General features: G+C 72.4%; 50 protein-coding genes. 16 read left to right on the top strand and 34 right to left on the bottom strand.

Going from position 1 to position 55928, the window contains the following annotated elements; genetic code table 11:
- The 11 genes from PKA89_RS13915 to PKA89_RS13865 all read right to left on the bottom strand — a co-directional run.
- A partial coding sequence (locus PKA89_RS13915) for a TadE family protein (RefSeq protein WP_324420444.1) occupies positions 1-290 on the bottom strand: 290 nt, incomplete at its 3' end.
- 7 nt (positions 291-297) lie between these two features.
- Positions 298-495 (bottom strand): hypothetical protein, encoded by a 198-nt coding sequence (locus PKA89_RS13910; RefSeq protein ID WP_324420442.1) that lies wholly within the window; start codon positions 493-495, stop codon positions 298-300.
- Positions 496-552: 57 nt separating this feature from the next.
- Entirely contained in the window at positions 553-1470 is a 918-nt protein-coding gene (locus PKA89_RS13905) for a type II secretion system F family protein (RefSeq protein WP_324420441.1), read from the bottom strand.
- Entirely contained in the window at positions 1467-2333 is an 867-nt protein-coding gene (locus tag PKA89_RS13900; RefSeq protein ID WP_324420439.1) for a type II secretion system F family protein, read from the bottom strand. Before PKA89_RS13900 ends, PKA89_RS13905 begins: the two co-directional genes overlap by 4 nt.
- Positions 2330-3871, bottom strand: coding sequence for an ATPase, T2SS/T4P/T4SS family (locus PKA89_RS13895; RefSeq protein WP_324420437.1), 1542 nt, complete (start codon positions 3869-3871; stop codon positions 2330-2332). The genes PKA89_RS13900 and PKA89_RS13895 overlap by 4 nt, the downstream gene beginning before the upstream one ends.
- The gene (locus PKA89_RS13890; RefSeq protein WP_324420435.1) at positions 3868-4692 is read right to left on the bottom strand and encodes a hypothetical protein; all 825 of its coding nucleotides are present in this window, start codon (positions 4690-4692) and stop codon (positions 3868-3870) included. Before PKA89_RS13890 ends, PKA89_RS13895 begins: the two co-directional genes overlap by 4 nt.
- Positions 4692-5378, bottom strand: a complete 687-nt coding sequence (locus tag PKA89_RS13885; RefSeq protein WP_324420433.1) for an SAF domain-containing protein — start codon at positions 5376-5378, stop codon at positions 4692-4694. The genes PKA89_RS13890 and PKA89_RS13885 overlap by 1 nt, the downstream gene beginning before the upstream one ends.
- A 26-nt stretch (positions 5379-5404) precedes the next feature.
- Positions 5405-5920: a hypothetical protein gene (locus PKA89_RS13880; protein ID WP_324420431.1), complete on the bottom strand. Its 516-nt coding sequence runs from the start codon at positions 5918-5920 to the stop codon at positions 5405-5407.
- A gap of 428 nt (positions 5921-6348) precedes the next feature.
- Positions 6349-6936, bottom strand: a complete 588-nt coding sequence (locus PKA89_RS13875) for a hypothetical protein (protein ID WP_324420429.1) — start codon at positions 6934-6936, stop codon at positions 6349-6351.
- Between the two features lie 727 nt (positions 6937-7663).
- Positions 7664-8782, bottom strand: a complete 1119-nt coding sequence (locus tag PKA89_RS13870) for a site-specific integrase (protein ID WP_324420427.1) — start codon at positions 8780-8782, stop codon at positions 7664-7666.
- A gap of 382 nt (positions 8783-9164) precedes the next feature.
- Complete coding sequence (locus PKA89_RS13865; protein ID WP_324420425.1) at positions 9165-10049, bottom strand: NAD(P)-dependent oxidoreductase; 885 nt, start codon at positions 10047-10049, stop codon at positions 9165-9167.
- Between the two features lie 109 nt (positions 10050-10158).
- Between PKA89_RS13865 and PKA89_RS13860 the strand changes: the two genes are divergently transcribed.
- Complete coding sequence (locus tag PKA89_RS13860; RefSeq protein ID WP_324420424.1) at positions 10159-10707, top strand: gluconokinase; 549 nt, start codon at positions 10159-10161, stop codon at positions 10705-10707.
- Entirely contained in the window at positions 10707-12221 is a 1515-nt protein-coding gene (locus tag PKA89_RS13855) for a gluconate:H+ symporter (protein ID WP_324420422.1), read from the top strand. The genes PKA89_RS13860 and PKA89_RS13855 overlap by 1 nt, the downstream gene beginning before the upstream one ends.
- Positions 12222-12269: 48 nt before the next feature.
- On the opposite strand, the gene arcC is transcribed toward PKA89_RS13855, so the two are convergent.
- The 5 genes from arcC to PKA89_RS13830 all read right to left on the bottom strand — a co-directional run bounded on the left by arcC (position 12270) and on the right by PKA89_RS13830 (position 18529).
- Entirely contained in the window at positions 12270-13178 is a 909-nt protein-coding gene (gene arcC, locus PKA89_RS13850) for a carbamate kinase (RefSeq protein WP_324420420.1), read from the bottom strand.
- 20 nt (positions 13179-13198) lie between these two features.
- Complete coding sequence (locus tag PKA89_RS13845) at positions 13199-14203, bottom strand: ornithine carbamoyltransferase (RefSeq protein WP_324420418.1); 1005 nt, start codon at positions 14201-14203, stop codon at positions 13199-13201.
- Between the two features lie 16 nt (positions 14204-14219).
- Complete coding sequence (locus PKA89_RS13840) at positions 14220-15488, bottom strand: arginine deiminase (RefSeq protein WP_324420416.1); 1269 nt, start codon at positions 15486-15488, stop codon at positions 14220-14222.
- A 14-nt stretch (positions 15489-15502) separates the two neighbouring features.
- Complete coding sequence (arcD, locus tag PKA89_RS13835) at positions 15503-17014, bottom strand: arginine-ornithine antiporter (RefSeq protein ID WP_324420414.1); 1512 nt, start codon at positions 17012-17014, stop codon at positions 15503-15505.
- Between the two features lie 135 nt (positions 17015-17149).
- Positions 17150-18529 carry an MBL fold metallo-hydrolase gene (locus PKA89_RS13830; RefSeq protein WP_324420412.1) on the bottom strand — a complete coding sequence of 460 codons (1380 nt, stop codon included), beginning with the start codon at positions 18527-18529 and terminating at the stop codon, positions 17150-17152.
- A 144-nt stretch (positions 18530-18673) separates the two neighbouring features.
- On the opposite strand from PKA89_RS13830, the gene PKA89_RS13825 reads away from it, so the two are divergent.
- From PKA89_RS13825 to PKA89_RS13800, 6 genes are read left to right on the top strand one after another with little or no spacing between them, the layout of a single operon-like run.
- Positions 18674-19015: a winged helix-turn-helix domain-containing protein gene (locus PKA89_RS13825; protein ID WP_324420411.1), complete on the top strand. Its 342-nt coding sequence runs from the start codon at positions 18674-18676 to the stop codon at positions 19013-19015.
- Between the two features lie 10 nt (positions 19016-19025).
- Positions 19026-20591, top strand: coding sequence for a 4Fe-4S dicluster domain-containing protein (locus PKA89_RS13820; RefSeq protein WP_324420409.1), 1566 nt, complete (start codon positions 19026-19028; stop codon positions 20589-20591).
- A 9-nt stretch (positions 20592-20600) separates the two neighbouring features.
- The gene (locus PKA89_RS13815) at positions 20601-23537 is read left to right on the top strand and encodes a molybdopterin-dependent oxidoreductase (protein ID WP_324420407.1); all 2937 of its coding nucleotides are present in this window, start codon (positions 20601-20603) and stop codon (positions 23535-23537) included.
- Positions 23534-24439, top strand: a complete 906-nt coding sequence (locus tag PKA89_RS13810; RefSeq protein ID WP_324420405.1) for a molecular chaperone TorD family protein — start codon at positions 23534-23536, stop codon at positions 24437-24439. Before PKA89_RS13815 ends, PKA89_RS13810 begins: the two co-directional genes overlap by 4 nt.
- On the top strand, positions 24429-25001 hold the full coding sequence (locus tag PKA89_RS13805) for a DsrE/DsrF/DrsH-like family protein (RefSeq protein WP_324420403.1): 573 nt from the start codon (positions 24429-24431) through the stop codon (positions 24999-25001). The genes PKA89_RS13810 and PKA89_RS13805 overlap by 11 nt, the downstream gene beginning before the upstream one ends.
- Before the next feature lie 29 nt (positions 25002-25030).
- On the top strand, positions 25031-25276 hold the full coding sequence (locus PKA89_RS13800) for a sulfurtransferase TusA family protein (protein WP_324420401.1): 246 nt from the start codon (positions 25031-25033) through the stop codon (positions 25274-25276).
- A gap of 208 nt (positions 25277-25484) precedes the next feature.
- Here the strand turns inward: PKA89_RS13800 and PKA89_RS13795 are convergent, their stop codons facing one another.
- The 3 genes from PKA89_RS13795 to PKA89_RS13785 all read right to left on the bottom strand — a co-directional run bounded on the left by PKA89_RS13795 (position 25485) and on the right by PKA89_RS13785 (position 28903).
- Positions 25485-25742 carry a hypothetical protein gene (locus PKA89_RS13795; protein ID WP_324420399.1) on the bottom strand — a complete coding sequence of 86 codons (258 nt, stop codon included), beginning with the start codon at positions 25740-25742 and terminating at the stop codon, positions 25485-25487.
- An 83-nt stretch (positions 25743-25825) separates the two neighbouring features.
- The gene (locus PKA89_RS13790) at positions 25826-27727 is read right to left on the bottom strand and encodes a potassium transporter Kup (RefSeq protein ID WP_324420397.1); all 1902 of its coding nucleotides are present in this window, start codon (positions 27725-27727) and stop codon (positions 25826-25828) included.
- 48 nt (positions 27728-27775) lie between these two features.
- Positions 27776-28903, bottom strand: coding sequence for an ROK family transcriptional regulator (locus PKA89_RS13785; RefSeq protein ID WP_324420395.1), 1128 nt, complete (start codon positions 28901-28903; stop codon positions 27776-27778).
- A gap of 77 nt (positions 28904-28980) precedes the next feature.
- On the opposite strand from PKA89_RS13785, the gene PKA89_RS13780 reads away from it, so the two are divergent.
- Together PKA89_RS13780 and PKA89_RS13775 are read left to right on the top strand one after the other, a co-directional pair.
- Positions 28981-30294, top strand: coding sequence for a DUF1479 domain-containing protein (locus PKA89_RS13780; protein ID WP_324420393.1), 1314 nt, complete (start codon positions 28981-28983; stop codon positions 30292-30294).
- 63 nt (positions 30295-30357) lie between these two features.
- On the top strand, positions 30358-31305 hold the full coding sequence (locus PKA89_RS13775; RefSeq protein ID WP_324420391.1) for a DUF3500 domain-containing protein: 948 nt from the start codon (positions 30358-30360) through the stop codon (positions 31303-31305).
- Positions 31306-31793: 488 nt separating this feature from the next.
- On the opposite strand, the gene PKA89_RS13770 is transcribed toward PKA89_RS13775, so the two are convergent.
- From PKA89_RS13770 to PKA89_RS13745, 6 genes are read right to left on the bottom strand one after another with little or no spacing between them, the layout of a single operon-like run.
- The gene (locus PKA89_RS13770; protein WP_324420389.1) at positions 31794-33383 is read right to left on the bottom strand and encodes an alpha-amylase family glycosyl hydrolase; all 1590 of its coding nucleotides are present in this window, start codon (positions 33381-33383) and stop codon (positions 31794-31796) included.
- Between the two features lie 46 nt (positions 33384-33429).
- On the bottom strand, positions 33430-33777 hold the full coding sequence (locus PKA89_RS13765) for a UBP-type zinc finger domain-containing protein (RefSeq protein ID WP_324420387.1): 348 nt from the start codon (positions 33775-33777) through the stop codon (positions 33430-33432).
- Between the two features lie 25 nt (positions 33778-33802).
- Positions 33803-35965 carry an alpha-galactosidase gene (locus PKA89_RS13760; protein ID WP_324420385.1) on the bottom strand — a complete coding sequence of 721 codons (2163 nt, stop codon included), beginning with the start codon at positions 35963-35965 and terminating at the stop codon, positions 33803-33805.
- On the bottom strand, positions 35962-36894 hold the full coding sequence (locus PKA89_RS13755) for a carbohydrate ABC transporter permease (RefSeq protein WP_324420383.1): 933 nt from the start codon (positions 36892-36894) through the stop codon (positions 35962-35964). The genes PKA89_RS13760 and PKA89_RS13755 overlap by 4 nt, the downstream gene beginning before the upstream one ends.
- Positions 36891-37799 (bottom strand): sugar ABC transporter permease, encoded by a 909-nt coding sequence (locus tag PKA89_RS13750; RefSeq protein WP_324420381.1) that lies wholly within the window; start codon positions 37797-37799, stop codon positions 36891-36893. Before PKA89_RS13750 ends, PKA89_RS13755 begins: the two co-directional genes overlap by 4 nt.
- 22 nt (positions 37800-37821) lie before the next feature.
- On the bottom strand, positions 37822-39171 hold the full coding sequence (locus PKA89_RS13745; protein WP_324420379.1) for an ABC transporter substrate-binding protein: 1350 nt from the start codon (positions 39169-39171) through the stop codon (positions 37822-37824).
- Between the two features lie 235 nt (positions 39172-39406).
- Between PKA89_RS13745 and PKA89_RS13740 the strand changes: the two genes are divergently transcribed.
- The 3 genes from PKA89_RS13740 to galT are packed head-to-tail and all read left to right on the top strand — an operon-like array spanning position 39407 to position 43322.
- Positions 39407-41395 (top strand): beta-galactosidase, encoded by a 1989-nt coding sequence (locus PKA89_RS13740; RefSeq protein WP_324420377.1) that lies wholly within the window; start codon positions 39407-39409, stop codon positions 41393-41395.
- Entirely contained in the window at positions 41395-42207 is an 813-nt protein-coding gene (locus tag PKA89_RS13735) for a DeoR/GlpR family DNA-binding transcription regulator (RefSeq protein ID WP_324420375.1), read from the top strand. The genes PKA89_RS13740 and PKA89_RS13735 overlap by 1 nt, the downstream gene beginning before the upstream one ends.
- On the top strand, positions 42204-43322 hold the full coding sequence (galT, locus tag PKA89_RS13730) for a galactose-1-phosphate uridylyltransferase (protein WP_324420373.1): 1119 nt from the start codon (positions 42204-42206) through the stop codon (positions 43320-43322). The genes PKA89_RS13735 and galT overlap by 4 nt, the downstream gene beginning before the upstream one ends.
- Before the next feature lie 213 nt (positions 43323-43535).
- On the opposite strand, the gene PKA89_RS13725 is transcribed toward galT, so the two are convergent.
- From PKA89_RS13725 to PKA89_RS13710, 4 genes are all read right to left on the bottom strand, one after another.
- Positions 43536-43841, bottom strand: coding sequence for a hypothetical protein (locus PKA89_RS13725; protein WP_324420371.1), 306 nt, complete (start codon positions 43839-43841; stop codon positions 43536-43538).
- Positions 43842-43888: 47 nt separating this feature from the next.
- On the bottom strand, positions 43889-44617 hold the full coding sequence (locus tag PKA89_RS13720; protein WP_324420369.1) for an amino acid racemase: 729 nt from the start codon (positions 44615-44617) through the stop codon (positions 43889-43891).
- Entirely contained in the window at positions 44614-45867 is a 1254-nt protein-coding gene (locus tag PKA89_RS13715; protein ID WP_324420367.1) for a carboxylate--amine ligase, read from the bottom strand. Before PKA89_RS13715 ends, PKA89_RS13720 begins: the two co-directional genes overlap by 4 nt.
- A gap of 88 nt (positions 45868-45955) precedes the next feature.
- Entirely contained in the window at positions 45956-47632 is a 1677-nt protein-coding gene (locus PKA89_RS13710; RefSeq protein ID WP_324420365.1) for a phospholipase D family protein, read from the bottom strand.
- Positions 47633-47745: 113 nt separating this feature from the next.
- On the opposite strand from PKA89_RS13710, the gene PKA89_RS13705 reads away from it, so the two are divergent.
- Entirely contained in the window at positions 47746-48438 is a 693-nt protein-coding gene (locus tag PKA89_RS13705) for a response regulator transcription factor (protein WP_324420446.1), read from the top strand.
- A gap of 3 nt (positions 48439-48441) precedes the next feature.
- Positions 48442-49662 carry a histidine kinase gene (locus PKA89_RS13700; RefSeq protein ID WP_324420363.1) on the top strand — a complete coding sequence of 407 codons (1221 nt, stop codon included), beginning with the start codon at positions 48442-48444 and terminating at the stop codon, positions 49660-49662.
- A gap of 257 nt (positions 49663-49919) precedes the next feature.
- Here the strand turns inward: PKA89_RS13700 and PKA89_RS13695 are convergent, their stop codons facing one another.
- From PKA89_RS13695 to PKA89_RS13675, 5 genes are all read right to left on the bottom strand, one after another.
- Positions 49920-50153, bottom strand: coding sequence for a hypothetical protein (locus PKA89_RS13695; RefSeq protein WP_324420362.1), 234 nt, complete (start codon positions 50151-50153; stop codon positions 49920-49922).
- Positions 50154-50166: 13 nt separating this feature from the next.
- Complete coding sequence (locus PKA89_RS13690) at positions 50167-51366, bottom strand: pyrophosphate--fructose-6-phosphate 1-phosphotransferase (protein WP_324420360.1); 1200 nt, start codon at positions 51364-51366, stop codon at positions 50167-50169.
- Between the two features lie 91 nt (positions 51367-51457).
- Positions 51458-51991 carry a DUF1697 domain-containing protein gene (locus PKA89_RS13685; RefSeq protein WP_324420358.1) on the bottom strand — a complete coding sequence of 178 codons (534 nt, stop codon included), beginning with the start codon at positions 51989-51991 and terminating at the stop codon, positions 51458-51460.
- Between the two features lie 38 nt (positions 51992-52029).
- Positions 52030-53115, bottom strand: coding sequence for an aspartate-semialdehyde dehydrogenase (locus PKA89_RS13680; RefSeq protein WP_324420356.1), 1086 nt, complete (start codon positions 53113-53115; stop codon positions 52030-52032).
- Between the two features lies 1 nt (position 53116).
- Entirely contained in the window at positions 53117-54391 is a 1275-nt protein-coding gene (locus PKA89_RS13675; RefSeq protein ID WP_324420354.1) for an aspartate kinase, read from the bottom strand.
- 184 nt (positions 54392-54575) lie between these two features.
- Here PKA89_RS13675 and PKA89_RS13670 point away from each other — a divergent pair, with 184 nt between their 5' ends.
- A complete protein-coding gene (locus PKA89_RS13670; RefSeq protein WP_324420352.1) occupies positions 54576-55709 on the top strand; it encodes an FAD-dependent oxidoreductase in 1134 nt (377 codons plus the stop codon).
- Positions 55710-55928 lie beyond the last annotated feature (219 nt).

Here is a 55928-nt window from a genome sequence, read left to right as displayed (position 1 = left end):
GCCGCGGTGAGGGCGTCGCCGGCGGTCGCGGCGGGGTAGTCGCGGGCGGGGGTGATCCCGACGGCTTTGGTGGCGTGCTCGGCGCCGGCGGCGCGGGCGCCTTCCTGTGCGGAGGCGATGGCCAGGGTGCGGGCGTGGTAGGTCAGCGCGGCCTGGAGGCCGAGGAACGTGACCGCAAACAGGGCGGGCATGAGGATGACCATCTGGACCGAGGTGGAGCCGCGCTCGGCCCGGGGCGCCACCGTGGCGGGGTGGCGCCCGGGCGGTCGGGCACGGGGTCGGGCGGTCACCGGGGCGCTACTTGATCTTGGCGGCCTCGGTGGTGACGTAGGACTTGATCGCCAGGACGACGATCCCGACGATCGCGATGAGCGCGACGGCCCACAGGACCTGCTCGATGGTCACCGACCCCCGCTCGGCGGTTGCGGTGCGGCTGCGGGCGGTGTCGGCGAGCCGGACGCCGAGGGTGTGCAGGGTGGCGGCGAGGTAGTACATGGGTTCCCCCTCAAGGGTTCGGTGGTGATGTCTGGTGCGGCTGCGGCAGTAGGGTGTTCAGGTGGCGCCTCCGATCACCCGGAGGAGGGCAGGGGCGACGAGGATGGCCAGGAAGATGACCCCGAGCAGGCTCATCGGGATGGTCATCCGTTCGGCGACCTCGGCCGCCTTGGCCTTCTCGGCGGTGAGCATCGCGGTGCGCGCCGCGGCGGAGCGGGCCCGCAGGGTGGCGTACACCTGGGCGCCCTCCTCCCCGGAGAGGCGCATGATGTCGGCCAGGTCGTCCAGCTCAGGCAGGCCGAGCTCGGCGCCGAGGGCGCGCAGGGCCTCCCACGGTGTGACGCCGGACCAGCGGGTCCGGGCGAGCTCCTCGGTGAGGCGGCGGAACACCCAGGAGTCCCCGACTCCGGCGGCGGCTTCCATGGCCTGGCGGGGCCCGGCGCCGCTGAGGCGTTCGAGGGCGACGAGGTCGATGTAGGCGCCGAGGGCGCGGGCGAACTCGGCCCGGGCCTTCTTGGCGTCGTCGCGGGCGTTGTAGTCCGGGAGGAAGAACAGCACCACCGCCAGGCCCGCACTGGCGGCGGCCGGGACGTAGAGGGGCAGGCCGGCGTCGAAGGTGTTGAACAGCACCGTCAGCAGCGGCGGGATGACCAGCCCCACCATCGCGTAGAGGACCTTCTCCCCGTAGAAGCGGGAGAGCGGTGTGCGCAGGATCGCGAGCTCCTTGGTGGGGACACGCCCCCACACCCCGGCGGGGAGGACCTTCATGCCCCACCGTCCGAGCCGGTCGCTGACGTCCCCGCCGCCGGCGGGAGTGGTGGTGGTCAGGTGGCGGCCGTGCTCCGGGGAGAGCCGATCGAGGGCGTCGCGCAGGTCCGGCTGGGCCGGGACCATCCGCCAGATCGCCAGCGCGACACCGAGCCCGATGAGGGCGCCGGCGGCGGTGACCAGCTGCAGCGCGGTCGGGCCGGTCATGACGCGCCCGCCCTCGCGGTGTCGCCGATGAACCGGGGCAGGGGCCGGCCGGTGGCCATCTTCCGCATCCACACCAGCGTCGCGACATACAGGCCGAGCAACGCGACGAGGAGGAGCTGGCCGAACCCGGAGCCGTAGGGGGCGATGTACTGGCCGGTCAGGGCGAGGAAGGCCAGCACGGAGACGGTGATGATGGTGACCCAGCGGGCGGTCGCCCGCGGTTTGGCCCGGTCGGCCTCGATCTCGCGGCGGGCGCGGACGTCGTCGGCGACCGAGGACGCGAGCCCCTCGAGGACGCTGGCCAGGCCGGCGCCGCGGCGGCGGGCGCCGAGGATGAGGTTGGCGGCGATGACGTCGCCGGTGGCGTCGTCGAGCTCGTCGGCGAACGCCCGCAGCGCGTCCTCGGTGGACCAGCGGGCCCGCAACCGGGACGCGAGCCGGGTGACCTCGGGGCGGATCGTCTCGGGGGTCGAGCGGAGGGTGGCGAGCAGGGCCTGCTCGAGCCCGATCCCGGCGGTGAGGACCCCGGACAGGGCGCGGGTCCACTCCTCCATCGCCTCCAACCGCGCGATCGGGGTCGCCGCGGCGGGCGCGGAGAGCAGCAACGGGACCCCGGCCAGGGCGGCGGGGGCGAGGAGGACCGCGACCCACCAGCCGGTCACCACGGCGATGACCAGCCCGAGCACGGCACCCGCAGCGAGCAGGGCGCGGGTGCGGGGCGTCACCGCCGCCAGCCGGGTCCCGGGTCGCGGCCGGTGGGTCCGGGCGGGCGGGCGCGGCGGGGCCGGCCGCAGCCCGGCCACCAGGGCCAAGACGCCGGCGACGACGAGGGCGCCGGCGACAGCGGGCACCAGCGGGGTCATGACGCCACCCGCCCGCCGCGGACGTAGGCGTCGAGGTCGAACCCGTACCGGGCCAGGTCGCGGTAGTCGTCGTCCAGGACGTGCGGGGCGGCCTCGCGCTCACCGGGGGCGGTGCGGAAGACGTGCTGAACGGCGTACCCCTTCTCCTTCTCCCCTTGCGTGACGGTGATGATCTCGGCGACCCAGCGGTGTCGCTGCCAGGTGCCGTCGACGGACGGGGCGGTGTCGAGGTGGACGTAGACAACGACGTCGATCGCGGCGGCGATCGCGCGGACGGCGTAGTCGTGGGTGACGTGCGGGCCGGCCTCCATCGCACAGGTGACGAGCTTGCCGATGGCGCCTTCCGCGGACGGGGCGTGGGTGGTGGAGATGGACCCGGCGCCGGACTCCATCGCCTTGAGCATGGCGAGGATCTCGTGGCCGCGGACCTCCCCGACGATCTGCCGGGAGAGGTTGAACCGGAAGGAGTCGAACAGCGCCTCGGAGAGGGTGAACTCGCCCGCGGCCCGCCCGTCCTGGCCGCGCTCACCCGACCCGGGCCGGGCCTCCCACGCGAACACGATCGGGTGGGTCCCGGGCAGCTCGTGCAGGTGCAGCTCGTACTCGGTCTCGAAGGTGCCGATGACCTCGTGCGGTGGGATCTGCGCGCACAGGGCGCGCACCAGGGTGGTCTTCCCCGCGCCCTGGGCGCCGGCAACGACGATCGACTTGCGGGCCTTGACCGCCGCGGCCAGGAACGACGCCGCCACATCGGTCAGGGTGCCGAGCCCGACCAGGTCCTCCAAGGTCACCGACCGGTGCCGGTGCCGGCGGATCACCACCGACGGGCGGGGGGTCACCCACGCTGCCGCGGCAAGCCGGGCGCCGCCATCCAGGCGCAGGTGCAGCCGCGGCTGGGCCTCGGAGAACGGGCGGGCGTTGACCTCGGAGCGGGAGGCCAGGAACACCAGGAAGTCGATCAGCTCCTGGTCCGAGTCCGCCACCGCCGGGCCGTGGATCAGCCGGCCGTCGGTCAGCTCCAGGGTGACCCGGTCATACCCGGTGATGATGATGTTCTCCACCCGGTCGTCGTCGACCAGCGGCTGGAGCCGGCCGAGTCCGAACAGGGCGTTCTCGACCGCGGCCGCCATCGCCTCCTGCTCGGTGGTCGTCCACGCCGGTTCGCCGGCGCTGATCCGTTCGGCGGTCTCGGCCTCCAGCAGGTCGGTGATGATCGCCCGGCCCTGCTCGCGCTGCTCGGCGCTGCCGGCCCGGCCGCGGTCCTGGCCGAGAGCGGCGGAGAGCCGGTCCGAGGCCTGCTGCCGGATCGACGCGACCAGAGACCAGTCCAGGTCGCCGGCGTACGGCCGCGGCAGCGGCCTCGCCCTCGGGACACGGTCACCAGCGTCCGTGTTGGGATTGGCAGTGGTGTGGGCGTGGGGGGTCATCGAGAAGGTCCCGCGGACCCGCCCGGCCCGCGCCGGCGCCGCCGCCGTGAACAGGGGCAGGTCGGACGGGTCCGGGCCGAGCCCGGCGTCCGTGGTGGGTTCGGCGCTCATGCCGACCTCCCCGCCCCCGGCACCCGGGTCGACTCGGTGCCGGGACGCTCGGTGGTGTCCGGCGATTCGCTGGTGGCGCGGAGCCGGGCGCGGGCGGCCTCACCGGTCGAGCGCAGCGACCGCACCAGCGGCGTCCGGTCGAACCGTCGCGGCTGGGCCTGCCCGCGGGAGAACACGCCCGCGACTGCCTCGTCCCACGCCAGCGACGCCACCGCGGGCACCTGCAGGACCTTGGCTGCCTCACCGGCCCGGTACGGCCTGCCGTCACCGACCGTCAACAGCCCCAGCGCGGACCCGGCGCCCTGCTGCTCGAACCCGCCACGCAGGGTCTGTGCCCACGAGCGGGCCCCGGCGAGGGCGACCAGGTCGGTACGGACCGCCAGCAGGCACAGGTCCGCCCCGTACAGCAGCGGCTCCGGGGAGCCGGCCAGACCGAGCCGGCCGGCGTCCACGATCACGTCCTGGCCCAGGCCATCCAGGCCCTTCAACGCGGCCGCGAGCGGCTCCCACAGCGACTCCAGGGACCGGGACTGCCCGTGCGCCAGGGTGCCTGGGATGAGGGTGACCCCCGTGTCCGGGAGGGTCATCGCCACGGCGGGGATGGCCTCGACCAGGCCACCGGAGCGGTACGCGAACGCCAAGTCGATCAGGGACTCGGCGGGGGTGACCTGGCCCCGGAAGGACCCGGCCAACACCGCGGACCCGCCGGTCGGGTCAGCCTCGACCAGCAGCACCGGGCGGGTCCACGTCAACGCCAACCCCAGCGCGGAGGTGGTCACCCCGGGCGACCCCGAGGCCGAGCAGAGCACGATGAGAGCCATCAACGCTCCCTGGAGTCCAACACCAGGGCGACGTTCCCGGTCGCAGCCCGTGCCGCCAGCTCGGCCGCCTGCCCCTCCGGCACCTGGACGCTCACCACGTTCTGTCCGTTCTCGTCATTGACGCGGACCCCGACCACGGTCGCCGCGATCGTCACTTGCTCCCCGGCCGTGACCTCACCGGACTGGCCCGGGGTCGCGACGATCCGCACCCGGTCCCCCACCAGCAGCGGCTCCCCCGGCATCGCCGCAGCCGGCAGCCCGACCCCGACGACCGACTCCCCCGCCGGCGGCAGCACCGCGTCCGTGACCTGATCCAGGGTCATCAAGGTCCCGGCAGCGACGTCGCTGGCGGCCCGCCGGCCCACGACGTCGGCCACTTGGTCGGCGGGCACCGGGTGCAGCGCCGGATCGGCACTGACCTGGACGGTGACCAGGTCGGCGTCAGTGATCAGCGCGCCCCGCTCGATGCTCGAGCGGGCCGCGAGCACGCTGACCGTGCCGCTGGTCGCGGTCCACGCCCACCCCGCCAGCAGCGCCCCCGCGCAGATCGCCGCGACCGCCGCCGCGACCAGCGCCGGCCGGCGGCGCAGCTTCGGCGGCGGCCCGACAGCCGGCCCCGCCTGCGCCGGGACAGGCGTGGCCGCCGGTGGCATGTCGGCCCGCTGCGGACCGGTCGTCGTCGACATGACGAAACCCCCTTGTCGCGTTGCTGCTACTGGGTGAGCACCTGCGCCTCACCGATCGTGATCCGGGCCGAGTCCGCGAACTGCAGCGGGATCGACCCCGACTGGCCCACCCCGGACCAGTCGACCGTCCAGTACGAGCGCACCCACACCCGATACACGCCCTGCCGGCCGTAGGTGTACCCGCAGTCCGGGCTGACCCGGTTCCCGAACGAGTCCTGGTACGGCGTCCCCGGGCCCCGGCAGACCATCCCCTTGCCGCCGCCCATCGACCCCCCCGCCTCCGACACCTTCGCCGCCGCGGTCGCCGTGTACCCGCCGGCCGAGACCGACTTCGTCAGCGGCCCCCACGAGCTCGGCCCCGGGTCGGCGTCCCACATCCACACCGGCATCCCCACCAGCCCGACCGACCCCGCCCTGGCCTCCGGGACGATCCCGATCGAGACCGCCCGCAGGTTCATCGCCGCGATCGCCTGCTGCGCCAGCACCCGCGGGTCCGGCGGCGCCCCCGCCGGCGGCTCCGCCAGCCACACCAGGAACACCACCCCAACCCCGCCGACCCCGACCCCAGGTACCGCCCCGGCGGGGCGCCGGCACTCATAGATCTGACCGTCCGCGTGACCGCCCCACGCCGGATCACCAGCCGGAGGCTGCGGCGAGGCCGCCTTGCAGTACGCCTGCTCCGACTGCGACCACCACCCGTACTCGCTCGAGCACGGCACCTCATTCGCCACACCGCCCAGCGTGTACGAACAGGCGGGCTTGCTCGCGGGTTGAGAGTTGCTGCCTCCCCCGCCCGGCGCCCTCCCCCCGTCCCCGCCACCGCCTCCGGGGGTGGTCACGCTGATGATGCACGTGCCGGCATTCGGGTCGAGCTCACTGCCAGGGGGGCACGTGATGGGTGCGTCGGCGACCGCGGTGCCTCCACAGAAGAGGAACGCAAGCAGGATCAGGACGATAGGGGTGGGCCGCCTCAGCATGGCTTCCCCTTCAAGGTGTCTTCGACGACGAAGAACTTCCCATCGGCTTTGACCACGGTGTAGGTGTACTGCTGGCGATCTGGACGCCCCGGGTCAACTTGGGACGCGCCCTTGTCGTCCAACAGGTCAACACCAGTCACGTCAACGCAGGCCGTCACCTTGAAGGACCTTCCGTCCTTCGTGGAAGTCTCGATACGGCTCAGAGTTGCTCGACCGCGCTGCACCAAGCCCTTCTCGACGTAGCTCCCCAAGATGACCTGCCACTGAGCACGTGCCTGATCGCGCGCCACCGAGTCCAGGGCTGTGGTCCCTTGGTCAGGGTTCTCCGCGAGCTCACCGACAACGTCCCAGAACTCGACTATGGCCTCCCCGGCGAGACGCTTGTCCCGCTCTGCCGCCGTCTCGGACTTCGTGGCCGACGAAGAAGCGGAGAGGGAGGTGGTTGCCGAAGAGGGAGCCGACGACGCAGTCGCCGTCGGCGTGGTGCCGTCGGAGTTGTTGCACCCCGCGAGCACCACAGCTGCAGCCAGCGCGACGACGACCCAGGACCAGCCTGGCCTTCCGCGCCTGTCAGCCCCCATCAGGGCCTCCCCGTTTCGTTCCCACCCACCCCGCCACAGCGGCGGAGTGCAACTACGGTGGCACGGGATCGGCCCTTCGTCGCGCCGAGCGGAAACCTGTGGATAACTCCCCGGGGGTCGTCTGTCTCCCGTCCGCAGCAGCGCTTGGGTGACCGAGCTGGCTCCTTACGGGGCCGATCCCGGCTGTGAGTACAGCAGAGAAGTACCGCAACGAGGTCAACAACCAGCACCGCCGCATGGCCTGCCGGCGCACGGACTCCACGCGAACACCGCTGTCCGAGAGGGCAGCGCGGAGTTCGGGACGAAGAGATCCCGTTCACCAGCCTCTCGATGTCGCAGTGGGGATGCGAACCAGCATCCGGTCTACCTCGGTCGGGTCCACACGGATCAGACGGCCGCTGCGGTAGGCGGCCAACTGGCCGCCGGCGATCCGTCGGCGCAACGTTTTGATGCTCATCCCGGTGCGAGCGGCCGCGTGTGACAGCGACTCGTAGGATCGGGGGGGCTTTGGGTCCATGACAGAGCACCTCCTACTCCTAAAAGCCTTCGGAGGTGGCCTTCCTGGACCTGCTGCACGCCATGCAACCTCCGCTCTCCCAAGCGGGGTGCTGGCAATGCGGAAAGTCGGGGCACTAATTGGGTACGCCGAGCATTGAGGACCTGGCCCTCAGGATCAATCGCACGTAGAGGGCTCGATGGCTGCCGTCGGCGTGTCAGCGCGGATCGCCTAGCCGCCATCGGCCAAGCGCGAGAGCGCGGCAGCGATCTCGGCGTCGCGACCGCGCGCTGCGTGCTGGTACCGCAGTGCTGCCTGTGGGGTGGAGTGGCCGATGCGAGCCATGAGTTCGGCCAGGGTCGCCCCAGTCTGGGCCGCGAGCACGGCTCCGGTGTGGCGCAAGTCGTGGATGCGCAGATCCGGCCTTCCTGCCGCATCGCGGGCGCGGTACCAATGGCGATACAAGGTGTTCGGGTGCACCTGAACCCGGGGGTCGCCCACTGATGGGAACACCAGCGAGTCCTTCGCCGGGAGAACGTAGTCGTCGAGATGCCGTTGAAGAAGCGGGATGAGATGCGGCGGGATCGCGACATCGCGGATGCCGGCGTGGCTCTTCGGAAGGCCGACCGATACCTGGCCGTCGACACGGACCACGCCACGCCGCACCCTCAGAACCTTCTGCCTCAGATCGATGTCGGCCCGACGCAGCTCGGATATCTCGCCGATCCGGAGGCCGCACCAGGCGCCGACGAGAACGATCGCCCGGTACCGGGCTGGCATGTTGTCCGCGAGGGTGCGCAGCTCGCTGAGGGACGCGGGCTCGACGCGTCGCGTCGAGGCGGACGTACCCGCCCCGCGGATCCGGCAGGGGTTGGTCGCGATTACCTCATCGGTCACTGCGGTCGACAGGATTGCCCGCAGCAGTCCATACGCGTGCGCCCGCTGAGTCGGCTTGGCCGGGTCCAGCCCGCTATGCCAGATCCGCACAGCCGTCGGAGTGATGTCACGCATGGCCACGTCGCCGAACGCCGGGAGGATGAAGCGATCCAGCTGACGCTGGTACAGGACCCTCGTACGGGGCTTGACGTCCCGGTGCCGCAGCCACGCCTCCGCGTAGGGACCGAAGGACTCCGTCGCACGTTGGGCGCGGGCCTGTCGAGACCGCGTCGGAGACCACTCGTCACGCTGAATGAGCCGACGCTCGTCGGCAAGCCACGCCTCGGCATCCGCCTTCGTCTCGAAGGTCGAGGGAGCACGATGGATGCCCTGGTCTGGCCCCATGTAGTAGGCCTGATAGCGGCGGTTCGACCGTCTCCGGATCGTGCCGAAGTCCCGCTTGGCGCGCGCCACCCCCAATCACCCGGTCGTCAATCTTGGGCATAACTGGGGCATAACTGGAGGGTATTCGGGTCTACGTGTGTCCACCCGGGCTGGCACCACTTGTGGATAACTTCGCAGGTGAGGCGCTTGTGCGCAGGTCACGGACACCGGCGGGAACACCCACGTGAGGAATTCAAATCCTGTCACCCCGACGCGAGATGAGCGGCCGATCGACGACGTCGATCCGGCCGCTCACTCGCGTTCGGGGACAGGATGCAGGGAGCGCGGGCCCGACGGCGACGCAGGAGCCGGCGGACCGCACGGGTCCTGTCACCCCGACGGCATCGGACAACCTGCACAGCGGCACACGCCCGACCATGTGCGAGCATTCCCCGTCCTGCCCCTCCACGCGTCAGCCCACGTGGTCGCGCCAGCTGTGCCTCGGCTCGAAGCCGAGGACCCGTCGCGCCTTGTCGATGCCGAGGAGGGTCTCGTGCTCGCCGAGCACCTTGGTGACGGGCACGTCCGGGTACACCTCGGCCATGAGGCTCGCGCTGGAGCGTGACATGACGGTGTCGGCGTTCGCGATGACGAAGACGTCGGCGCCGGACACGTCGTGCTCGAGGGCCCTCTCGACGGCCTGGGCGCCGTCCCGGGCGTCGATGTAGCCCCAGAGGTTCCACCTGCGCAGGTGCGGATCGGCGTCGAATGAAGGGAACTGCGCGTAGTCCTCGACGTCCATGACGTTCGAGAACCGGAGCCCCACGGCGACGAGCTCGGGCTGCCACCGACAGAAGTGGCGCGCCATCTCCTCCTCGAGCGCCTTGTTGAGCGAGTATGTCGACTCCGGCCTCGGCGGGTACTCCTCGTCGACCGGAGCGTACGGCGGCGGGGTGTCGAACGGCAGCCCGAGCACGGTCTCGCTCGAGGCCCAGACGATCCGGCCGATGCCGACGGCGCGCGCCGCGGCGAAGACGTTGTACGTGACGGCCGAGTTGTTGGCGTACGTCGCGGCGTTCGTCGTCATTCCCGGTGCAGGGACGGCCGCCAGGTGGACGACGGCGTCGACGGGCTCGTGCTCGTCCGAGCCGCCGAGCAGCTCGACGACCTGGCCGTAGTCGGTGAGGTCGGCGACGAGGAACTCGCCGTCGACCTCGCGCGGGTCGGTGCCCGCGGTCCGGTCGGAGGCGAGGACGTCCACGCCGAGGTCGCGCAGGTGGGCGACCACGGCTCGGCCGAGCTTTCCGCGGGCACCGGTGACGGCGACGCGCCGAGGGCGGGATGTGGAGGGGGTCATCGACCCATTGTCGCCCAGGGGGCGTGCCGACAGCGGCCTCCCGCAGGCCAACTCGATCCGTGCGCACCGGGCGGACCGTGGGCGACGCATCAGGGCTAGGTTCGACGGCATGGCCGACAGCCAGGAGCAGCGGGCGGGCCGCGACCCCGACGTCGTGGTCGTCATGGGGGTCTCGGGGTGCGGGAAGTCGACGGTCGCCAAGGGTCTGTCGACGGTGCTCGGTTGGGAGTTCGCCGAGGGCGACGCCTTCCATCCCGAGGCCAACGTCGAGAAGATGCGCGGCGGCCACGCCCTGACCGACGAGGACCGGTGGCCCTGGCTGCGCGCCATCGGCGACTGGATCTCGGGCAAGGAGGCCGCCGGGGAGTCCGCCGTGGTCACCTGCTCGGCCCTGCGCCGCGTCTACCGCGACCTCCTGCGCGAGGGCCGCCCGCACGTCCGCTTCCTCCACGTCACGGCCGACACCGACGTCATCCGCGACCGCATGGAGCACCGGCCCGGCCACTACATGCCCTCGTCCCTCCTGGACAGCCAGCTGGCCACCCTCGAGCCGTTGGGAGACGACGAGCCGGGCGTCACCATCAGCAACGAGGGAACCGCCGCACAGGTCCTCGACCGCGCGCTGGTCGCGCTCGGCCACCGAAAGGAGCACCCGTGATGTCCCTCCTGAGCAGCCCGTCGGCCGCGAGCGCGGCCCTCCCCCTCGCCGACCAGCCGCCGGTCTATGCCGGTGACACCCAGCTGGTCCTCGCCTGCCTCCTCGGCATCCTCGCCGTCGTCGCGCTCATCACGTGGGGGAAGGTGCACCCGTTCCTCGGCCTGATGCTCGGTTCGGCCGTCCTCGGCGCCGTCGCCACGATGCCGCCCGGGGACACCGTCACGAGCTTCGTCGACGGTTTCGGGTCCACGGCCGGCGCGGTGGGGATCCTCATCGCCCTGGGGGCGATGGTGGGCAAGCTGCTCGAGGACTCCGGAGGGGCCAACCGCATCGTCGCGACGCTCGTCGGCAAGGTGGGTCCCGGCGGTCTCCCCTGGATGATGGCGGCCATCGCGGCCATCCTCGGGCTCCCCCTCTTCTTCGAGGTGGGGGTCGTCCTGCTGGTGCCGGTGGTCATCCTCGTCGCCCAGCGCACCGGCGTCTCCCTCATGAAGGTCGGCATCCCCGCCCTCGCGGGGCTCTCCGTCCTCCACGGCCTCGTCCCGCCCCACCCGGGCCCGCTCACCGCCATCGGGCTGCTCGGCGCGGACCTCGGCCGGACCCTGATCTTCGGGATCGCCATCGCCATCCCGACCGTCATCGTCGCCGGCCCGCTCCTGGCCCAGCTCGTCGACCGGTGGGTCCCGAAGACCGCCGAGGGCCTCTCCCTCTTCGGGTCGGGCACGCGGGCCGCGGCGAAAGACGATGCCGTGGAGGCGGAGACGGACTCCACGAGCGAGCCCCGCCTCGACGCCGACGACCACTTCGAGGCCATCGAGGAGCCCCTGGACGAGGGCCGCCGTCGGGTCTCCTTCGCATCGGCCATCGTCGGGATCACCCTCCCGGTGGCCCTCATGCTCATCGACGCGATCACCAAGCTCACGGTCACCGACGAGGAGGCCGGGATCCGCAAGGTCATGGACTTCGTGGGCACGCCGGTCGTCGCGCTGCTCGTCGCTGTCCTCTACTGCTACATCGCGCTCGGGCTGCGTTCCGGGCTGACCCGGAGCAGCGTCGGTGACTCGGTCGGTTCCGCGCTGCCCGGCATCGCGGGCATCATCCTCATCGTCGCGGCCGGCGGGGGCTTCAAGCAGACCCTCGTCGACGCCGGGGTCGGGAACGTCATCAAGAGCTGGGCCTCGGGGGTGAACATCTCCGTGCTCGTGCTCGGCTGGCTCGTGGCCGTGCTCATCCGCCTCGGGACCGGCTCGGCCACGGTCGCCACGATCACCGCGGCGGGCATCGTCGGCCCCCTGGCGCCGAGCCTGAGCGCCAACCACCTCGCCCTGCTGGTCCTCGCGGTCGGGTGCGGCTCGCTGTTCTTCTCGCACGTCAACGACGCCGGCTTCTGGCTGGTCAAGGAGTACTTCGGCCTCACGGTGGGGGAGACGATCAAGTCGTGGTCGGTCATGGAGACCGTCATCTCGGTCGTCGGCTTCGCCCTCGTCATGCTCGCCAGCGTGTTCGTCACCTGACCCGGCCGGACTCCCTCGAGGAGCCGGCCGCAGAGCGAGCGAGAGGCGTCAGCCCGCCCGCACGCGGGTGCCCGCGTCGCCCGCCACGATGTCGGCGATGTCCGTGAGGGAGCCGATGACGGCCTCGTGGCCGGTGGCCTCGACGAAGCCGCACGCGGCCTCGACCTTGGGGCCCATCGAGCCGGTGGGCAGGTCGAGACCGGCCAGCTCGGCCGGCGTGACCACGCCCAGCCGGCGTCGGTGCGGTGTCCCCCAGTCGAGGTACACCCCCTCGACGTCGGTGGCGATGACGAGCAGGTCGGCGCCGAGCTGCTGCGCCAGCAGCGAGGCCGCGAGGTCCTTGTCGATGACCGCCTCCACCCCGTGCAGGCGCCCCTCGGCGTCGTACCGGGTCGGGATCCCTCCCCCTCCGGCGCAGATCACGATCGTGCCGCCCTCGAGGAGGGTCCGGATGGGAGCGATCTCGAAGATCCGCCGCGGCCTCGGGCTGGGGACGACACGGCGCACCCCGTCACCGTCCGGCGCCACGCTCCACCCGTTCGCCGCCGCGAGGCGTTCCGCGGTCTCGCGGTCGTAGACGGGGCCGATGGGCTTGGTGGGGTGCTCGAACGCCGGGTCCGCCGGGTCGACCTCGACCATGGTGAGGATGGTCGCCAGGTGCTGCTCGCCCGGGAGGAGGTTGCCGAGCTCCTGCTCGATGACGTACCCGATCATCGCCTCGGTCTGGGCCCCGAGGACGTCGAGCGGGTAGGGCGCCACGGCCGGGTAGGCCGCCGCCTGGAGGGAGAGCAACCCCACCTGGGGCCCGTTGCCGTGGGCCACGACGACCTCGTTGCCGGGGACGACCCGGGCGATCCGTTCGGCCGCCACCCGGACGTTCGCCCGCTGGTTCTCCGCGGTCATCGGCTGCCCTCGGCGCAGGAGGGCGTTGCCGCCCAGGGCGATGACGATGCGCATGGTCCGGTTCGCCCCGCCGCTCAGCCCAGCGCCGCGACGAGGACCGCCTTGATGGTGTGCATCCGGTTCTCGGCCTGGTCGAAGGCGATGTTGGCGTCGCTCTCGAAGACGTCGTCGGTGACCTCGACACCGCCGGCCAGCTCGGGGTACTGCTCGGCGATCCGGGCGCCGACGACCGTGTGGGTGTCGTGCAGCGCCGGGAGGCAGTGCATGAACCGGACCCGCGGGTTCCCGGCGGCCGCCAACAGCTCCTTGTTCACCTGGAAGGGCAGCAGCAGGGCGACCCGCTCGGCCCACGTCTCGATCGGCTCGCCCATCGAGACCCAGACGTCGGTGTGCACGAAGTCGACGTCCCGGACCGCCTCGACCGGGTCGTCCGTCACCGTGAGGCGCGCACCGGACCCCGCCGCGAAGTCCCGGCACATCGCCACGTGGTCCTCGCTCGGCCACAGCTCCCGGGGCGCCCCGATCCGCACGTCCATGCCGAGCTTCGCCCCGACGAGCAGCAGGGAGTTGGCGACGTTGTTGCGGCCGTCGCCGACGAACGCGAAGGCGATCTCCTGCAGGGGCTTCGCGCAGTGCTCGGTCATCGTCAGCACGTCGGCGAGCATCTGGGTCGGGTGGAACTCGTCGGTCAGGCCGTTGAAGACCGGGACCCCCGCGAACTCGGCGAGCTCCTCGACCACGTCCTGGGAGGCCCCGCGGTACTCGATCGCGTCGTACATGCGACCCAGGACCCGCGCGGTGTCCTTCATCGACTCCTTGTGCCCGATCTGCGAGGACACCGGGTCGATGTAGGTGACGTGCGCACCCTCGTCGTGCGCAGCGACCTCGAACGCGCAGCGGGTCCGGGTGGAGGTCTTCTCGAAGACGAGGGCGATGTTGCGGCCCTCGAGCCGGCGCGACCCCGTGCCCGCGTACTTCGCCCGCTTCAGGTCGCGGGAGAGGTCGAGCAGGAACTGCAGGTCCCGCTCCGAGTGGTGCACGAGCGAGAGCAGGCTCCGGTTGCGCAGGTTGACGGGCATGGTGCTCCTCCGAAGGTCAGGTGTAGAGGGGGTCGCGCAGGATCGGGCAGGTCATGCACCGACCGCCGCCGCGCCCGCGTCCGAGCTCGCTGGCGGTGATGGTGACGACCTCGACGCCGGCCTTGCGCAGGGCGGTGTTGGTCTGGATGTTGCGGTCGTAGCCGATGACGACCCCGGGTGCCAGGGCGACGACGTTGTTGCCGTCGTCCCACTGCTCGCGCTGCACGCCGTAGAGGTCACCGCCTGCGGAGACCACGCGGAAGCGCACGCCGACGGCGTCCCCGATCGTCTCGACCAGCCCGTGGGGCTCGCGCCGGACGTCCAGCCCCGACGGTCCGTCGTCCGGCCGCAGGCTGAACGGGACGATGCCGTCGACGACGGGGGCGTAGGTCGTGACCAGGTCGTGGTCGGCGAAGGTGAACACCGTGTCGAGGTGCATGGCCGAACGGGCCCGGGGAAGGCTCGCGACGATGACGCGCTCGGCCGCGCCGGCGGAGAACAGGGTGCGCGCGACCTGGGTGATCGCCTGCTGCGAGGACCGCTCACCCATCCCGATGACGACGACGCCGCGCCCGACCGGCATGACGTCGCCGCCCTCGAGCGTGGCGAGCCCGTGGTCGGCCGGACCACCGTCGAGGTCACCCAGCCAGACGGCGTACTCCTCCCCGGCGAACGCCGGGTGGAACCGGTAGACGGCGGTCGTCAGCAGGGTCTCCCGGCGCCGGGCCGGCCAGAACATCGGGTTCAGGGTCACCCCACCGAATATCCACGAGGTGTTGTCCCGCATGAACTGGGTGTTCGGCAGCGGCCGGAGGACGAAGCCGGTGGGGTCCAGCTCGCGGAAGGCGGTGAGGAAGCCACCGCCCACCTCGGCCGGCACGTCCTGGTAGGAGATCCCGCCGACCAGGAGCTCGGCCAGGCGCTCTCCCGGCAGCTCCTCCAGCCAGCCGCGGACCTCACGGGTCAGTCCGGCACCCACGAGCCCGTCGGTGACCGTGCGGTCCAGGAGCCAGGCCCGAGCGGCCGGGGCCTCGAGGACCTCGGCGAGCAGCTCGTGCAGCTCGAGGACCTCGACGTCCCGTTGCTCCATCTTCGCGACGAAGTCGAAGTGGTCGCGCCGTGCCTGCTGCACCCAGATCACGTCGTCGAACAGCAGTTCGTCGCAGTTGTCCGGGGTCAACCGCTGATGGGCCAGCCCGGGTGCGCAGACGAGCACCCTGCGCAGCCGGCCGGCCTCGGACCACACCCCGACCCGGGGGCCGGGGGTGGTCGTCTCCGTCAGCATCTCCGACCTCCCGCTCAGAGCACGGAGAGGTTGCCGGTGGCCAGCAGGCCCACGGCCGCCACCGAGGCCAGGGCGACCACCCCGACCACCACCCGCTCCGCGGCGGTGAAGACGGTCAGCCGGCTCTCGCGCCGGGCCCAGACGTAGAAGGCGGTGCCCACGAGGTAGAACAGCGCCGCGATCAGCAGGTACTCCCACCCACCCGCGTAGACCAGCCAGCCGGCGTAGACGAGACCGACGAGACCGACGAGCAGGTCACGGGTCCGCCCGGTGCCGTCCGCGTAGGTCTCGCCGCGGGCCGCGAGCAGGACCTGGTACCCCGCCGACCACAGGTAGGGCAGGAGGATCAGGGACGTCGCGAGGTAGACGAGGTTGGTGTACGTGCTCTCGTTGACGAGCGTCCACAGCAGCAGGAGCTGCACGCACCCGTTGGTCAGCCAGAGCGCCGTCGCCGGCGCACCGTGCGCGTTCTCCCGGGCCAGCGCCTTCGGCATCACGTGCTCGAGGGCGGGCAGCCGGAGGATCTCGACGCACAGCAGCACCCAGGCGAGGAGGGCCCCCAGCAGGGAGACCACCAGGCCGATCGAGATGAAGCCGGCGCCCCAGCTGCCGACCTGGTTCTCCAGGAGGCCGGCCATCGACGGGTCGTCCAGCCCGGCGATCTCGGCCTGGGCCATCAGCCCGTAGGAGAGGAGGTTGACCAGCAGCAGCAGGGCCAGGACGCCCGCGAACCCCAGCACGGTCGCCCGGCCGACGTCCTTCCGGTTTCCGGCGCGCCGGGAGTAGACCGCGGCACCTTCGATCCCGATGAACACCCAGACGGTGACCAGCATCATGTTCCGCACCTGGTCGAGCGTGCTGCCGAGCGAGGCGCCGTCGATCGCGGTGCTGCCGCCCCACACGTCGGCGGTGAAGACGCCGGACGTGAAGCCGACGGCGGCGATCGCGACGAAGGTGAGGATGGGGACGACCTTGGCGACGGTCACGACGACGTTGGTGAGTGCCGCGCTGCGTACACCGCGCAGGACCAGGGCGTGGATGACCCACAGCAGCACGGAGGCGCCGACGATCGCGGACACCGTCGCGCCGCCCTCGAAGGTCGGGAAGAAGTACCCGAGGGTCGAGAAGAGCAGGACGAGGTAGGCGACGTTGCCCACCCACGCGGAGACCCAGTACCCCCAGGCGGCGCTGAAGCCGATGTAGTTGCCGAACCCGGCGCGGGCGTACCCGTAGACGCCGCCGTCGACCTCGGGCTTGCGCTGGGCGAGGGTCTGGAAGACGAAGGCCAGCATGAGCATGCCCACGCCGGTGACCAGCCAGCCGATGAGCAGCGGTCCGGGCGCGGCGCTGCCGGCCATCTGGGACGGGAGGGCGAAGATGCCGCTCCCGATCATGGATCCCACGACGAGCGCTGTGAGGGCGGCGAGCCCCAGCCCGGTCGTCCTGGCCGGGCCGACGCGGGGTCGGCCGTGAAGTGGTGACGAGGGTGCCTCGGTGACGGGGCGCCCGGCAACATCCTGAGACATGGCTGCCTCCTCGGGCGGCCGGGCCGGAGTGTCCGCCCCGGTACCTTCGACGCTACGACTCACGGCGGAAGCCGGCCGCCGGGTGACTCCGACATCACACCCGGGTCACGCCGCCCGTCCCGACGGGCGTTCCCCTCAGGCCGACTCACGGGCCCGGAGGAGGCGAAGGACCTCGCCGACACCGCCGTCGCCGACGAGCACCGGCTCCGGACCGGCACCGTCCAGGAGGCTGGCCGCGATGGCCGCTCGGTGCCCGTTGGAACAGACGATGTAGACCGGTCCGTCGGTGGGGACCTCGCCCTCCCGGCCCGGCAGGTCGGAGACGAAGAGCGTCTGGCTGCCCGGAAGGGTCCCCCACTGCCACTCGAGCGGCTGGCGGACGTCGAGGACGTGGGTGGACGGGTCGGATCCCAACGCAGCGGCCAGGTCCTCCGGTGAGGCAGTGGCGTACGAGCGCAGGTCGCGGTCGGACGCCTGCCACGACTCGACCCCTCCCCGCAGCACGCCGTCGGGCATCCGCCAGCCGATCCGCAGCAGCTGGGTCGCCGCCTGCTCCGCGGCATCCGGCTCCTCGGGCAGGACGAGGACGACGGGTGCGCCGAAGGGCAGCAGCCACCCGACGTAGCTGCCGAACCCCGAGTTCAGCTCGATGTTGAGCGAGCCCGGGATGTGCGCCTCGGCGAAGGCGTCGCGGCCGCGGGCGTCGACGACGGTGGCACCGCGCTCCACGGCGGCGGCGGCCTCCTCCGCGTCGAGGAGGCCGAGCTCGGGGACCCGGTGCAACACCGGGACACCGGCTCGGTTCGTCGAGGCCATGTGGGCGTAGTAGGCGGGGTAGGCCATCAGCTCGCCGGTCAGCTCCTGCTCGAACTCGGCCCGCGAGCCCGCGAGCAGCATGTCGTTGGACCGGAGCTCGGCGCCGAGCGTGCTCGTGCGAGAGGTCGAGGGCATCGAGGAGACGCAGAAGCTGCCGGCTCCGTGGGTGGGCAGCAGCTGGGTCGCCGCCGGGAGCGCACCGAGCCGCTTGACGGTGTCGTACTGGTGGGCGGTCAGGGCCGCCGTGTGGTCCGGCCCGAGCAGGTCCGTGCGCCCGGCCGACCCGACGAGGAGCGATCCGCCGCTGAACACCGCCACGGGCTCGTCGGACTCGCCCTCGTAGACGACCCAGGCGATGTGCTCGAAGGTGTGTCCCGGTGTGTCCCAGGCGACCACGCGAAGATCGCCGATCCGCACCTCCTCGCCCTCGCGGGCTCCGCGGTGCTCGAACTCGTACCGTCCGTCGGCCGGCAGCACGAGCTCGGCTCCGTGCGCCGCCCGGATCTCGTGGGCTCCGGAGACGTAGTCGTTGTGCACGTGGGTCTCCAGGACCGCACGCACGCGGGCCCGCTTCGCGTCGGCGGACTCCAGGAACCGCCAGGCGTCTCGCTGCGGGTCGACGACCAGCGCCTCGTCGCCCGAGACCAGCAGGAAGCTGTTGTCCCCCAGACCGGGGGTGACGAAGACCTCGATGTCCATGCTGCGGCTCCTTCGCGTCGCTCGTCGGGCGACGAGGGACACCACTGGGTGCCGACCCGCCGCCGGTGGTGGGTCTCTCGGACGGGCGAAAAATATTCGCTCGTTCAATTGAATGAGTGAACCACATCACCTAGGGTCCTGCCCATGGTGAGAGTGCCGACGGAGGCCCTCGAGGACGTCGCCCGACGCTTCGCGTTGCTGGGCGACCCGACCCGGCTGCGCGTGCTGCGCGAGCTCCACCAGGCCGGGGAGTCCACCGTCTCGGCACTCGCCGAGGCCGCCGGCGTGTCGGTCGCCAACGCCTCCCAGCACCTCGGCCGGCTCGCTCTCGGAGGGGTGGTCGGGCGCCGACGCGTCGGACGCACGGTCGTCTACCGCATCACCGAACCCGCGATCGACCAGCTGTGCGCCATCGTGTGCGCGAGCCTGTCGATCGAGACCGAAAGCGCCTCCGCCGCAGACGAACCCGATGCCGACGTGAGCTGATGGAGGCCGCATGACGTCCGTGAACCTGCCCACGCCGAGGGTCCGTTCGGAGAACGACGGGCCCTCGCCGCGCATGGTCAAGGTGATCGACCAGACCAAGTGCATCGGCTGCCACGCCTGCACGACGGCGTGCAAGTCCGAGAACGACGTCCCGGTGGGGGTCACCCGCACGTACGTCAAGAGCGTGGACGTGGGCACCTACCCGCAGGCCCGGCGCGCCTTCCAGGTGACCCGCTGCAACCAGTGCGTCGACGCCCCGTGCGTCGCCGCCTGCCCGACCTCGGCCATGCACATCCGGCCCGACGGCATCGTCGACTTCGACAAGGCCTCGTGCATCGGGTGCAAGGCGTGCATGGCGGCCTGCCCCTACGACGCGATCTTCATCAACCCCGACGACCACTGCGCGGAGAAGTGCAACTTCTGCGCGCACCGCCTCGACGTCGGCCTCGAGCCGGCGTGCGTCACCGTCTGCCCGACGGGCGCGATCATGGTGGGCGACGTGAACGACCCCGACAGCGCGGTGGCGCAGGTGGTCAACCGCCAGCCGGTCGCGGTCCGTCGTCCGGAGAAGGGGACGCGGCCCAAGCTCTTCTACCGCGGCGCCACCCAGGCCACGCTCGACCCCCTCGCCGCCACCGCTCCGGAGGGGGACACCTACGCCTGGGCGGAGAAGCCGCGGGGGGCACACCTGGTCGACCCCGGCAACCCCGAGGGGAGCACCTCGAGCGCCGCCGCCATCCTCAGCTACGACATCGCCCACACGGCGCCGTGGGACTGGCGGGTCAGCCTGTACACGTGGACCAAGGGCATCGGGGCCGGCGCCTGGCTGGTCGGCCTGCTCCTCGTTCTCACCGGGAACCTCGGGTCCGAGGACGTCCTGTGGACCTGGGTCGCCCCGGTGGTCTCGGCGGTCTTCCTCGCCGTCACCGCCGTCGTCCTCGTGTGGGACCTCGAGCACCCCGAGCGCTTCCTCTTCATCCTCACCCGCCCGCAGTGGCGCTCGTGGCTCGTGCGTGGCGGGGTCATCCTCAGCGGCTTCGCGGTCGTCCTCGCGCTGCACGTGGCGGCGAGCCTGTTCGGTTGGGGCGGCCTGCGCACCGCGGTCGCCTGGCCCGGGCTGCCGCTCGCGGTCGGCACGGCCGTGTACACCGCCTACCTCTTCGCCCAGGCCAAGGCCCGCGACCTGTGGCAGAGCCCGCTGCTCGCGCCGCACCTCGCCGTGCAGGCCGTCCTGGCCGGATCGGCGAGCCTCCTGCCCTTCGCCGTCTGGACCTCCCCGGACGCTGTGGCCCCCCTCGCCTGGACCGTCGCCGGCTCGGCGGCCGTGCACCTGCTGCTCGTCGCCGGTGAGACGACGGTGGCCCACCCGACCGCCCACGCCCGGCTCGCCGCCCACACGATGACGCACGGGCGCTACGCACGCTTCTTCTGGTCGGGCGTCGTCCTCGTCGCCCTCGGCCTCGTCGCTCCGCTGGCCGTGCCCGCCACGGCCTGGTTCGCCCTCCCGGCGCTGCTCGGACTGCTCGCCCACGAGCACGCGTACGTCCAGTCCGGCCAGTCCGTCCCGCTCGCCTGAGGAGAACCGATGACGACGACGAACGACCGCACCCGCACCGAGCGCCTCGGTGAGCGGGTCAGCGCGGCGCGGGACGAGGTGACCGCCCGCGGTGAGACCTTCTACCCCGGACCGAGCCGGGTGCACCTCGCCGCCTTCCCGCCAAAGGAGCGCTGGGACGACTGGGTCGAGCTCGACTCGCGCGCCTGGCCCGACCGCGTGGAGAAGCGCTCGATGCTCGTCCCGACGACCTGCTTCAACTGCGAGTCGGCCTGCGGCCTGCTGGCCTACGTCGACCCGGACACCCTCCAGGTACGCAAGTTCGAGGGCAACCCGGAGCACCCCGGCTCGCGGGGGCGGAACTGCGCGAAGGGTCCCGCGACGATCAACCAGGTCACCGACCCGGACCGCATCCTCCAGCCGATGCGCCGCGCCGGCGCCCGCGGCGAGGGCCGGTGGGAGCAGGTCGACTGGGACACCGCCCTCGACGACATCGCCGGCCGGATCCGGACCGCGATCACCGAGAACCGCCCCAACGCCGTCATGTACCACGTCGGACGACCGGGCGAGGACGGCTTCACCGAGCGCGTCATGGCGTCATGGGGCGTCGACGGGCACAACTCGCACACCAACGTCTGCTCCAGCGGCGCACGGTCCGGCTACCACTACTGGACCGGCATCGACCGGCCCAGCCCCGACCACGCGAACGCCAAGGTCATCTTCCTCATCTCGAGCCACCTCGAGACCGGGCACTACTTCAACCCGCACGCGCAGCGCATCATGGAGGCCAAGCAGCGCGGAGCCAAGGTCGTCGTCGTCGACACCCGCCTGTCCAACACCGCGACCCACGCCGACCACTGGATCTCCCCCTACCCCGGCTCCGAGGCGGCGATCAACCTCGCGATCGCCCACGGCCTCATCTCCTCCGGACGCTACGACCGCGAGTTCGTCCGCCGCTGGTGGAACTGGAAGGAGTACCTCCGGTCGGTCCACCCGGAGCAGCCGGGGACCTTCGAGGCGTTCGAGGAGGTCCTCTCGACGCTCTACGCCGAGTACACCCCCGAGTTCGCCGCGGCCGAGTCGGGCGTCGAGGCCGAGGTCATCCGCGAGATCACCGACCTCGTCGCCTCGGCCGGGAGCGCACTCTCGACCCACAACTGGAGGTCCGCGGCGGCCGGCAACCTCGGTGGGTGGCAGGTGTCGCGGACGCTGTTCCTCGTCAGCGCACTGCTCGGCGCGGTGGCCACCCCGGGCGGGACCCACCTCAACGCGTGGAACAAGTTCGTCCCCAAGCCGATGCACGTCCCGGGCCACCCACCCCAGTGGAACGACCTCACCTGGCCGCTGGAGTACCCCCTCGCGATGAACGAGCTGTCCTTCCTGCTGCCGCACATGATGCAGGAGGGCCGGGGGACGCTGGACGTGTACTTCACCCGGGTCTACAACCCGGTGTGGACCAACCCCGACGGCATGGTCTGGTCCGAGGTGCTGCGCGACGAGTCCCTCATCGGGCTGCACGTGGCGCTCACGCCGACGTGGAACGAGACGGCCTACCTCGCCGACTACGTCCTGCCGATGGGCCTGGCGAGCGAGCGGCACGACCTGCACTCCTACGAGCAGTACGACGGGCAGTGGATCGGGTTCCGTCAGCCGGTCCTGCGGGCCGCGCGCGAGCGCCTCGGCGCACCGGTCTCCGACACCCGTCTCGCCAACCCGGGCGAGGTCTGGGAGGAGAACGAGTTCTGGATGGAGCTGTCGTGGCGGATCGACCCCGACGGCGAGCTCGGCATCCGGAAGTTCTACGAGTCGCAGACCGAACCCGGCAAGCGCCTCTCGGTCGACGAGTACTACCGGTGGATCTTCGAGAACTCGGTACCCGGCCTGCCGGAGAAGGCGTCCGAGGAGGGGCTGTCCCCGATGCAGTTCATGCGCCGGTACGGCGCGTTCGAGGTGAGCAGCCACGTGGGCCCCGTCTACGAGCAGGCGGTCGACCCTGCCCTGCTCGACGGCGCCGTGACGACGGACCTCGGGCGGGTCTACTCCCCCGCCCCGAAGCCCGCGGCCACCAACCTCGCCCCGACCGGCGCGCCGGTGCCCGACGCCGAGGGACGCAACCCGGTCGGCGTCGACGTCGACGGGGAAGTGAAGCGCGGGTTCCCCACGCCCAGTGGGCTCCTCGAGTTCTACTCCTCCACGGTCGCCGACTGGGGGTGGCCCGAGTACGCCGTACCGACGTACATCAAGAGCCACATCCACCGCGAGAACCTCGCCGCCGACCAGATGCCGCTCATCTCGACGTTCCGGCTCCCCACGCAGATCCACACCCGCAGCGCCAACGCGAAGTGGCTCAACGAGCTGGCCCAGACCAACCCGTTGTGGCTGCACCCCAGCGACGCCGACCGGATCGGGATCCGCGCGGGGCAGCTGGTCCGGGTGTCCACCGACATCGGGTACTTCGTCGTCAAGGCGTGGGTCACCGAGGGCATCCGGCCGGGGGTCGTGGCCTGCAGCCACCACATGGGCCGATGGGTCCCCCAGGAGCAGCCGGAGCGCCACGGCGGCCAGACGGCGGCCACGGTGGACCTCGCTCGCCGGGGCTCGACGTGGACGATGAAGCGCATCCACGGGGTCGGTCCGTACGACTCGAGCGACCCGGACACCGCCCGCATCTGGTGGACGGACGTCGGCGTGCACCAGAACATGACCTTCCCGGTCCACCCGGACCCCGTCTCCGGGATGCACTGCTGGCACCAGGCGGTCCGCGTGACCGCGGCGGAGCCGGGGGACTCCTACGGCGACATCAGTGTCGACACCGACCGTTCGCGCGCCCTCTACCGCGAGTGGCTCGCGAAGACGCGCGATGCCCGCCGGGTGTCGCCCGACGGCACCCGGCGGCCGTACTGGCTCATGCGGCCGCTCAAGCCGGGCCCAGAGGTGTTCCGCCTTCCCGAGGAGAGCGACGGATGAGCCTCGAGGCGACGCCCCGCACGGAGACCGCCGAGGTGTTCCGTGCCCTCGGCGTGCTCTGCGAGACGCCGCACCCCTCGCACCGGTCCCTCGCCGCCGCGCTCGAGCTCGGCGTCCCCCCGACGGCCGCGGAGCACACCCAGGTGTTCGCGCTCGGGACCGTCCCGTACGCCTCGGTCTACCTGGGGGCCGAGGGGATGCTCGGGGGCGAGGCGGCCGACCGGGTCGCCGGCTTCTGGCGAGCGCTGCGACTGGTCCCCCCGGCGGAGTCCGACCACCTCGCCGCCCTCCTCGGGCTGCTGGCCTCGCTCACCGAGGCCCAGGCCGCCGAGCCCGACACGGCCCGCGCGGCCCTGCGCGGCCGGGCGCGCGCCGTCCTCCTGCACGAGCACCTCCTGCCCTGGGTCCCGACCTTCGCCCGCGCGGTCGCCGCCTCCGGCTCCGCCTTCTACGCCGGGTGGGCGGCGCTGCTCGTCGAGGTCCTCGTGGCCGAGGGCACGTCACTCGAGGCCCCGGAGACCCTGCCGGTCGCCCTCGCGGAGGCGCCCGGGCTCCCGGACGAGGTCGCGTCCCTCCGCGAGCTCGCCGAGGGGCTCCTCGCTCCGGTGCGCAGCGGGCTGGTCCTCACCCGTCCGGAGGTCGCGCGCGGTGCCCGTGACCTCGGACTCGGGTTGCGCATCGGGGAGCGCGCCTTCGTCCTCGCCTCGATGCTCGAGCAGGACCCCGTCGCGACCCTCGACTGGGTCGCCCACCGTGCGGACGCCTGGGCGGCGCACCACCTCCGCGACGCCGAGACCCTCGGGCCGACCGCCCGGTTCTGGGCGGCGCGGGCCACGACCACCGCCACGACCTGCCGCGCGCGGCGGGACGCCACCGAGGAGGCCCTCTCCGATGACCGCTGAGCCCGTGACCACCGACCGGAGCGCGCTGACCGAGGACGACGTCCGTCGCATCGTCAAGGAGGAGCTGGGCACCGCCCTGCGCAAGGACCCCGGGATGCGCACCGGCGCGATCGTCGCCTCCAAGGGCACCCTCGACTGGGCCTACCCACCCCTCATCCTCGCCAACGCCGCCGCGGCGGTCGGGATGCAGGTGTCGGTGTTCTTCACCTTCTACGGGCTGAACATCGTCCACAGGGACTTCGAGCGCAAACTCAAGGTCGACCCGGTCGGGAACCCGGCGATGCCGATGCCGGTGCCGATGCCCGACCTCGTGACGGCCATGCCGGGGATGGTCTCGGTCGCCTCGCGGATGATGAAGAAGAAGTTCGCGGACAAGAAGGTGTCCTCGATCGGCGAGCTCATCGAGACCGCCCGGGAGATGGACGTGCGGCTCATCGCCTGCCAGATGACCGTCGACGTCTTCGGCTTCGAGCAGTCCGACTTCCTCGACGGCGTGGAGTTCGGCGGCGCCGCCGCGTTCATGGCCGAGGCCCGCAAGTCCAACCTCACCCTCTTCGTCTGACCCCGACCCCCGACCCGAGGAGACACCCGATGAGCGAGACCACGGAGGACGTCCTCGTCGACGCCCGCGAGCTCATGTGCCCGATGCCCGTCATGGCCGCGACCAAGGCCGCCCGCCGGATGGAGCCCGGCCAGATCCTCAAGGTCATGGCCACCGACAAGGGCGCACTGAGCGACATCCCCGCCTGGGCCGAGGCCAACGGCCACGAGGTCGTGGAGCAGGAGACGATCGGCACCGACCTCGTCTTCTTCATCCGCACCGGCACCCCGGACTGACCCGCGCGCCCCACCGGCCCGGGTCTCTCACCTCAACAGGCCGGTGAGCGCCCCGAGGCCGACCACGGCGCCCGCGACGGCCACGACGATCACGACGACGACCATTGCGAGGTTGCCGGGAAGGGGCGAGTCGTCGCTCACCCGGTGATCCTCCCAGACCGGAGCAGGCACGCGATGGGCGAACCGGCGTGTGCGCCCGCGCGACTCATCAGAGCGGGAGCACCCATCCCGTCCCGGACGGCACCTCGTCCGGCACCGGGCGCCGCGGCCATCCGTCGAGGTCGACGAGGCGGCCGAGCGACGACGCCCACCGGGTGCCGCAGCGGGTGCAGGCGATGCTCGAGCGCCCGCCGGGCCCGGTCGGGCGCAGTGCCCGCGCGGAGCAGCTCGGGCAGACGCGGGGCCACCCGGCCGCCGCGAGCTCGGCGCCACCGACGGACTCCGCCGTGCCTGACGTCGTCGTCATGGCCCCCATGGAAGGGCCCCGGGCGCGGACGGCACCAGTGACAGGTGTCCCGGGCCGCCGGGCACACACGGGCCCGCATCGGCTCAGAAGTGCAGCTGCGCCCCGACGACGACCGTGCGGGCGATGGGCAGGTGGAAGTACTGCGTCGGGTCGGCGGCGTTGTGCGACATCGCGACGTACACGTGCTTGCGCCACCGCGCCATCCCCGGCCGCGGGCTGGCGTGTACCGAGACCCGGGAGAGGAAGTACAGGGCCGTGTCCGGGTCGAAGGCGAGGTCGGGACCCTGCGCCGCGAGGGCGAGCGCCGCCGGGATGTCCTGCTCGTCGGCGAAGCCGAAGTGGAGGCGGACGAGGCAGATGCCGTCCCACTGGTCGCCGAGGTCGTCGACGACGACCCGCTCCTCGTCCGGCACGTGCGGCACGTTCATCCGGACGGTGTTGGTGATGATGACGTTGCGGTGCAGCACCCGGTTGAAGTCGATGTTCTCGCGCAGCGACAGCGGCGTCGTGTCGTCGCTCGTGTGGAGGAACACGGCGGTGCCGGGCACGCGGTGCAGCTCCTCGGAGTGGGCGTCGTCGAGGAACTCGGCGAGCGGCCGCTCGACCTTGTACCGCCGCGCCTTGACCAGCCGCTGCCCCTTCGACCAGGTGAGCATGACGAACGCGATGAGCGTGGCCATGAGCACGGGCAGCCATCCGCCGTGGGTGACCTTCGTGGCGTTGGCGGCGACGAAGCTCAGCTCGACCCAGAGGAAGACCGCCCCGAAGGACCACAGGCGCCAGCGGCCCCAGCCGAGCGCGGCGTCCGCGTAGACGAGGAAGAGGCAGGTCGTCAGGGCCAGCGTGGCGGTCACCGCGAGCCCGTACGCCACGGCCAGGTGCTCAGAGCTGCGGAAGGCGACCATGAGGACGAGCACCCCGGCGAAGAGGGCCCAGTTGACGGCGGGCACGTAGATCTGCCCGCCCTCGTGCTCGGAGGTCTGGCGCACGGTGAGGCGCGGCAGGAAGTCGAGCCGCTCGGCCTGCCGGGAGACCGAGAACGCGCCCGAGATGACCGCCTGGGAGGCGATGACGGTGGCGGCGGTTGCGAGGACGACGAGCGGGAGCGTCGCCCATCCCGGCGCGAGGTGGAAGAACGGGCGGTCGATCGTCGCAGGGTCCTTGACGACGAGCTCGGCCTGCCCGAGGTAGTTGAGCGTGAGGCTCGGGAAGACGAGCCAGAACCAGCCGGTCGCGATGGCCGGCCGGCCGAAGTGCCCCATGTCCGCGTACAGGGCCTCGGCACCGGTGATGGCGAGGACGACGGCGCCGAGGGCGAGGAAGCTGACGAGCGGGTGGGCGAGGGCGAACTGCACGGCGAGGTGCGGGCTGAGCGCGAGCAGCGCCTGCGGGTAGGCGAGCACGTGCGGCAGCCCGAGCGCCGCGAGGGTGAGGAACCAGACCACCATGACGGGCCCGAAGAACCGGCCGACCCGATCGGTGCCGTGCCGCTGGACGACGAACAGCGCCGTGATGACGGCGACGCCGAGCGGGACCACCCACTGCTGCAGGCCCGGCTCGACGACCTCGAGGCCCTCGATCGCCGACATCACCGAGATGGCGGGCGTGATCAGCGAGTCACCGTAGAAGAGTGCGGCTCCGATGACGCCGAGGACCATGACGAGACGAAAACGCTTGCCCCCCGGCCGGACCGAGCGCCGTGCCAGGAAGGCGAGCGACAGCACGCCGCCCTCGCCGTCGTTGTCGGCCCGCAGGACGAAGAGGACGTACTTGACCGAGACGACGAGGGTGATGGCCCAGACGACCGTCGAGACCACGCCGAGCGCGTTGTCGCGGGTCGGCTCGACGATGCCGTCGTCGAGGCTGAACACGGTCTGCATCGCGTAGAGCGGGCTGGTCCCGATGTCACCGAAGACGACCCCGAGCGCCCCGAGGACGAGGGCCCGCTTCGCGGTCGAGGGTCCGGCGGTCTGCGGTGCGTGCACGATCCCCCAGCCTAGGGGCGCTCGGCCCGGCGGACGTGCGCCGAGGGGTCAGCCGTGAGCGCCACCGCTGACGACGAGCTCGCGCAGCCGACGCAGCGCCTCCTGACGGGCGCCGACGAGCGCCGGGTGCTCGGTGACCTCGGGCGGTCGGACGGGCACGTGCCGGGGCATCCGCCCGAAGACCTCGCCGACCCGCTCGACGAGGGCGGGGTGCGAGCCCCAGGCCCCGCCGAGGACGACCTCCGCCGGGTCGGCCAGCGCGACGAGCGCCGCGAGGACCCCGGCGACACCCACGGCCAGCGCCTCCAGCCGCGTCCGGTCGGCGGCGTCGGTCGAGCCCGCGAGGTGCAGCACGGCGGCGGTGTCGACCGCGGTGCTGCCCGGTTCGCGCAACCCGAGTGCCGCGAACAGGTCGGTGAACGGGACCGCGCGTCCGTCCGGGCCGGTCGTCACGAGGTGCGCGACCTCGCCGGCGAGCCCGTGCGCGCCGCGCAGCACCTGCCCGTCGGCGACGACGGCGCAGCCGAGGCCCCGGTCGAGGTACAGGTACGCGACGTCGGGCGGCGCGCCCGCGGCGAGCTCGGCCCGGGCGGCCCAGTTGACGTCGTTGTCGACGGCGACCTCGCCGACGACCAGCCCGGCGAGGAGGGGCACCGGGGCGAGGTCGCCCACGAGGAAGGGCGCGTCCGGCAGGTGCACCAGCGCGCCGCTCGCCCGGTCGACGGGGTCGGCGGCGCTGACGACGGCGAGGCGCACCGTGCCGCGGGCGCTCGACGCCGCCCCGGCCGCCACCCGCGGGATGGCCGCGGCCAGGACCTCGGGGGTCGTCGGCAGGGCGACCTCCTCGACGGCCTCGGCGAGGACGCGGCCGTGGACGTCGACCACCTCCGCGCGCACGCCGTCCGGCCCGACGCCGACGGCGAGCGCGACCCCGGTGTCCTCGGCGAGCGCGTAGAGGGTGCCGGCCCGCCCTCGGCCCCCCGTGCGCTCGCCGGTGTCGCGCAGCGCCCCGACCTCGAGCAGCCGGCGCACGCTCTCGCCGACGGTCGGCTTGGACAGCCCGGACCGGGTGGCGATCTGGGCGCGGGTCAGCTCCGGTTCGTCGACGAGCGCGCCGAGGACGTGCCGGTCGGACAGCTGACGCAGCAGGTCGAGGGACGGCTTCTCGGGCTCCACGCCGCCATTCTAGTAAGGACTCTTGCCTGAATGGTGCAGCACGCCTACACTCGCATCTGGTAAGGAGTCCTACCTGAATGGAGACCGGCCCAATGACCACCGCCGCCGCCCCGCGCGAGACCCTCCCCGCCCTCCCCCACTGGGAGGAGCCGCCCGCCGACCTGCGCGCCGCCACCCGCGAGGTCAAGGCGGCCATTCGGGCCCGGATCGAGGCGTCCGGACGCACGGTCGAGGAGGTCTTCGCCGTCGTGGAGGCGCGGGTCCGCGCCGCCGTCGAGGACGTCGAGGCGGCGAGGGCGCGCGGCGAGCAGGTCTGGCCGGAGGTCGACTACGCCGACCTGGAGGCCGGCACCGTGTCCGCGGACGACCTCGCGCTCCTGCGCCGGCGCGGGTGCCTCGTCGTCCGCGGCCACTTCCCCCGCGAGCAGGCGCTCGCGTGGGACGCGGACATCGTCGACTACGTCGAGGGCAACGGCTTCTTCGAGAGCTACCGGGGCCCCGGCGACGACTTCTTCGGCAGCGTCGGCTCGCGCCCGGAGATCTACCCGATCTACTGGTCGCGCGCCCAGATGGAGGCCCGCCAGAGCGACCGGATGGCGCGGGTCCAGCGCTTCCTCAACGGGCTGTGGCGGCACGAGTCCGACGGCGAGACGTGGTTCGACCCCTCGCGCGACTCGCTCTACCCCGACCGCATCCGCCGGCGCCCGCCGGGTGCCGACTCGGGCGGACTCGGCACGCACCTCGACCCCGGCACGCTCGACCTGTGGATGACCAAGCCCTACCAGAGGGCCTTCCGGCACCTCTTCGACGGCAGCGTCGAGGAGTACGACCCGTGGGACGCCGCCCACCGGACGGCCGGCCCGCAGTACCCGGGGACGACGATGTGCTCGGCGTTCCGCACCTTCCAGGGCTGGACCGCCCTCTCCGACATGGACCACGACCAGGGCGTGCTGCACACGGTGCCGGTCCCCGAGGCGATGGCCTACCTGATGCTCCGCCCGCTGCTCGCCGACGTGCCGGACGACGACATGTGCGGCGTGACGACGAACCAGGTCTTCCCCGCGAGCGAGCAGTGGCACTCCCTCCTGCTGCGCGCGGTGAGCGGTATCCCGGACGTCCGTGCCGGCGACTCCGTCTGGTGGCACTGCGACATGATCCACGGCGTCGACCCGGTGACCGACCAGCAGGGCTGGGGCAACGTCATGTACATCCCGGCCGCGCCGTGGTGCCCGCGCAACGAGGCGTACGCGGAGTCGGTCCGGGCTGCCTTGTCGGCCGGCGACAGCCCGGCGGACTTCCCCGAGGAGCACTACGAGCGCACCTGGCCGGACCGGTTCCCGGCCGACGCGCTCAACCGCACCGGGCGCCGCGGGCTCGGCCTCGGGGACTGACCGGGCGGCCGACCCCGTGCAGGGCTTCCGCCCCCGCCGGGTGCGTGGCACGCTGGGCGCGCGATGACCCCCGACGCACCCACCCGGATGGACGACGCGGTCCGGAAGGTCCTGGCCGCGCTGCCCGAGGACGCCGACGAGTCCGTCCGGCAGCGTCCGGACGACCCCGACCTGCGCACGTGGAGCTACCTCCCCGGCGACCGGCCGGGGCTCTGCCTCGAGGCGGCGGACGACGCCGTCGCGGCGGCGGTCCACGAGCTGGTCGACCTCGCCCACTCCGAGCACGGAGCGCGCCTGGTCCGCGACGCGATGGCCGTCGAGCGGCTCCGGCGGCTCGCGGCGACCGGCAAGGAGCCTGCCGGCGACCGCTACTGGTGGCGCCTCGTCGGCGAGCCCGGGTCCGCGGCCGCGTGGGGATGGCGGCTGAACGGGCACCACGTCGGCGTCCACGTCGTCGTCGACGGCGACCGGGTCACGTACAGCCCGCACTTCGTCGGTTCCGAGCCCGCCCGGCTGCCCGCCGGGCCCGGTGCCGGGCTGCGCATCCTCGGTCCGGAGGAGGACCTCGCGCGCGACCTGCTGCGCTCCCTCGACCCCGACCAGCGCCGTCGGGCCGTCGCGTCCGACCTCGCGCCCGCCGACATCCTCACCGGGATGGATCCCGTCGCCGACCCGTCGGCCCTGCCGCCCGGCCTCGGGTGGGAATCCCTCGACGCCCACCAGCGCACGCTCTTCGAGCGGCTCGTCGACCGCTACCTGGCCCGCCTGCCGGACGCGTACGCCCGCGCCTGCCGGGCGGAGGCCATGGCCGGGCCGGAGGCCCTCGCCTTCGGGTGGGCCGGGGGCGAGGAGGTGGGCGACCCGCACTACTACTGCGTGCGCAGCGCCGCCTTCCTCATCGAGTACGACAACACCCAGGACGGCGCGAACCACGCGCACTCGGTCCTGCGGCACCTGCGCGACGACTTCGGCGGGGACGCACTGCGCAGGCACCACCGCGACCACCACTGACCGACCACGACGCCCGGGCCCCGGTGGACCGTCCCCCGGCCCGCGGAGCGTCACCGCAGCAGGTGGGCGACGGTGAGAAGACCGGCAGCCAGCGGGAGGCAGGCTGACTCGCCTGGTTCGACACCCCGGCGGGAGGAGACGCTCACCTGCCGCCGGGGTTTGGCGCTACGCCGACCGCTCGGGGTGGCGCGGTGGGTCCGTGGGGCCGGGTCCTGGGGGCCGCTGGTGCTGGCGCACCACCTCCACGACGGCCCCGATGAACACCAGCTGGGTCAGGACGACCGCGAAGATGACCCACCCGCGATGCGTGCTACTTGCGGATATGGCCGAACTCGCACTCATGAGAAGTGCGACTTCGATGGCCGCCAGTCCCAGAAGGCGCGTCTTGAGCGGAAACAGTGGCGTCCTCTTCGATGTATGCATATTCCTCATCCGTGTTCGCAGTGGATGACGCGCTGACCCGCTGGGACGCGCCGTGGTCCCATCCGTCAGTCGCGCTCGAAGATGCCGAACGAGAAGCCGGCCGCCTCGGCCCGTCCCCCGCCGAGCCGGACGCCCTCGACCTCGACCCGACGTGCCTCCTCCCAGCCCTCCGGCAGTGCGGTGGTGGCCGGTTCGCGCCGCGGGTTGACGACGACGAGGTGCGTGCCGCCGCGGACGAACGCGAACGGGTAGTCCTCGGTGAGCACCTCCAGCGAACGGTCGGGCCCGAGCGCCGGGGTGGCGTGGCGCAGGGCGAGCAGACGGCGCACGAGGTGGAGCAGCGAGCCCTCGTCGGCGCGCTGGGTCGCGACGTCCGGGCGGTCGGGCGAGGGGTCGAGGGGCAGGTAGAAGTCCGACTCCGGCGCGGTGGAGAAGCCGGCGCCGGGGCCGGGCTGCCACTGCATCGGAGTCCGCGATCCGGTGCGGTCCTGGGTGGTCTGCAACAGGCTGCCCTCGCGGTCGGGCAGCCCCTGGAGGTAGCGCATCCCGATCTCGTCGCCGTAGTAGATCGTCGGCAGCGCCGGCCACGTGGCGACGAACGCGAAGGCCGCCCGGGCCATCGGCGCCGTGCGCGGACCGGTCACCAGGCGTGCGTAGTCGTGGTTCGAGGTCGGCAGCGCGACGTGCCCGCCGCCGACGCCGATGGCCTCGGTCGCCCGGCGCCACTCGCGGAGGAAGAGGTCGATGCCGCCGCTGCCCTCGGGGTCGAAGAAGTAGCGGCCGGTGTCGGTCCACGAGGGGTCGTAGGTGCCGATCCCGGTGTGCCACAGCGACCTCAGCCCGGGCCGTCCGAAGTGCAGGAAGAAGTCGGCGTGGAACCCGGCCGGCACCGCGACGGCGGGGTCGCCCCACTCCGAGAGCAGCGCCTTGTCGGGGTGCTCCCGGTCGAGCCAGTCCCGCATCTCGGTCCAGAGCCGGGCGGTCTCGACGTGCCCCGGGTCGTCCTTGACGAGCGAACCGGCCATGTCCACCCGGAAGCCGCTGACGCCGAGGTCGAACCAGTGCGACATCACGTCGCGCAACGCCTGCCGGTTGGCCCGCGGGCCCTCGGCGTCGACGGTGTCGCGCCACGGCTCGTCCGGGTCCGGGCGCGCGTAGCCGAAGTTGAGCGCGGGCTGGCACGGGTAGAAGTTCAGCTGGTAGTAGCCGCCGCGGCGGCCCGGCACGGGGCACCAGATACCCGCGGGTCGGCCCACCTTCTCGTTCCCGATGTACCGGTGGTCGGACGGGTCGTCCGCCCACGCGCGGAACCACGGGTGCTGGTCACTCGTGTGCCCGGCGACGAGGTCGAGCAGAACCCGGATGCCGCGGCTGCGGGCGGCGTCGACGAAGGCGGCGAGGTCGTCGTTGGTGCCGTAGCGCGGGGCGACGCTCAGGTAGTCGCTGACGTCGTAACCCGCGTCGGCGAACGGCGAGGCGAACAGCGGGCTGAACCACACGGCGTCGACCCCGAGCCACGCGAGGTGGTCCAGGTGCTCGGCCGCACCCCGCAGGTCGCCGATGCCGTCTCCGTTCGAGTCCGCGAAGCTCTGCGGGTAGATCTGGTAGAGGACCGAGTTCGCCAGCCAGGCCGGCTGCGGGCGCGTGCTGGGCATCCAGCCACCCTAACGATCAGGCCAGGCGAGCGGCGGCTCACACCGTTCAGCGCACGTGCCTCCGCCAGTCCGGGGGCACGGCGCCGGCCGGACCGGGCACCGGCTGGTCGGCCGGCCGGCTGGTCGGCGGGGCGAGCACCGGTCCCTCGACGACCGCTCCGGTCCGGAAGTCCCAGAACCACTCCTCGCCCGGCTCGAAGCTCTGCATCACCGGGTGGCCAGATGCCGCGAAGTGCCCGCTGGCGTGCCGCATCGGCGAGGAGTCGCAGCACCCGATGTGGCCGCACGCCGCGCACCGGCGCAGGTGCACCCACCACCCGCCGGCGGCCAGGCACTCGGCACATCCGGTGCCGCTCGGCGGGATGCTGGGGTTCACGGCGGTCGGTTCGGCCATCCTCCGACGCTACGCCGCCGCGCCCTCAGGTGGTGGCCACGAGGTGGAGCAGGAAGCCCTGCGCGGGCGCGAGGTTCGGCAGCGGCAGCCCGTCGGTGCCGAGGACCCGCCCCGACACGACGACGCCGTCGCCACGGGCCGCCTCGAACCACGCCGGCCCGCGCACCTCGACGACCTCCGGCAGCCCGGCCTCCGGGCGCACCCGGACCCGGTAGCGGCGCTCCGGGTCCAGGCCCGGCAGCGGCACCAGCCCCGGTGTCACGCCGGCGCCGCTGGCGACCCGGGCGACCGTGAGCACGGCCGCGGACCGGTCCGCGGCGACGACGCCCCCGATGACGAGCGAAGGGTCCGGGTGGTCCGAGCGGACGACGTCGCCCGAGTGCACGAGGGGCCGCAGCTCGCGGTAGAACCCGGCCCAGGCGCGCAGCGCCTCGAGCTCCTCGTCGCTGCACGTCGTGACGTCCCACTCCAGGCCCGCGTGCCCGCCGAGGGCGACGAGCATCCGGAAGGAGAGGTCGAGGTCGCGGTGCGTCGTGTGGGCCCGCGGCGGGCCGACGTGCGTCCCCATCCGCTCGGGCCCGACGAGCAGGCCGGTCCACCGCTGGAGGGCCACCCGCTCGAGGGCGTCGTTGCAGTCCGAGGTCCACACCCGGTCGGTGCGGGCGAGGACGCCGAGGTCGACTCGCGCGCCACCGCTCGAGCACGACTCGATCTCCAGTCCGGGGTGCCGGGCGCGCAGCGCGTCGAGCAGCCGGTAGGTGGCGCGGGTCTGCGCGGCGACGGCCGGCCGGTCGGTGCCCGAGGCGTCCGACCGCACCGCCTCGTGGAGGTCGCGGTTGTGGTCCCACTTGACGAAGTCGACGCCCACCTCGCCGATGACGGCGCTCATCGCCTCGAGCACGTGGTCGAACGCCGCCGGGTTCGCGAGGTCGAGGACGTGCTGGTGCCGCGACGGAGGGGGCGGGCCGGCGGCCGGGCCGAGCACCCAGTCGGGGTGGGCCCGGACGAGGTCGGAGTCGAGGTTGACCATCTCGGGCTCGAACCAGAGCCCGAACTCCATGCCCAGGCCCTTGACGTGCTCGACGAGGGGACGCAGGCCGTCCGGCCACACCTGCGGGGACACCTGCCAGTCCCCCAGCCCGCGGGTGTCGTCGCGCCGGGCCCCGAACCAGCCGTCGTCGAGGACGAACCGCTCGACCCCGATGGACGCCGCGGTGTCGGCGAGGCGCCGCAGGTGCTCGAGGTCGGTCTCGAAGTAGACCGCCTCCCACGTGTTGAGGACGAGCGGGCGCGGGCGGGCGCTGCGCCGGTCCGGGTCCGCCCGCTGGTGGCGCAGCAGCCGGTTGGTCACGCCGTCGAGGCCCTCCGCGGACCAGACCGCCACGACGTCGGGTGCCGTGTACGTCTCCCCCGCGGCCAGCCGGACCTCACCGGGGGACAGCGCCTCGCCACCCCCGATGACCGCGGCGTGGGCGCCGGCGCCCTCGGGAAGCCGCTCGAGCAGGTGCTCGTGGTTCCCGCTCCAGGCGACGTGGACCGACCACACCTCGCCGTGGCGGAACCCGAACCCGGCGGTTCCGGCGGTGAGCAGGAGCGGCGCGTCGTGACCGGTGCGGCCACGACGGCCCGTCCGCAGCCACGTGCCGTCGGCGACCGCGCGTCGCTGCGGACTCCGCTCGCGAACCCACCGCCCGGTGAGGTCGAGCGCCTCCTCGGCACGGGCCGGGAGCGGGAGCAGGGTGCGCAGGGCGGCGACGTCGAGCGGCGGCGCGTCCGGGCCGGCGCTCGAGGTGAGGCTCGCGGAGACGGTGAGGACGCCGTGCGGGTCGAGGACCCACCGCAGCTCCACCGTCGCCCCGACCGCCTCCGAGCTCGCCCGGACGACGCAGGTGCTGCCGTCGACCTCGGTCTCGGCGACCCACCGGTGAGCGGCCGAGCCACCGGCCCGGTGCGCCTCCACCCCCGGCGTGCCGAGCCAGCCGTCGCCGGAGGTCGGCAGGACGGAGAGGTCCCACGGTTCGTCGAGTGCGTTGTGCGCGACCGGCCGGTCGGCGAGCAGCGCGAGGTCGGCGGCGTCCGCGTCCGTGAGGTCGGCCCCCCAGTGCAGGACATGCGGGAGTCCCTCCCCGGACGAGCCGAGGACGAGCGCGGTGCCGCCGCCCCGCAAGACGGCCGTGACGGGGCTCACCCCTTGGTCGAGCCGAGGGTGAGGCCCGAGACGAACTGCTTCTGGAGGAGGAAGAACACGACGAGCACCGGCAGCGCGACGATGATCGACCCGGCCGCGACGAGGTTGGTGTCGGAGAAGAACTGACCGCGCAGGTTGTTGAGCGCGCTCGTCACCGGGTACTTGTCGCCGCGCGAGATGAGCACGGTGGCCCAGAAGAACTCGTTGTAGATCCACGTGACCTGGAGGGTCGCGAGGGCCGCGAGGGCCGGCCGGACGAGCGGCATGGTCAGCTGCCAGTACTGGCGCCAGACGCTCGCGCCGTCGAGCTCGGCGGACTCGTAGATCTCGTGCGGCAGGGTCTTCATGTAGTTGCTGAGGACGAAGGTGCAGAACCCGAGCTGGAAGGCGGTGTTGACGAGGATCAGCGCCCAGAAGCTGTTGAGCATCGAGCCGGTCTCGCTCATGAACGTCGGCAGCGGGATCTCCTTGAACATCCGGAACACCGGGATGAGGAGGGCCTGCGGCGGAAGCAGGTTCGCCGCGAGGAACACGCCGAGCAGGGTGAGGTTGAACCGGTAGGAGAACCGAGCGAGGACGAAGGCGACGAGCGAGGACAGGAACAGGGTGAGGACGACCGCCGGGACGGTGATGAACAGCGAGTTCTTGAAGTGCAGCCCGAACTGCCCTCTGCTCCAGGCCTCCTGGTAGTTGCTGAGGGTCCAGCCCCCGAACGACAGGTACCCGTTGGTCTGCGTGTACGAGTAGTCGCGGAAGGAGTTGTAGAGCGCCCAGAGCAGGGGGAAGAGCCACGCGACCGCCAGCACGAGCATGATGACGGTGGCGACCCGGCCGCGGCGGCGGTTGATGACACCGCCGGACGGGCCGCGCCCGGACAGCGCCTTGCCGGTGGTGCCGGGGACGGCGGTGGGGGCTGTCGCGGTGGTCATCGGCGGTCCTCCCGGAAGACGATGCGCAGGTAGATGGTGATGAACACCGACGAGATGACCATCATGATGACCGCCAGCGCGGAGCCGAACCCGTAGCGCGTGGCCTCGCCGATGACGTTCTGCGACACCAGCGCCGAGATGAGCTCGAGACCGTTGCGGCCCTTGTTGATGATCCACACGAGGTCGAACGCGCGAAGCGACTCGATGACGACGATGACGAGGACGATCATGTTGATCGGCCGCATCACCGGGAAGATCACGTGGAAGAACGTCTTCACCTCGCTCGCCCCGTCGACGGCCGCCGCCTCCCGTAGCGAGGAGTCGATGCCCTTCAGGCCGGCGAGGTAGATGAGCATGATGTAGCCGGTGTGCCGCCAGGCGGTCGCGACGAGCACGGCCCAGAGGTTGACGTCCGGGTTGCCGTACCAGTCGACCTTCGAGTGGAACACCTCGTTGATGAGGCCCTGGTCGGTCGAGTAGAACAGCTGCCAGATGAAACCGACGAGGGCCAGCGACAGCACGACCGGCAGGTAGAACGCGGTCTGGTAGAACCGGCTGCCCCACATCTCGCGGTCGAGGACGACGGCGAGCACCATCCCGAGGATGGTCGGGAGCACGAAGAGGAACACCAGCCAGATGAGGTTGTGCCGGATGGCCGGCCAGAACGGCGGGTAGATCGTCGCGATGTCGACGTAGTTCTTCGTGCCGACCCACTGGATCGCGCTGAACTGGAAGCCGTTCCACCTCGTGAAGGACAGCAGGACCGAGCCCACCGCCGGCAGCCACACGAGCCAGACGACGAGGATCGTCGGGATTCCCACCATCGCCGTGACGACGAGGCGGTCCCGGGTCCCTCGCCTCCTCTCGATGCTGCGTGACTGCCGGCGCGCGGTGCTCGTGGCCATGGTCTGCTCCTCGCGCCCCGGCTCAGCCGAGGATCGACGCGGCCTGCTGCTGGATCGACGTCGTGATCGAGTCGATGTTGCCCGGGTTCTTGATGAAGTCCTGGAGCGACGCGGTGATGACGGTGTTCGCGAGGTCGGCGTTGGTGTCGCGGTCGAGGAACTGGGCGATCGACTTCGCGTTCTGCACGACCTCGACCGACTTCTTCTGCAGCGCGCCGTACTTCGCGGTGCTGGCGGCCGAGTTGGCCGCGATGAAGGGAGCCGACGCGGCGTTGTTGGCGGCGTCCGCGGCCTCGGCGCTGGCCAGCCACTTGATGAACGCCTTGCCCGCCTCCTGGTCCTTGGCGCCGGCCGCGACGCAGAAGCCGTCGATCGGGGCGTCGAGGGCGTCGGAGCCGATCGAGGAGTCGATCTCCGGGAAGGTGAAGAAGTCGAGGTCCTCCTGCGCGTCGGTGGGCACCCCGTCCACGACGAAGGTGCCGAGCAGGTACATCCCGCACTCGCCCTTGGCCATCGAGGTGGCGGCCTCCTGCCAGGTGCGACCGAGCGAGTTCTCCTGGTGGAAGGGCAGCAGCGTCTTCCAGGTCTCGAAGACCTTGCGGACCTCGGCGCTGTCCCACTTCTGCTTGCCCTTGGTCAGCTCCATGTGGAAGTCGTAGCCGTTGATCCGCATGTTGAGGATGTCGAAGGTGCCCATCGGGGCCCAGGCGTCCTTGGCGGCGAAGGCGAACGGCGTGATCTTCTTGCCCTGCATCTCGGTCATCAGGGCCTTGAGGTCGTCGAGGGTCTTCGGCTGGGTCCAGCCGTTCTTCTCGAACACCGACTTGCGGTGGAAGACCGCCCACGGGTAGTAGCTGACCGGCACGAAGTACTGCTTGCCGTCGCTCGCGGTCGACGCCTTCTTGAACGCGTCGCCGATGCCGTCGAGGGGCCACACGTCGCTGATGTCGCTGATCTGGCCGCTCTCGGCGAACTGCGCCATCCGGTAGCCGGCGAACCACGTGAACACGTCGTCCGGAGTGCCCTGGAGGTAGGTGGTGATGCTCTCCTGGAACGTGTTGTGGTCGACGGCGTTGACCGAGACCGTCACCGAGTTCTTCTTGGCGTAGGCGTCGGCCATCGCCTGGAGGCGCTCGTTGGCCGGGCCGGAGCCCTTGGCCTCGTTGATCCCGAACGACACGTTCCCCGCCTTGGCGGTCGCGCCGCCGCCGGACGAGGTCCCCGTGTCCGAGCCGCACGCGGCGAGGAGCGAGGGGACGCCGAGCAGCGCGCCCGCGCCGACGGCTCCCCGGAGGATGGTGCGGCGGTCCACCCCACGGACCGAGAGGGGGATGGTGCTGGTGTGGGTCCCGCGGGCCGGCGGCCGAGCCATGGCTGTCTCCTTTGACGAGCGTGCCGTTTCTGACAATTCCGATCAGAAACGAACATCCGATGCCCGAGAGTGTGGTGACCCGCCGCCGACCTGTCAAGGGGCGTTCGTCACCTTCGACATCACGATTCCGCGTCGGACAGGCCTGTTGGGCCCGATGGCGGCCTCCGCGCGAAGACTGCAGGTCGATGTTGGTATCTGTTGACAGATGTTGAGTTCGCGCAACACACTGTGCGCCATGCGTCAATGGCCCGACGACCGCGTCGCCTTCGGTGGGGACTACAACCCCGAGCAGTGGCCGCGTGAGGTCTGGGCCGACGACCTGCGCCTCATGGAGGCGGCGGGGGTCAGCTTCGTCACCCTCGGGGTGTTCTCCTGGTCGTGGCTCGAGCCGAGCAAGGGCGAGTACGTGTTCGACTGGCTCGACGAGGTGATGGACCGGCTCGGGGAGCACGGCATCGCCGTCGACCTCGCCACGGCGACCGCCACCCCGCCACCGTGGCTCAGCGCGGCGTACCCCGAGATCCTTCCGGTCGACCGCGAGGGCCGCACCCTCTGGCCGGGCAGCCGGCAGGCGTGGTGCCCGTCCTCGCCGGTCTACCGCGACCTGGCCCTCGCGCTGACCGACCGGATGGCCGAGCGCTACCACGAGCACCCCGCCCTCGCGATGTGGCACGTGTCGAACGAGTACGCCTGCCACAACCTCCCCTGCTACTGCGACACCTGCGCCGAGGCCTTCCGGCGCTGGCTGGAGCGGCGGTACGCGACCCTCGACGCGCTCAACGAGGCGTGGGGCACGGCGTTCTGGAGCCAGCGCTACACCGACTGGGCCGACGTCCTTCCGCCGCGGATCACGACGACCTTCGGCAACCCGACCCACGAGCTCGACTACCACCGCTTCGGGTCCGACACCCTCCTCGACTTCTTCCTCGCCGAGAAGGAGGTCATCCGCCGGCACTCCCCCGACGTCCCGGTGACGACGAACTTCATGACCCTCAGCGGTTTCCGGCTCCTCGACTACCACGACTGGGCGCCGCACCAGGACGTCGTGAGCACCGACCACTACGTCGTCGACGCCCTCCCGCACCCCCGGGCCGAGCTGTCCTTCCACGGAGACCTCACCCGCGGGCTCGCCGGCGGCGCCCCGTGGATGCTGATGGAGCACTCGACGAGCGCGGTCAACTGGCAGCCGGTCAACCCGGCCAAGCGCCCGGGCGACACGCTCCTCGACTCGCTGACCCACGTGGCCCGCGGCGCCGACACCCTCGGCTTCTTCCAGTGGCGGCAGTCCCGGGCGGGGTCGGAGAAGTTCCACTCGGCACTCGTGCCGCACGCCGGCGAGGACAGCGACCGCTTCCGCGAGGTGTGTGCCCTCGGTGCGGTCGCCGGCCGGCTGGGGGAGGTCGTCGGCTCCCGGGTCGAGTCCGAGGTCGCCCTGCTCTGGGACTACGAGGCCGAGTGGGCGGTGGCCGGGCCGTGCATGCCGTCCGCCGCGCTCGACTACGTGACCGCCGCCCACACGGTGCACCGGCTGCTGCGCGACCGAGGGGTCACCTGCGACGTCGTGCACCCGGACGCCGACCTCTCGGGCTACCGGGTCGTCGTCGTCCCGACGCTCTACCTCGTCTCGGACGAGGCGGCGGCGGCGGTCGCCGCGGCGGCCGAGGCCGGCGCCCACGTCGTCGTCACCTACTTCTCGGGCATCGCCGACCCCGACGACCACGTCCGCCTCGGCGGCTACCCCGGCGCGTTCCGGGAGCTGCTCGGGGTGCGGGTCGAGGAGCTGTTACCGCTGCGGGCCGGCGAGACGGTCGCCCTCGAGGGCGGCGGCCACGGGACGGTCTGGTCCGAGCACGCCCGGACGACCGGTGCCGAGGTCCTGCAGTCCTACGCCGACGGACCGCTCGCAGGCCGGCCCGCCGTCACCCGACGGGCGGTCGGCCCCGGCGCCGCCTGGTACCTCGGCACACTCCCCGACGACACCACCCTGGGCCGGCTCCTCGACCGCATCGTCGCCGAGGCCGGCATCACCCCGGTCGCCGCCGTCCCGGCCGGGGTCGAGGTGACCCGTCGCCGCTCGGGCACGAGGTCCTGGCTCTTCGTCCTCAACCACACCGACGACGACTGCACCCTCCAGGTCACCGGGCACGACCTCGTGGCGGGCGCCGACGTCGGTCCGGTCACCACCGTCCCCGCCCGCACCGCCGCCGTCGTCCGGGAGGCCTGATGCTCGCCAGCCAGCGCCGCGCCGCCATCCTCGCGATCGTCGAGGAGCACGGCGCCGCCCGGGTCTCCGAGCTCGTCGACCAGCTCGGCGTCTCGGACATGACCGTCCGCCGCGACATCGAGCGGCTCGACGGCGAGGGCCTCCTCGAGCGGGTGCACGGCGGGGCGGTCGCCGTCCTGCCGCGGGCCACCGACGAGCCCGGGTTCACGGCGAAGTCGACCCTCATGACCGCCGAGAAGCAGGCCATCGCCCTCGAGGCCGCGCGGCTCGTGCAGCCCGGGTCGACCATCGGCATCTCGGCCGGGACGACCACCTACGAGCTGGCCCGGGCCATCCGCGACGTCCCGCAGCTCACCGTCGTCACGAACTCGGTCCCCGTGGCGCAGCTGCTCCACGAGTCGCAGGCCGCGGGACACGTCGTCGTCATCACCGGCGGGGTACGCACCCCGTCCGACGCGCTCGTCGGCCCGGTCGCCGTCACCGCCCTCGGCGGCCTGCACGTCGACCGGCTCTTCCTCGGCGCGCACGGCATCGACCGGGCCGCCGGGCTGACGACGCCCAACCTCGTCGAGGCCGAGACCAACCGGGCCCTCGTCCGCTCGGCCCGCACGGTCTGCGTGCTCGCCGACCGGAGCAAGCTCGGGATCGTCGGCCTCTCGACCTTCATGGACCTCGCCGATGTCGACACCCTGATCACCGACTCGGGCATCTCCGCCCGCGCCCGACAGGTGCTCGAGGAGACCGTCGAGCACCTCGTCGTCGCCGAGCCGGGGCGCGGCCGGGCCCGCGCGACCCGCGAGGAGACGGGATGAGGGTCGCGCACGAGGTGCGGCGCACCGTCGGCCGGCTCGCCGACGGGCGCCAGATCATCTACTACGACGACACCCCGGACGCCCCGCCCCGCACGGTGCGCGACAGCCGCGACCTCGGCGAGCGCGCGGCCGCAGGTCACATCCGCTACGACGCCCTCGTCGGCGACTGGGTCGCGGTCGCCGGGCACCGGATGCACCGGACCTTCCTCCCGCCGAAGGACGAGTGCCCGCTGTGCCCGACCGGCCGGGGCAGCGTGCCGTCCGAGGTTCCCGACGCCGACTACGACGTCGTCGTCTTCGAGAACCGGTTCCCCTCCTACGCCCCGGTCGCCCACGACGACGTCACCGCGCCGGAGGGCTACCTCCACGCCCCCGCGGCCGGCCGCACCGAGGTCGTGTGCTTCACCAGCGACCACGACTCGACCTTCGCCGCGCTCAGCCCGCACCGGGTGCGCACCGTCATCGACGTGTGGGCGGACCGGACCGCCGAGCTGGGCGCCGACCCCGACGTCGCGCACGTCTTCTGCTTCGAGAACCGGGGCCAGGAGATCGGGGTGACGCTGCACCACCCGCACGGCCAGGTGTACGGGTACCCGTACGTGCCGGCCCGCACGGCCGAGATGCTCAGCCGGGCGAGCGAGCACCACGCCCGCACCGGCCGCCTGCTCGGCGCCGACCTGCTGGCCGCCGAGCAGGCCGACGGGTCACGCGTCGTCCTCTCCGGCGAGCACTGGACGGCCTACGTCCCCTACGCCGCGCGGTGGCCGCTCGAGGTGCACCTCGCACCGCACCGCGACGTCCCCGACCTCGTCGCCCTCGACGACGCCGAGCGGGACGAGCTCGCCGTCCTCTACCTCGACCTCCTCGGGCGGCTCGACCGCTACCACGTGGCGGCGGACGGACCGGTACGGCTGCCGTACATCGCGGCGTGGCACCAGGCGCCGGCCCGGACCGGGCGCGAGGTGTCCCGCCTCGTGCTCCAGGTGATGTCGGTGCTGCGCGGCCCGGGCAAGCTGAAGTACCTCGCGGGGTCGGAAAGCGGTGTCGGGGGCTGGGTCACCGACACCCGGCCCGAGGCCGTCGCCGCACGCCTGCGCGAGGTCGCCGGCTCCTGACCTGACCGCCCGCTGACCTTCCTGGGTCGCCGTTGACCCGACCCGAACGGGAAGTTCACCCGGTGTTGGGCCGTGGCCGACCCGGCGTGAGCAGGGTGGTGGCCCGTGATCACCGACACCACGCCGCCCGACTCCGACTGCTGAGTTCCCGGGGCCGCCCCCACCTCGCCCTGCCGCCCCGACCTCGCCGTGCCGGGGTGTCGTGACGCCCCCTCAGGACGAGGTGACCCCGGCAGGACGAGACGTCCCCGACGCGGCGGACGTGCGCCGGCGCCGAGCCTGCACCAGGGCGACCACCCCGCAGCCGACGAGCCCCGCGACGAGGAGGAACGGCGACGCGAGCACGAGGAGGAGCGGTGCGGTATCCGCCGGGGTCGGGCTGCAGCCGAACCCGATCCCCTCGCACTGGCCCCCCGCGTTGTGGTCGGGGAGCGTGACGTGCAGGAGCCCGGCGACGAGGGCCGGGAGCACCCACAGCAGACCGAGGACGACCAGGTACGGGCGGGCGGCGCGGAGCATCACCCCACCGTGCCACGGCCGTGGACGGCCCGCCTGAGCAGCGCTGCTCAGGTGCGCAGCCGGGCCCCGGCCCGCCGGATGGTCGCCACGGCGACGGCGTCGATGGAGTCGACGATGGTGGCGTCCTCGATGCCGAGCTCGCCGTGGAGCACGGACAGCTCCGTGCACCCGAGTGCGACCGCCTCCGCCCCCTTGACTCGCAGGTGCTCGACGAGCGCGTCGAACCGGCTGCGCGGCACCGGGTTCCCGGCCTTGACGCCGTCGTAGATGACTGACATCGTCTCGCGCTGCACCTCGGGGTCCGGGACCACCAGCTCGAGCCCGGCGCGCTCCGCGGACGCCGCGTAGGTGCCGGCCGACAGCGTGCCGTCGGTGGCGAGGACGCCCAGCCGGGTGAGTCCGGGCACGGCCGCCTGGGCCGCCCACACGGTCTCGTCGACGGTGTCGAGGACCTCGATGCCGACCGCTGCGCGCATCTGCTCGACCCACACGAGCGCGGTGTTGCACGGGATGGCGACGAACCGGGCCCCGGCCCGCTCGAGGGCCTGCACGTCGGCGACGAGGGCAGGCTCGGGCGACTCGTTCTCGCCGCGGAGGAAGCCGGTGCGGTCGGGGATCGAGCCGTGCTGCCAGACGATGAGGTCGACGTGGTCCTGGTCGCGGGCGGCGTCGGTCAGCTCGACGACCCGGCGCAGGTAGTGCACGGTCGCGGCCGGCCCGAGCCCGCCGAGGACGCCGCCGGGCTGGCCGTGCACCGGCACGTGGGTGCCGCTCATCGCCGGTCCACGAAGTGCTCGCGGAACTTGCGCACGTGGTTGAGGTGGTACAGCGCGTTGTAGACGCGGCGCTTGAGCGTCAGGTCCGGGGGGTAGACGTTGGGGTCGCTGGCCCGGCCGGTGCGCATCAGCTCGAGCGCCTTGTCGCGCAGCGCGTCGTCGAGGACGTACTTCTTGACGACGCTCTTCGGCACGAAGGCGAAGAGGTGCTCGCCGCGGGCGATGGTCAGGCCCTCCATCGGCTCGTGCCGCACCCAGTCGCGGACGTACCACTCGGTGACGTTGTACCCATTGGCCGTCACGTAGAAGTTGGAGCGGCCGAGCCGGACGTTGATCTCGAAGAACCGGTACGAGCCGTCGCGGTGGTCGTACTTGAGGTCGAAGTTCGAGAAGCCGACGTAGCCGATGTGCTCGAGGAACCGGCGGGCCTGCTCGATCACCTCGTCGGCCTCGGTCGTGATGATGACGCACGGGTTGCCGATGGCCAGCGGGTGGTGCTCCTCGAGGAGGACGTGGCCGAGCGACCCGAACCGGACCTTGCCCTGCTGGTCGGAGTAGCAGGTGAGCACCCGCATGTTCGTGTCGTCGCCGGGGATGAACTCCTGGAGCAGGAAGGTGCCGTCGTACGGGCTGGCCCGCACCCGGCGCAGGACCGTGGCGAGCTCGTCGGCGTCCTGGCAGATGAAGACCTTGTCGTTGCCCTCGAACGGCGCGTAGTGGTACTCCGAGCTGTCGGAGGGCTTGGCGACGACGGGGAACCCGAAGGGCAGGTCGGCCTCCTCGCCGGCGTCTCGCGACATGTCGACCACGACGGTGCGCGGGTGCGGCACGCCGACCTCGTCGAGGATCGCGTAGAACTCGTCCTTGCGGACGATCCGCCGCAGCAGGTCGATGTCGATGTACGGGATGGTGAACCACTGCGCGAGGTGCTCCTTGCGCTCGACGACCATCTCGACGTACCAGTCGCCGGTGGCCACGAGGAGGAGCTCGGGGCGACCCGCGCCGCCGTGCTCGCGCCCGACCCGTTCGAGGGCGGCGGCGAACACCTCGGGCTTCTCGAAGTCCTCGACGTAGACGTGGTCGCAGAGCGTCGAGAGGCCGACCGGCCCGCTCGTGCTCATGTTGACGACGAGGGGCCGGACGCCGTAGGCGGCGTGGAAGCTGCGCACGAGGGTGTACGCGGTGATGTCGCCACCGAGGATGACGGGCAGGAAGTCCGTGGCGGGGGTGGCGGGAGCGGCAGGGGGCACGCGGTCGGTCCTTCGCGGCAGGGGTCGGCTGGCTCGGCCCCCCATGATCCCCCATCCGCGGGGTCCGGCGGACACCCGGGGCGGCCCGTCAGTCCTCGTCGAGCCCGTTCTCGAGGCCGAGGGTGCCGTTGGGGCCGAACACGTCGTACAGGCGCGGGGCCCAGAGCAGCTGTGCGCGGGTCAGGCCCGGCGGTCCGATCCGGCGCAGCCGGCCGGGGGGTCGCTCCACCCCGGAGAGGCCGGTGGCGGGACGGCCGCGACGACGCCAGCGGACCGCGGTCCCCCGCAGCGGGGCCTTCGGGCGGGGAACGTGCACCCGCCCGCGCGAGGGGCCGCGGTCGCCGTACCAGGCGTCGAGGGCGTCGGCGGTCCGGCCCATGAGGTCCCAGACGGCCATCGGGTCGTCCGGCACCTCGTCCGGCGCGAGTCCGACGTGCTCGGCGACCAGCTCGCGACGCAGCCTGCGCGCGAACGCGTCCCGGGGCGCCGGTCCGTCGTCCTCCCGGTCGTCCTGGACCGCGACCGCGACCTCCGAGTCGTTGGTCCACGAGCGCCGGTTGAAGTTGTCCGACCCGATGCTCGCCCACCGGTCGTCGACGATGCAGACCTTCGAGTGGACGTAGACGGGGTACCCGGCGGGGCTGGTCAGTCCGTAGAGCGCGACCCGGTCGCCGCCGGCCTCGAGGAGGAGGTCCATGGCGAGCTTGCGGCCGTACAGCTGGGGCGGCAGGGAGACTGCGCCGTCGGTGTCCGGGACGATGGGGATGACGGCGATGAGGTGCAGGTCGGGAGCGCGCCGCAGCGCCTCGGCGAAGTGCCGGCCGACCTCCTCGGACCACAGGTACTGGTCCTCGAGGTAGATGAGCCGGCGCGCTCCTCGGGCCGCCTTGTCGTTGCCGAGGGCCACCGACCGCTCGCCCTCGGGCGCGAAGTCGAAGCCCTTGGCGAGCAGTTTGGGGTAGGTGCGCAGGACCTGCACCGCCTCGTGCCCGCCCTCGACGACCGGCGGGGGCGGCGCCTGCTCGGGCAGCGGGCGCGGATCGAGGTCCTCCCCCTGGAGGCGGCTCGAGGCGAAGCGCCCCGGGTTGGAGGTGAGCGGGGTCGAGTCGTCCCACCGCTCCCGGAACGTCGTCTCGACGTCGTGGACGGCCGGGCCGGTCACCGCGCAGTGGACGTCGTGCCACGCCGGCCGCGCGCCGAACACCTGAGGCATGGCGATCGGTTGCGGGTCACCCTCGTGCTCGGCGGTGTCGCGGCGGCTGTGGCACAGGTCGATCCCGCCGACGTAGGCGATGTCGCGGGACGGGTCGTCGGCGTGCCGGATGACGACCAGCTTCTGGTGGTGCGACCCACCCGGCGCGACCCGCATGTCGCGCAGGCACTGGCCGCCGGCCTCGTTGACCTCGATCCCGAGGAGGCGCGAGGCCTCGGAGTGGAAGCCGAACCGTCGCCAGTGCGAGCGCCACAGCAGGCCGCGCACCGTGACGCCGCGTCGGGCGGCCGCGGTCAGGGTGGCGCTGAGGGTCTCGGCGGGGTCGTCGGTCAGCTGCTCGTCGGGGTCGCCGCGCCAGTCGGCGAAGAGGACGAGGTCCCCGGGGCCGGTGGCGCTGATCCGTTCGTGCAGCTCGGCGAAGTACGGGGCCCCGTGGACGATCGGCCGCACGGTGTTGCCGGTGCTCCAGGCCACCCCGTCGGGGTGTCGGGCATCGACGCGGGTGTGTGGGTTGCGGCGCTCCTCGGGCAGGAGGAAGTGGTCGGAGAGCATCGAGGGACATCCTGCCGAAACCGGTGAGTCCGCGGGGGGCCGAACGGACGTCCGTTTCCCGGACGCGGCACAGGGCATCGGACGGCGTGCCTACGATGCGGCCCATGGGAGGAATGCGGGTGGTCCTCGCCGAGGACAGCGCCCTCCTGCGGCAGGGGCTCGTCGCGCTGCTCACCGAGCACGAGGCCGTGTCGGACGTGGTCGAGGCGGCCGACCTCGACGAGCTCGTGGCCGCCGTCGAGCGCGAGCGCCCCGACGTCGTGCTCGCGGACATCCGGATGCCCCCGACGCACACCGACGAGGGCATCCGGGCGGCCGAGCACTTCCGTTCCAGCGCACCGGGTCTCGGCGTCGTCGTGCTCTCCCAGCACGCGGACGCCGAGCGCGCCCTCGCCCTCGTCGCCGGGGGCAGCCGTGGCCGCGGCTACCTCCTCAAGGAACGGGTCTCCGACGTCGAGCAGCTCGTGGCGGCGCTCCACGCCGTCCGTCGCGGCGAGAGCGTCATCGACCCGCTCGTCGTCGACGCGCTGATGCAGCACCGGATGCGCTTCGAGGAGGGGCCGGTCGCCCGCCTCACCGCCCGCGAGCGCGAGGTCCTCGGCCTCATCGCCACCGGCGCCTCCAACTCGGCGATCGCCGCGCGGCTGCACGTCACCTCGCGGGCGGTCGAGAAGCACATCAACTCGATCTTCAGCAAGCTCGACCTCCCGGAGGGCGAGGCCTCGCACCGCCGGGTCAAGGCCGTGCTCCTCTACCTCGCCGACAGCGGCGCGCCCGGCCGGACCGCGCACCGCGGCCGGGGCTGACCGGTGCCCCTCCCCCGGCTGCCCGGCTGGGTCCGCGGACCCGAGCCCGAGGGCTCGATGGCGTCCCGGGTGCGGGCCTACCTCGTCCTCAACCTCGTCGCCATCTGGCTGGCCGTCGTCCTGCTCGTCGGTCTCGACCGCTGGATCGGCCCGTCCACCTCGCTGCGCTGGAACCTCCTGGCCCTCGTCGTCGCCGGCCTCGCCTACTTCGGCGCACTGGGCCTCGGGCGGCGGGGGCGCACCCGCCCGGCGGCGGCCGTCGCCATCGGCTCGACCTGGCTGGTCGCGTTCTCGCTCGTGTGGGCCACCCCGTTCACCACCCCGGTCAGCCTGCTCGTCCTCCACGTCCCGTCACTCATCCTCATCGACACCTTCCGGTCGCGGGCGCGGGCGATCGTGCTCGGCACGACCGTCGCCCTCACCGGCATCGTCGCCGCGACCGGCGAGTGGCGGCGCACCGCCTGGGTGATGGACCACCCCGACCTGCCGGCGACGCCGCTGCTCGTCGGGGGCTTCACCCTCCTCGTCGCCGCGGTGCTCGTCCTCGGCATCCGCGACTCCGTGGCACGGGTCACGCGCGGCCGGCGCGAGCTCTCGGAGTCGCGGGCGCGGCTCGCCGGGGCCTCGTTCGAGGCGCGCCGCTCGATCGAGCGCGACCTGCACGACGGTGCGCAGCAGCGGCTCGCGACCCTCGCCGTCGACATCGGCCGGCTCAACCGGGCGCTCGAGACCGACCCCGCGCGAGCCCGGGACATCGCGCACGGCCTCTCCGACCAGCTCTCCCTGGCCATCCGCGACCTGCGCGACCTCGCGCACGGCATCTACCCGCCGATCCTCGCCGAGCGGGGGCTCGCCGGGGCCCTGCCCGCGGCCGCGCGGCGCACCGCGCTGCCCTGCGTCGTCGAGGTCGACGAGCTGACCGGGCGTCACACCCCGGAGGTCGAGGCCGCCGTCTACTTCTGCTGCCTCGAGGCGATGCACAACGCCGACCGCCACTCGGGGGGCACCCTCATCCGGGTCGTCGCCTCGGACCGCGACGGCCTGCGCTTCTCGGTGGCCGACGACGGCACCGGCTTCGACGTCGGCGCGCAGCGGGGCGCCCACGGGCTCACCGGGATGCGTGACCGCCTGCAGTCGGCGGGAGGACGTCTGGACGTCCGGTCCACCCCCGGGGACGGCACCACCGTCGAGGGTGTCTTCGCCGACGTCGAGGACACCGACTGACCGGCTCCCCCGTCCGGGGAGCGGCCCCGGCCGCCCCTCGCGACGATGGTGGTGCCAGCACCACCGTGAGGTCGGGGGCGGGCGCTACCGACCGGGGCGTCCCGACGAGGAATGCTTGCCGCAGTGACCGTCGCAGGGGACGGTCCACACCACGGGCGAGCGCATGCGCCCCGTGACCCGCGGTGGGCCCCCGATGCCGAGAGTGTCGTGGGGCCCACCTGCGCGTCGGTCCCCCGCCGGGCGTCGGGCCGTCGCCCTCAGATCGCCAGCAGCGCGATGACCACCGCGAAGACCAGGGGCACGCCGAAGACGAGGTCGAGCACGTGGAAGGGCACCCAGTGCAGGTGGGTCACCTTCCAGCCGTAGTCGGCCTCGGGCCACTCCGGGGGCACCCACCGCCGGGCGCGGTAGAGCCGTTGGCCGACGAGGAGCACCGCGTAGAGGACGACCGCGACCCACCAGCCGTCGAGCAGGCCGCTGGTCTCCCTCATCCGCGCACCGTGCTCACGCCTGGCCGATCGACCCCAGCAGCTCGGTGAACCACGCGACCTGCGGGTCGAACGCCTTGCCACCGCGGATCCGCGGGAACTCGACCGGGCGCAGCTCGTCGCCCCGCTCCTCGTCGTGCCCGATGACGCCGGGCTCGCCACGGAGCGCGGCGTCGACGGCGAGGTCGGTGCACTCCTTGATGAGCGCGAGGTCGCGGTCGTTGGCCGGCGCCGAGCGGGAGAAGTACCCGGACTTCTGGACCATCGTCTTCTCGGCCCCGAGCACCTCGGCGAACTGCTTGGCGAACCACGCCCCGGGGTTGACCTTGTCGAGCTGGACGTGGCCGAACGGGTCCTTGGGGACATCCTGGCCGGAGGCCTCGAGCTCGGCGACGACCTCCTCGACGCCGGCGCCCTCGGACAGGAAGATGTTGACGCAGCCGACCTCGTCCATCGTGGCCCGCAGGCGCTCGCCCTCGGCCTTGATGTCGATGTGCCGCTCGGGGACGAAGACGGCGTGGACGTCCCAGGCGCGCGGGTCGTTGCCGATGGCCGGGACGAACTCCTGCTCGCCGACCCAGCGGTGGTACTCGGCGGCCGTGGCGGCGGTCAGCCAGCCGCAGTGCCGCCCCATCACCTCGTGGACGATGAGCATCCGCGGGTTGGAGGAGTGCTCGGCGATGATGTTCTGCGCGAAGCGGCTGCCCTGCTCGGCCGCCGTCCACGCACCGAGGCTCTGGCGGATCGGGACGATGTCGTTGTCGATCGTCTTCGGCAGGCCGACGACGGTCAGCTCGTAGCCGTTCTCGTGGAGGTAGGCGGCGAGGTCGGCGGCCGTCGTGTTCGTGTCGTCGCCCCCGATGGTGTGCAGGACGTCCACGCCGTCCGCCGTCAGCTGCTCGGCGGCGACGTGCAGCGGGTCCTGGCCCTCGCGGACGAGGCCGCGTCGGACGCAGTCGGCGACGTTGGTCAGCTTCACCCGGCTGTTGCCGATCGGGCTGCCGCCGAACCGGTGCAGCAGGTGCGCCTTCTCGCGCACCTCGGGCGTCACCTCGACGTACTCGCCCTTGAGGAGGCCGGTGTAGCCGCCGGTGTAGGCGATGATCCGCACGTCGGGCGCGACCTCGGTGTACCGCTCGATGAGGCCGCCGACGGCGGAGGAGAGGCACGGGGCCAGGCCTCCGGCGGTGAGCATGGCGACGGTCCGGACGGTCATGGTGCGGGCTCCTTCGGGCGGCGGGTGCGTCGGACCCATTCTGGCAAGGTCGGGGCCCCGAGCGTGAGCCCGGCCACGATGGGGACGCGGGCTACGCCGCGTCGATCTTCGCGACGAGCCTGGTGAGCATCGTGACGTTGCGGCTCGTGCTGCTCAGCGGGCCGAGGACCTTCTCCCAGTCGCGTCGCGTCAGCCGGGAGTCGGTCGACTTCCCGCGCATGTGCCAGTGCACGTCGGCGCCGTGGACCTCCAGCGTCTCGAAGTCGTTCGAGAGGGCCTCGAGGGCCTTCGCGTCGCCCGGAGCGGGCGCTTCCTTGAGGAAGGTGACGAAGTGGGTGTCGCCGGGGGCGAGGGTGAACGGTTCGGCGTCGAGGACCTGCCGCAGCTGGGCGGCCGTCCGGACGAAGGTCGTGCACTCGAAGCCGAACTCGGCCTCCAGCGCCTTCTCCATCGCGGCCTCGACCGCGCCCCGAGCCCCCGTCGTGTCGAAGACGACGTTGCCGCTGTTGACGTACGTCCACACGTCGGCGTACCCGAGCTCCTCGCAGACCGCGGCGAGCCGGCCCATCGGCACCCGCCGCCTGCCGAGGTTCACCGCACGGAGGAAACCGACCCGGAGGCTCATGCAGCCTCACTGTAGAGCGCGCCTCCGCGCCGTGCGGGTCAGAGCGTGTCGGCGACGAGCTCGGCGGTCTGGAGCATGTTGAGGGCCGCACCCTTGCGCAGGTTGTCGCCGCTGATGAAGAGGTCGAGGGTCGTCGGCGCGTCCGGAGCCTGACGGATGCGGCCGACGAACCGGGGGTCGGCCCCGACGACGTCGTTCGGGGTCGGGAACTCGGGCTCGTCCGGGTCGTCGAGGACGACGACGGCCGGCGCCTCGACGAGCGCCTGGCGGGCGTCCTCGACGGTGATCCGTCGGCCGAAGGACGCGTGGAGGGTCACCGAGTGCGACGACACGACCGGCACCCGCACACAGGTCGCCGACACGGGCAGGTGCGGGAGGTCGAGGATCTTGCGCGTCTCGTCGCGGACCTTGAGCTCCTCCGAGGTCCAGCCGTCGCCGACGTGGTGCCCGACGAAGGGAACCACGTTGAGCGCCAACGGTGCCGGGAACGGCGAGTCCGTCCCGAGCTCGTGCTCGACGAGCCGGCGCACGTCGCCGGGGCGGGTGCCGAGCTCGCGGTCGCCGTGCACGACGTCGAGCTCGTCGCGCAGCCGGGTCATCCCGGCGCGGCCGAGGCCGGACGCGGCCTGGAAGGTGGTGACGACGAGCCCGGTCAGCTCCCATCCGCCGTGCAGGACGGCGAGGACGTCGATCATCGTCATCACCGTGGCGCCCGGGTTGGCGATGATGCCGCGCGGGCGGTCCGCGACACGGCGCGGGTTGACCTCCGGGACGACGAGCGGGACGTCTGCCTCGGTGCGGAAGACGGTGCTGTTGTCGATGGCCACGACCCCCCGGGCGGCCGCGAGCTCGACCCACTCGCCGGCGATGCTCGGCGGGATGTCGAAGATCGCGACGTCGAGGTCGTCGAAGAACTCGGGCGTGACCGCCTCGACGGTCAGCTCCTCGTCGCCGACCCTGAGGGTGCTGCCGACGTCCTCGGAGCCGGCCGCGATGCGCAGCTCGCCCCAGAGGTGGCGGCGCATCGGGAGGACCTGGAGCACGACGCGGCCGACGGCCCCCGTGCCGCCGACGACCCCGAGCGTGGGGCGCCGGTCGCTGCGGTGCTCGGTGGAGGGCGCCACGTCAGCGGCCGGTGCCCCCGTAGACGACGGCCTCACCCTCGGAGGAGTCGAGGCCGAAGGCGGTGTGCACCGCGCGGACGGCGTCGTCGAGCAGCTCGTCGCGGGTGACCACCGAGATCCGGATCTCCGAGGTGGAGATCATCTCGATGTTGACGCCGGCCGCCGCGAGCGCGCTGAAGAAGGTGGCGCTGACGCCCGGGTTGGAGCGCATCCCCGCCCCGACGAGGCTCAGCTTGCCGATCTGGTCGTCGTACTGCAGCTGGGTGAAGCCCACCTCGGCCTGCACCTTCTGCAGCGCCGCGACCGCGGTGGCGCCGTCGGTCTTCGGCAGCGTGAACGAGATGTCGGTGAGGCCGGTCTCCACCGCGGAGACGTTCTGCACGATCATGTCGATGTTGATCTCGGCGGCGGCCACGGCCTCGAAGATGCGGGCGGCCATGCCGGTGCGGTCGGGGACGCCGACGACGGTGACCTTGGCCTCGCTGCGGTCGTGGGCGACGCCGGCGATGATCGGGGCTTCCACGGTGACTCCTTCGGGGGCGGGCTGGTCGGTGACGACGGTGCCGGTCTTCTGCGAGAACGAGGACCGGACGTGGATCGGGATGTCGAAGCGCCGGGCGTACTCGACGCTGCGCAGGTGGAGCACCTTCGAGCCGGAGGCGGCGAGCTCGAGCATCTCCTCGTTGGTGATGCGGTCGAGCTTGCGGGCGCTCGGCACGATGCGCGGGTCGGCGGTGAACACGCCGTCGACGTCGGTGTAGATCTCGCACACGTCCGCCCCGAGGGCCGCGGCCAGCGCGACGGCCGTCGTGTCGGTGCCACCGCGGCCGAGCGTGGTGATCTCCTTGGTGTCCTGGCTGACGCCCTGGAAGCCGGCGACGATGACCACGTGGCCCTTGCCGAGCGCCTCGGTGATCCGGCCGGGGGTGACGTCGATGATCTTCGCCTTGCCGTGCGTGCCGTCGGTGATGACGCCGGCCTGGCTGCCGGTGAAGCTGCGGGCGCTGTGGCCGAGGTCGGTGATGGCCATCGCGACGAGGGCCATCGAGATGCGCTCGCCGGCGGTCATGAGCATGTCGAGCTCGCGCGGCGGCGGCAGCGGGCTGACCTCCTGGGCCAGGTCGAGCAGCTCGTCGGTCGTGTCCCCCATCGCCGAGACGGCGACGACGACGTCGTTGCCGGCCTTCTTCGTCTCCGAGATGCGCCGCGCGACGCGCTTGATGCTCTCGGCGTCGGCGAGCGAGGAGCCGCCGTACTTCTGGACGACGATGGGCACGGTGCTACTCCCGGGTCGTGGCGCTGCGTGGTCGCCCCACTCTAACGACGCGTCCACGGACCGGACCCGCTGCCCACATCCCGGGAACTCCCCGGGTGGCGGCGCACCGGTCGAGCACCGTGTCGGGCTCGTGGTGGGCGACCCGAACCTCCCGCTCGGCGCGCAGTCCGCGTAGCGTCGGCCCATGGCCATCGTCATCGTCGGAGCAGGCCTCGCCGGCGCCACCGCGGCGACCGAGCTGAGGGAGCAGGGCTACGAGGGAGAGGTCGTCCTCGTCGGCGCGGAGGAGCACCCGCCGTACGAGCGACCACCGCTGTCCAAGGCCTACCTCCTCGGCGACGACCCCTTCGAGAAGGCCCTCGTCCACCCCGCCGAGTGGTACGCCGAGCACGACGTCGACCTGCGCCTCGGGGTCACGGCCACGGGCCTCGACACCGACGCGCACGTCCTCACGACGAGCGACGGCGACCTCACCTACGAGCGGCTGCTGCTCGCCACCGGCGCCGAGCCGCGGGTCCTCGACGTCGCCGAGGACGCCGGCGTGCCGGTCGCCTACCTGCGCACCAAGGACGACTCGGACCGGCTGCGCGCGGCGTTCGGGAAGGGCAGGCGGGTCGTCGTCGTCGGCGGCGGCTGGATCGGGCTCGAGGTCGCCGCCGCGGCCCGCTCGCACGGCTCCGATGTCACCCTCTTCGAGATGGAGGACCTGCCGCTGCTGCGGGTCCTCGGCCCCACGGTCGCCGAGGTGTTCGCCGAGCTGCACCGCGAGCACGGTGTCGACCTGCGGCTCGGCACCGAGGTCTCGGTGGAGGACCTCGAGGGCGCGGACCTCGTCGTCGCCGGCATCGGGGTGCGCCCGCGCGTCGAGCTCGCGCACGCCGGCGGCCTCGACGTCGACAACGGCGTGCTCGTCGACTCGCGGCTGCGCTCGTCCGTGCCGTCGGTCCTCGCCGTCGGCGACATCGCCAACCACGCCCACCCGCGCCTCGGCCGCCGCATCCGGGTCGAGCACTGGGACACCGCGATCAAGCAGGCCAAGGTCGCCGCGCACAACCTCGCCGGCGGCGACGAGGAGTACGAGGAGATGCCCTACTTCTTCACCGACCAGTACGACCTCGGGATGGAGTACGTCGGCACCGCGAGCGCCGAGGACGAGGTGGTCGTCCACGGCAGCCTCGAGGACCGCGAGTTCCGCGCCTTCTGGCTGCGCGACGGCGACGTCGTCGCGGCGATGCACGTCAACGACTGGGACGCCGGCGACGTCATCAAGGAGGCCGTCGAGTCCGGCGAGCTGCCCGAGGAGGACGAGGACGACTGACCGGCTCGCCTCAGCTTTCCCGCCTGGCGCCCCGAACCCCGGGGTCGGCACGGAACCTTTCGGGTGCGACGCCCGGGCTTCCCTTGCGAAGGCCAGCGGCCGCCCGCATCGCTGCCGGTGAACCTGCGCTCGGTCGCTCCAGGAGGTCCATCAAGTGCCCCCTTCCGGCTCCCTTCTGTTGTCAACCGGCGGTTTTGAGTGGTGTCTTCACAGTGGTCG

It is taken from the genome of Phycicoccus sp. (assembly GCF_035325325.1).
Classification (GTDB): domain Bacteria; phylum Actinomycetota; class Actinomycetes; order Actinomycetales; family Dermatophilaceae; genus Phycicoccus.
The sequence above is the reverse complement of the archived record's forward strand: the minus strand, read 5'-3'. Positions and strand labels throughout refer to the sequence as shown.

Coding starts and splice junctions, on each gene's coding strand:
- PKA89_RS13910 (WP_324420442.1), bottom strand. CDS start 495: ATGTACTACCTCGCCGCCACCCTGCACACCCTCGGCGTCCGGCTCGCC.
- PKA89_RS13905 (WP_324420441.1), bottom strand. CDS start 1,470: ATGACCGGCCCGACCGCGCTGCAGCTGGTCACCGCCGCCGGCGCCCTC.
- PKA89_RS13900 (WP_324420439.1), bottom strand. CDS start 2,333: ATGACCCCGCTGGTGCCCGCTGTCGCCGGCGCCCTCGTCGTCGCCGGC.
- PKA89_RS13895 (WP_324420437.1), bottom strand. CDS start 3,871: ATGAGCGCCGAACCCACCACGGACGCCGGGCTCGGCCCGGACCCGTCC.
- PKA89_RS13890 (WP_324420435.1), bottom strand. CDS start 4,692: ATGGCTCTCATCGTGCTCTGCTCGGCCTCGGGGTCGCCCGGGGTGACC.
- PKA89_RS13885 (WP_324420433.1), bottom strand. CDS start 5,378: ATGTCGACGACGACCGGTCCGCAGCGGGCCGACATGCCACCGGCGGCC.
- PKA89_RS13875 (WP_324420429.1), bottom strand. CDS start 6,936: ATGGGGGCTGACAGGCGCGGAAGGCCAGGCTGGTCCTGGGTCGTCGTC.
- PKA89_RS13865 (WP_324420425.1), bottom strand. CDS start 10,049: ATGACCCCCTCCACATCCCGCCCTCGGCGCGTCGCCGTCACCGGTGCC.
- PKA89_RS13860 (WP_324420424.1), top strand. CDS start 10,159: ATGGCCGACAGCCAGGAGCAGCGGGCGGGCCGCGACCCCGACGTCGTG.
- PKA89_RS13855 (WP_324420422.1), top strand. CDS start 10,707: ATGTCCCTCCTGAGCAGCCCGTCGGCCGCGAGCGCGGCCCTCCCCCTC.
- arcC (WP_324420420.1), bottom strand. CDS start 13,178: ATGCGCATCGTCATCGCCCTGGGCGGCAACGCCCTCCTGCGCCGAGGG.
- PKA89_RS13845 (WP_324420418.1), bottom strand. CDS start 14,203: ATGCCCGTCAACCTGCGCAACCGGAGCCTGCTCTCGCTCGTGCACCAC.
- PKA89_RS13840 (WP_324420416.1), bottom strand. CDS start 15,488: ATGCTGACGGAGACGACCACCCCCGGCCCCCGGGTCGGGGTGTGGTCC.
- arcD (WP_324420414.1), bottom strand. CDS start 17,014: ATGTCTCAGGATGTTGCCGGGCGCCCCGTCACCGAGGCACCCTCGTCA.
- PKA89_RS13830 (WP_324420412.1), bottom strand. CDS start 18,529: ATGGACATCGAGGTCTTCGTCACCCCCGGTCTGGGGGACAACAGCTTC.
- PKA89_RS13825 (WP_324420411.1), top strand. CDS start 18,674: ATGGTGAGAGTGCCGACGGAGGCCCTCGAGGACGTCGCCCGACGCTTC.
- PKA89_RS13820 (WP_324420409.1), top strand. CDS start 19,026: ATGACGTCCGTGAACCTGCCCACGCCGAGGGTCCGTTCGGAGAACGAC.
- PKA89_RS13815 (WP_324420407.1), top strand. CDS start 20,601: ATGACGACGACGAACGACCGCACCCGCACCGAGCGCCTCGGTGAGCGG.
- PKA89_RS13810 (WP_324420405.1), top strand. CDS start 23,534: ATGAGCCTCGAGGCGACGCCCCGCACGGAGACCGCCGAGGTGTTCCGT.
- PKA89_RS13805 (WP_324420403.1), top strand. CDS start 24,429: ATGACCGCTGAGCCCGTGACCACCGACCGGAGCGCGCTGACCGAGGAC.
- PKA89_RS13800 (WP_324420401.1), top strand. CDS start 25,031: ATGAGCGAGACCACGGAGGACGTCCTCGTCGACGCCCGCGAGCTCATG.
- PKA89_RS13795 (WP_324420399.1), bottom strand. CDS start 25,742: ATGACGACGACGTCAGGCACGGCGGAGTCCGTCGGTGGCGCCGAGCTC.
- PKA89_RS13780 (WP_324420393.1), top strand. CDS start 28,981: ATGGAGACCGGCCCAATGACCACCGCCGCCGCCCCGCGCGAGACCCTC.
- PKA89_RS13775 (WP_324420391.1), top strand. CDS start 30,358: ATGACCCCCGACGCACCCACCCGGATGGACGACGCGGTCCGGAAGGTC.
- PKA89_RS13770 (WP_324420389.1), bottom strand. CDS start 33,383: ATGCCCAGCACGCGCCCGCAGCCGGCCTGGCTGGCGAACTCGGTCCTC.
- PKA89_RS13765 (WP_324420387.1), bottom strand. CDS start 33,777: ATGGCCGAACCGACCGCCGTGAACCCCAGCATCCCGCCGAGCGGCACC.
- PKA89_RS13755 (WP_324420383.1), bottom strand. CDS start 36,894: ATGACCACCGCGACAGCCCCCACCGCCGTCCCCGGCACCACCGGCAAG.
- PKA89_RS13750 (WP_324420381.1), bottom strand. CDS start 37,799: ATGGCCACGAGCACCGCGCGCCGGCAGTCACGCAGCATCGAGAGGAGG.
- PKA89_RS13745 (WP_324420379.1), bottom strand. CDS start 39,171: ATGGCTCGGCCGCCGGCCCGCGGGACCCACACCAGCACCATCCCCCTC.
- PKA89_RS13740 (WP_324420377.1), top strand. CDS start 39,407: ATGCGTCAATGGCCCGACGACCGCGTCGCCTTCGGTGGGGACTACAAC.
- PKA89_RS13735 (WP_324420375.1), top strand. CDS start 41,395: ATGCTCGCCAGCCAGCGCCGCGCCGCCATCCTCGCGATCGTCGAGGAG.
- galT (WP_324420373.1), top strand. CDS start 42,204: ATGAGGGTCGCGCACGAGGTGCGGCGCACCGTCGGCCGGCTCGCCGAC.
- PKA89_RS13725 (WP_324420371.1), bottom strand. CDS start 43,841: ATGCTCCGCGCCGCCCGCCCGTACCTGGTCGTCCTCGGTCTGCTGTGG.
- PKA89_RS13720 (WP_324420369.1), bottom strand. CDS start 44,617: ATGAGCGGCACCCACGTGCCGGTGCACGGCCAGCCCGGCGGCGTCCTC.
- PKA89_RS13710 (WP_324420365.1), bottom strand. CDS start 47,632: ATGCTCTCCGACCACTTCCTCCTGCCCGAGGAGCGCCGCAACCCACAC.
- PKA89_RS13705 (WP_324420446.1), top strand. CDS start 47,746: ATGCGGGTGGTCCTCGCCGAGGACAGCGCCCTCCTGCGGCAGGGGCTC.
- PKA89_RS13695 (WP_324420362.1), bottom strand. CDS start 50,153: ATGAGGGAGACCAGCGGCCTGCTCGACGGCTGGTGGGTCGCGGTCGTC.
- PKA89_RS13690 (WP_324420360.1), bottom strand. CDS start 51,366: ATGACCGTCCGGACCGTCGCCATGCTCACCGCCGGAGGCCTGGCCCCG.
- PKA89_RS13685 (WP_324420358.1), bottom strand. CDS start 51,991: ATGAGCCTCCGGGTCGGTTTCCTCCGTGCGGTGAACCTCGGCAGGCGG.
- PKA89_RS13670 (WP_324420352.1), top strand. CDS start 54,576: ATGGCCATCGTCATCGTCGGAGCAGGCCTCGCCGGCGCCACCGCGGCG.